This is a genomic window from Streptomyces sp. APSN-46.1 (assembly GCF_022815725.1).
Lineage (GTDB): Bacteria > Actinomycetota > Actinomycetes > Streptomycetales > Streptomycetaceae > Streptomyces.
The window spans coordinates 370864-413894 of the sequence record NZ_JALGRF010000004.1 but is presented as its reverse complement, the minus strand read 5'-3'; the positions used below and the strand labels follow the sequence as shown (position 1 = coordinate 413894).

Annotated in this window: 26 protein-coding genes, 6 tRNA genes and 1 rRNA gene; 13 read left to right on the top strand and 20 right to left on the bottom strand. The window is 73.0% G+C overall.

Annotation, left to right across the window (positions count from 1 at the left end):
* Together MTF65_RS16300 and MTF65_RS16295 are read right to left on the bottom strand one after the other, a co-directional pair.
* Positions 1-72 (bottom strand): 16S ribosomal RNA (locus MTF65_RS16300); the annotation flags it as partial.
* 561 nt (positions 73-633) lie between these two features.
* Entirely contained in the window at positions 634-1170 is a 537-nt protein-coding gene (locus MTF65_RS16295) for a MarR family winged helix-turn-helix transcriptional regulator (RefSeq protein WP_243629398.1), read from the bottom strand.
* A gap of 125 nt (positions 1171-1295) precedes the next feature.
* Here MTF65_RS16295 and MTF65_RS16290 point away from each other — a divergent pair, with 125 nt between their 5' ends.
* Positions 1296-2630 carry an MFS transporter gene (locus MTF65_RS16290; protein WP_243629397.1) on the top strand — a complete coding sequence of 445 codons (1335 nt, stop codon included), beginning with the start codon at positions 1296-1298 and terminating at the stop codon, positions 2628-2630.
* A 76-nt stretch (positions 2631-2706) separates the two neighbouring features.
* On the opposite strand, the gene MTF65_RS16285 is transcribed toward MTF65_RS16290, so the two are convergent.
* Positions 2707-4512, bottom strand: coding sequence for an ATP-binding SpoIIE family protein phosphatase (locus MTF65_RS16285; protein ID WP_243629427.1), 1806 nt, complete (start codon positions 4510-4512; stop codon positions 2707-2709).
* A gap of 179 nt (positions 4513-4691) precedes the next feature.
* Positions 4692-6086 carry an FAD-dependent oxidoreductase gene (locus MTF65_RS16280; RefSeq protein ID WP_243629396.1) on the bottom strand — a complete coding sequence of 465 codons (1395 nt, stop codon included), beginning with the start codon at positions 6084-6086 and terminating at the stop codon, positions 4692-4694.
* A 340-nt stretch (positions 6087-6426) separates the two neighbouring features.
* Here MTF65_RS16280 and MTF65_RS16275 point away from each other — a divergent pair, with 340 nt between their 5' ends.
* Positions 6427-7197 carry a TetR/AcrR family transcriptional regulator gene (locus MTF65_RS16275; RefSeq protein WP_243629395.1) on the top strand — a complete coding sequence of 257 codons (771 nt, stop codon included), beginning with the start codon at positions 6427-6429 and terminating at the stop codon, positions 7195-7197.
* 258 nt (positions 7198-7455) lie between these two features.
* On the opposite strand, the gene MTF65_RS16270 is transcribed toward MTF65_RS16275, so the two are convergent.
* Positions 7456-7602: a hypothetical protein gene (locus tag MTF65_RS16270; protein ID WP_243629394.1), complete on the bottom strand. Its 147-nt coding sequence runs from the start codon at positions 7600-7602 to the stop codon at positions 7456-7458.
* A gap of 138 nt (positions 7603-7740) precedes the next feature.
* On the opposite strand from MTF65_RS16270, the gene MTF65_RS16265 reads away from it, so the two are divergent.
* A complete protein-coding gene (locus MTF65_RS16265; protein WP_243629393.1) occupies positions 7741-9663 on the top strand; it encodes a sigma-70 family RNA polymerase sigma factor in 1923 nt (640 codons plus the stop codon).
* Here MTF65_RS16265 and MTF65_RS16260 read toward each other — a convergent pair.
* Both MTF65_RS16260 and MTF65_RS16255 read right to left on the bottom strand, forming a co-directional pair.
* Positions 9650-13480: a BTAD domain-containing putative transcriptional regulator gene (locus MTF65_RS16260; protein ID WP_243629426.1), complete on the bottom strand. Its 3831-nt coding sequence runs from the start codon at positions 13478-13480 to the stop codon at positions 9650-9652. The genes MTF65_RS16265 and MTF65_RS16260 overlap by 14 nt on opposite strands.
* A gap of 1755 nt (positions 13481-15235) precedes the next feature.
* On the bottom strand, positions 15236-17602 hold the full coding sequence (locus MTF65_RS16255; RefSeq protein WP_243629392.1) for an asparagine synthase-related protein: 2367 nt from the start codon (positions 17600-17602) through the stop codon (positions 15236-15238).
* Between the two features lie 642 nt (positions 17603-18244).
* Between MTF65_RS16255 and MTF65_RS16250 the strand changes: the two genes are divergently transcribed.
* From MTF65_RS16250 to MTF65_RS16235, 4 genes are all read left to right on the top strand, one after another.
* A complete protein-coding gene (locus MTF65_RS16250) occupies positions 18245-19858 on the top strand; it encodes a sporulation protein (RefSeq protein ID WP_243629391.1) in 1614 nt (537 codons plus the stop codon).
* Between the two features lie 29 nt (positions 19859-19887).
* On the top strand, positions 19888-21123 hold the full coding sequence (gene lhgO, locus MTF65_RS16245; RefSeq protein WP_243629390.1) for an L-2-hydroxyglutarate oxidase: 1236 nt from the start codon (positions 19888-19890) through the stop codon (positions 21121-21123).
* A gap of 408 nt (positions 21124-21531) precedes the next feature.
* Positions 21532-22338 carry a tRNA (guanosine(46)-N7)-methyltransferase TrmB gene (gene trmB, locus MTF65_RS16240; RefSeq protein WP_374207240.1) on the top strand — a complete coding sequence of 269 codons (807 nt, stop codon included), beginning with the start codon at positions 21532-21534 and terminating at the stop codon, positions 22336-22338.
* An 86-nt stretch (positions 22339-22424) separates the two neighbouring features.
* Positions 22425-23792 carry a PrsW family intramembrane metalloprotease gene (locus tag MTF65_RS16235; RefSeq protein WP_243629389.1) on the top strand — a complete coding sequence of 456 codons (1368 nt, stop codon included), beginning with the start codon at positions 22425-22427 and terminating at the stop codon, positions 23790-23792.
* Between the two features lie 50 nt (positions 23793-23842).
* On the opposite strand, the gene MTF65_RS16230 is transcribed toward MTF65_RS16235, so the two are convergent.
* The 3 genes from MTF65_RS16230 to MTF65_RS16220 form a co-directional block, all read right to left on the bottom strand.
* Positions 23843-24877, bottom strand: a complete 1035-nt coding sequence (locus MTF65_RS16230) for a M23 family metallopeptidase (protein ID WP_374207239.1) — start codon at positions 24875-24877, stop codon at positions 23843-23845.
* A 300-nt stretch (positions 24878-25177) separates the two neighbouring features.
* Positions 25178-26386 carry a PP2C family protein-serine/threonine phosphatase gene (locus MTF65_RS16225; RefSeq protein WP_243629387.1) on the bottom strand — a complete coding sequence of 403 codons (1209 nt, stop codon included), beginning with the start codon at positions 26384-26386 and terminating at the stop codon, positions 25178-25180.
* Positions 26387-26619: 233 nt separating this feature from the next.
* Positions 26620-26693: transfer RNA gene (locus MTF65_RS16220), tRNA-Met, on the bottom strand.
* 300 nt (positions 26694-26993) lie between these two features.
* Between MTF65_RS16220 and MTF65_RS16215 the strand changes: the two genes are divergently transcribed.
* Positions 26994-27066: transfer RNA gene (locus MTF65_RS16215), tRNA-Lys, on the top strand.
* Positions 27067-27187: 121 nt separating this feature from the next.
* On the opposite strand, the gene MTF65_RS16210 is transcribed toward MTF65_RS16215, so the two are convergent.
* The 7 genes from MTF65_RS16210 to MTF65_RS16180 form a co-directional block, all read right to left on the bottom strand.
* On the bottom strand, positions 27188-28084 hold the full coding sequence (locus MTF65_RS16210; protein WP_243629386.1) for a helix-turn-helix transcriptional regulator: 897 nt from the start codon (positions 28082-28084) through the stop codon (positions 27188-27190).
* Between the two features lie 385 nt (positions 28085-28469).
* Positions 28470-29741 carry an ice-binding family protein gene (locus MTF65_RS30275; protein ID WP_279399170.1) on the bottom strand — a complete coding sequence of 424 codons (1272 nt, stop codon included), beginning with the start codon at positions 29739-29741 and terminating at the stop codon, positions 28470-28472.
* A 430-nt stretch (positions 29742-30171) separates the two neighbouring features.
* Positions 30172-32547, bottom strand: a complete 2376-nt coding sequence (locus MTF65_RS16200) for a DEAD/DEAH box helicase (protein WP_243629385.1) — start codon at positions 32545-32547, stop codon at positions 30172-30174.
* A gap of 260 nt (positions 32548-32807) precedes the next feature.
* Positions 32808-33395, bottom strand: a complete 588-nt coding sequence (locus MTF65_RS16195) for a hypothetical protein (RefSeq protein WP_243629384.1) — start codon at positions 33393-33395, stop codon at positions 32808-32810.
* 83 nt (positions 33396-33478) lie between these two features.
* The gene (locus tag MTF65_RS16190) at positions 33479-33853 is read right to left on the bottom strand and encodes a CrcB family protein (RefSeq protein ID WP_243629383.1); all 375 of its coding nucleotides are present in this window, start codon (positions 33851-33853) and stop codon (positions 33479-33481) included.
* Positions 33850-34362, bottom strand: a complete 513-nt coding sequence (locus MTF65_RS16185; RefSeq protein ID WP_243629382.1) for a CrcB family protein — start codon at positions 34360-34362, stop codon at positions 33850-33852. The genes MTF65_RS16190 and MTF65_RS16185 overlap by 4 nt, the downstream gene beginning before the upstream one ends.
* The gene (locus MTF65_RS16180) at positions 34359-34709 is read right to left on the bottom strand and encodes a metallopeptidase family protein (protein ID WP_243629381.1); all 351 of its coding nucleotides are present in this window, start codon (positions 34707-34709) and stop codon (positions 34359-34361) included. Before MTF65_RS16180 ends, MTF65_RS16185 begins: the two co-directional genes overlap by 4 nt.
* A gap of 128 nt (positions 34710-34837) precedes the next feature.
* Between MTF65_RS16180 and MTF65_RS16175 the strand changes: the two genes are divergently transcribed.
* The 3 genes from MTF65_RS16175 to MTF65_RS16165 all read left to right on the top strand — a co-directional run bounded on the left by MTF65_RS16175 (position 34838) and on the right by MTF65_RS16165 (position 35122).
* Positions 34838-34910, top strand: a tRNA-Glu gene (locus tag MTF65_RS16175).
* A gap of 39 nt (positions 34911-34949) precedes the next feature.
* Positions 34950-35023, top strand: a tRNA-Asp gene (locus MTF65_RS16170).
* 22 nt (positions 35024-35045) lie between these two features.
* Positions 35046-35122 (top strand) — tRNA-Phe (locus MTF65_RS16165).
* Between the two features lie 44 nt (positions 35123-35166).
* On the opposite strand, the gene MTF65_RS16160 is transcribed toward MTF65_RS16165, so the two are convergent.
* A complete protein-coding gene (locus tag MTF65_RS16160) occupies positions 35167-36012 on the bottom strand; it encodes a cytochrome c biogenesis CcdA family protein (protein ID WP_243629380.1) in 846 nt (281 codons plus the stop codon).
* Positions 36009-36740, bottom strand: coding sequence for a thioredoxin domain-containing protein (locus MTF65_RS16155; protein WP_243629379.1), 732 nt, complete (start codon positions 36738-36740; stop codon positions 36009-36011). The genes MTF65_RS16160 and MTF65_RS16155 overlap by 4 nt, the downstream gene beginning before the upstream one ends.
* 1070 nt (positions 36741-37810) lie before the next feature.
* On the opposite strand from MTF65_RS16155, the gene hrpA reads away from it, so the two are divergent.
* Positions 37811-41743, top strand: coding sequence for an ATP-dependent RNA helicase HrpA (gene hrpA / locus MTF65_RS16145; protein WP_243629378.1), 3933 nt, complete (start codon positions 37811-37813; stop codon positions 41741-41743).
* A 91-nt stretch (positions 41744-41834) separates the two neighbouring features.
* A tRNA-Asp gene (locus MTF65_RS16140) sits at positions 41835-41908 on the top strand.
* A 611-nt stretch (positions 41909-42519) separates the two neighbouring features.
* Here the strand turns inward: MTF65_RS16140 and bldC are convergent.
* Positions 42520-42726 (bottom strand): developmental transcriptional regulator BldC, encoded by a 207-nt coding sequence (gene bldC / locus MTF65_RS16135; RefSeq protein WP_003949541.1) that lies wholly within the window; start codon positions 42724-42726, stop codon positions 42520-42522.
* Positions 42727-43031 lie beyond the last annotated feature (305 nt).

Below are 43031 nucleotides of genomic sequence, written 5' to 3'. Positions count from 1 at the left end.
TCATCGTTCGACTTGCATGTGTTAAGCACGCCGCCAGCGTTCGTCCTGAGCCAGGATCAAACTCTCCATGAATGTTTACCGGTAATCCGGTGCAACACGCACTTAGAGCGGGCCAGTCATGTCGGAATATGACCGACTGACCACTGCGTCCTCGCTGTGTAATTGCCTGCGAGCATCACCCGAAGGCGACCTCACAGGTCTTTTTCAAAGGAACCTCATCCACCGAAGTGGACGGGGTATCAACTTCTGGCGTTGATTTTTGGCACGCTGTTGAGTTCTCAAGGAACGGACGCTTCCTTTGTACTCACCCTCGCGGGCTTTCCTCCGGGCTTTCGTTCTGTTCTTGCGTTTCCGACTCTATCAGACTCTTTCAGGGCCTGACCCCCAGTCAGCGGGGTTTGTCTTCCGGGCCGTTGGGCCCTTCCGACTCCCGAACTCTATTCCATTTCCCGGCTGAGCCATAATCGGCTCTTCGGGAGTGAATTCAGGCATGCCGAATTCGCTCCCGGTGGGAGATCGTGCTGAGTTGGGTGCCGCAACGAGGCGGCGGATTTTGTTGTCGCCAAAACCAGTTGACTCTGGGACAACTCGAAGAACCTTACGGACCCACAGGGGCCGTGTCAACTCCCGAGGTCAGCCCCGGGACTGGACGTCCTCCACGCGGTCCAGCAGGCGCGTCAGCATGTCGCCGAGCACCCCGCGCTCCGCGGTGGAGAGGTCCTGGAGGAGGTCCTCCTCGAAGACCGTCGCCGCGCGCATCGCGTCGAGCCACTTGCTGCGGCCCTCGTCCGTGAGCTCCACGATCACGCGGACCCGGTTGGACTCGTCCCGCTCGCGGGTGACGAGTCCTTCCGCCGTCATGCGGTCGATCCGGTGGGTCATCGCCGCCGGCGTGAGGCCCAGCTGCTTCGCGAGCTCGCTCGGGCCCATCCGGTACGGGGCTCCGGAGATGACGAGGGCCTTGAGGACCTCCCACTCCGCGTTGCTGATGCCCAGGGCCGCGGTCTGGCGTCCGTACGCGACGTTCATGCGGCGGTTCAGGCGGCTCAGTGCCGAGACCACCTTCTCGACCTGGGGGTCGAGGTCCTGGAACTCGCGCTGATAGATGGCGATCTGCTCGTCGAGGCTCGGCTCGTGGACGGGCGTAGCTCCGTCGGGGGTGTCACCCATGGATCGAAGTATCGCACGGAGCCGTTGGCGTCTAACTCCTTCGATGTGTAGAGTTAAGCATCGAAGTTTAGGTATGAAGTCTTCAGGCTTCAGCTTTCAAAGGCAGGTGAGAAGTGACCAGGGTGATGGGCGCTGCGATGCGGCGGATCCAGGCCGGTAACGCGCTGACCGCGTTCGGCATCGGTTTCACGGTTCCGTTCCTCTACATCTACGTGGCGCAGGTGCGGGGTCTCGGCTCCATGGCGGCCACGAGCGCGTTCGTGGCCTTCGCCCTGGGTGCTCTTGTCGCGCTGCCCTTCACCGGTCGGGTCATCGACCGACGCGGTCCCGTCCCTGTCGTGATGGGTGCCGCGGTGGCGGCCTCCGCGGGTGCGCTGTCCCTCGGGCTCTCCACCGGGATCGCGCCGATCCTGCTGTCCGCTCTCGCGCTGGGCGCCGGGCAGGCCGTCATGCAGCCCGCGCTGGCCACGATGATCGTGTGGTGCTCTACGCCGGCCACCCGGACCCGTTCCTTCGCGATGCAGTTCTTCATGCAGAACCTGGGGCTGGGCATCGGCGGTCTCATCGGCGGCCAGATCGTCGACGAGAGCCGTCCCGCGAGCTTCACCCTGCTGTTCGGCATCGAGGCCGTCATGTTCCTGGTGCTGGCGGGCGTCATCCTCACGGTGAAGATGCCGCACGCGCCGAGCATCAAGGACGCCGTGCCGAAGGACCCGTCCGGGGCGGGCGGCGGCTGGCAGCGGCTGGTCCGGCACAAGGCGATGGTCCAGCTGCTGGTGCTGGGCTTCGTGATCTTCTTCGCCTGCTACGGGCAGTTCGAGTCCGGTCTCGCCGCCTTCGGCACGGAGGCCGCGGGGATCTCCCCGTCGACGCTCGGGTTCGCGCTCGCCGCCAACACCGGGGCCATCGTGGTCGCGCAGTTCGTCGTGCTGCGGCTGGTCGAGAAGCGCCGCCGGTCCCGGGTGATCGCGCTGGTCGGCCTGATCTGGACCGTCGCGTGGGTCATCGCCGGGTTCTCGGGTCTGGGGCACGGCAGCGCGACGATGGCCGCGGCCGCGTTCGTCTCTACGTACGCCCTGTTCGGCATCGGCGAGGCCATGCTGTCGCCGACGATGGCGCCGCTGGTGGCCGACCTGGCGCCGGAGGGTTCGGTCGGGCAGTACAACTCGGCCTTCGCGCTGGTCAAGCAGATGGCACTGGCGCTGGGTCCGCTCGGGGTGCCGCTGGGCGCGGGCGTGCCGATGCTCTACATCGGGACCTTCGTCGTCGTGTCGCTCGGGATCGCCGGGCTGGCGCTGCGGATCGGAAAGCGGCTGAGTCCGGAGCAGGACAACCCCTCGCTGTCGCGGGTGGTGGCGCAGGGCGGCCCGGCCGTCGCGGCCAAGGCCTTCGCGGCCAAGACTCCGGTTCCGGCTTCGGTTCCGGCTCCGGCCGCCGCGATCGAGTCGGTGCACGCGTAGCCCATAGGCACACAGGAGAGGAAAGGTCCCGGTCCCGGTGGATCGGGGCCTTTCCTATGCGGCTCCTATGCGGCTCCTATGCGGCTTTGTCGGGCAGGGCGAACTCGCACCAGACGGCCTTGCCGCCTCCCGGGGTGCGGCGGGAGCCCCAGGACGAGGCGATGGTGGCGACGATCGAGATGCCCCGGCCGGTCTCGTCCGCCGGTTCGGCGCGGCGGCGGCGCGGGAGGTGGTCGTCCCCGTCGGTGACCTCGATGATCAGGCGGCGGTCGGTGCGGCGCAGCCGGAGGCGCATGGGCGGGGTGCCGTGCTGGAGGGAGTTCGCGACGAGTTCGCTCGCGGCCAGCACCCCGAGGTCGCACAGCTCGACGGGGAAGCGCCAGGAGGCGAGGACGCCCTGGGCGAAGGCGCGGGCGCGCGGGGCGGCCTCGACGCCGCCGAGGAGTTCCAGGGCGGCGTTGTGGAAGAGCTCGGCGTCGGATCCGGTGCGGGCGGGCTGCTGGAGGACCATGACGGCCACGTCGTCGTCGTGGTCGGCGTCCACGCCGAGGGCGCGCATCAGGCGGTCGCAGATCACCGCCGGGGTGCCCTGGGCGCCGGAGAGGGCGCGCTCCAGGGCGGCGACGCCTTCGTCGATGTCCTCGCCCCGGCGTTCGACCAGGCCGTCGGTGTAGAGGACGGCGGTGGAGCCGGGGCCGAGGGCGATGGTGCCGGAGGTGTGGAGCCAGCCGCCGGTGCCCAGCGGCGGGCCGGTGGGGTCGGCGGCGCGGCGTACGGTGCCGTCCTCGTCGCGGACCAGGATCGGGAGGTGGCCGGCGGAGGCGTACGCGAGCTGGCCCTCGTTGGGGTCGTGGACGGCGTAGACGCAGGTGGCGATCTGGCTGGCGTCGATCTCGGCGGCGAGGCCGTCGAGGAGTTGCAGGACCTCGTGGGGCGGGAGGTCGAGGCGGGCGTACGCGCGGACGGCGGTGCGCAGCTGGCCCATGACGGCGGCGGCGCGGACGCCGCGGCCCATGACGTCGCCGATGACGAGGGCGGTGCGGCCGGCGCCGAGGGTGATGACGTCGTACCAGTCGCCGCCGACGGCCGCCTCGGTGCCGCCGGGCTGGTAGGTGGCGGCGATGCGGAGGTCGTCGGGCTGCTCCAGTTCCTGCGGGAGGAGGGAGCGCTGGAGGGTGACGGCGGCCTCGCGCTGGCGGCGTTCGCTGGCGCGGAGGCGCTCGACGGCCTCGGCGTGGTCGGTGACGTCGGCGAGGTGGATCAGGATGCCGGCGTGGTGGGGGTCGGGTGCGCTTCCGGTGTCGGCCTTGGGGAAGTCGACCGGGGTGCAGGTGACCGTGTACGAGCTGCCGCCGCCGGGTGTGGTGCGGTTCTTGGCCGTACGGGGCTTGCCGCTGCGCTGGACCTGGTCGAGGAGCGGGAGCAGGCCGAGGTCGCCGAGTTCGGGGAGGGACTCGTGGGCCGGGGCGCCGGTGGTGCGGGCGCCGAATCCGGCGGTGTAGGCGTCGTTGAGGTAGGCGACGCGGTGGTCGGGGCCGTGTACGAGGGCGACGAGGGCCGGGAGCCGGCCGAGGACCTCCCGTACGGAGAGCTCGTCGAGGGAGGGCACGGGGGCGGGGGGCGCGGCGGCGCGGGGTGCGGCGCCCGCTCCGGTGTGGCCTCCGGCGGGGGCGCCGGAGGGGGTGCCGGCGCCGGACCCCGTGCCGGAGACGGTGGGGTCGGCTGGGCGCCCGTCCGGCGTGGCGGCGGGTTGGGCGGCGGCGCCGCGGGCGGCCGGGACCGAGCCCTCACCCCGCTTGGCCTGGGCGGCGGCGTGTTCGGACCGGGCGGCGGCGCGGCGCTGCGTTCCGGGGAACCGGGCGCTCCAGCGCGTGAAGTTCACTGCGTTCAAGCCTCGTGGTGTCGCTCGTGGTCGCTGTGTCTCCCCCAGCCACCTCCCTCGGCAGCTGCTGGGGGTGACCCCGGAGGTGTCCCGGGGCCGGTCGCTGGACGGTGTCACTCTGTGCAGGTGTGAGCCCACCTATGGTCACACGTCCAGTGTGGCCGACGGCACTGACAACGTCAGCCTTCGCTGTTCTTCGGGGGTTCCTTCGGTCTCCCGCCTGCGGCGAGTTCGAATTCTGCCCTGGGGTGTTCGAGGGAGCCCAGGGACACGATCTCTCGTTTGAAGAGGCCTGAGAGTGTCCATTCGGCGAGGACGCGCATCTTGCGGTTGAAGGTGGGGACGCGGCTGAGGTGGTAGACCCGGTGCATCAGCCAGGCGGGGTAGCCCTTGAGTTTGCGGCCGTAGACGTGGGCCACGCCCTTGTGGAGGCCGAGGGAGGCGACGGATCCGGCGTACTTGTGCGCGTACTCGGTGAGGAGTTCGCCGCGCAGGGCCGCGAGGAGGTTGTCGGCGAGGGCCTTGGCCTGGCGGACGGCGTGCTGCGCGTTGGGGGCGCATTCGCGACCCTTCTCCTCGGCCGTGATGTCGGGGACGGCCGCGGCGTCACCGGCGGCCCACGCGTGCTCGACGCCCTCGACGGTGAGGAAGGCGGTGCAGGCGAGTCGGCCGCGCTCGTTCTTGGGCAGGTTGGAGGCGGCGATGACCGGGTGCGGTTTGACGCCGGCTGTCCACACGACGGTGCGGGTGGGGAAGCGGGCGCCGTCGCTGAGGACGGCGACGCGGTTCTCGCAGGATTCGAGCCGGGTCTCCAGGCGCAGGTCGATGTTGCGGCGGCGCAGTTCGCGGATCGTGTACGTGCCCATTTCGGGGCCGACTTCGGGGAGGATGCGGTCGCTGGCCTCGACCAGGACCCATTTCATGTCCTCGGGCTTGATGTTGTGGTAGTACCGGGCCGCGTATCGGGCCATGTCCTCCAGTTCGCCGAGGGCCTCGACACCCGCGTATCCGCCGCCGACGAAGACGAAGGTGAGGGCGGCGTCGCGGACGGCCGGGTCGCGGGTGGAGGAGGCGATGTCCATCTGCTCGATGACGTGGTTGCGCAGGCCGATGGCCTCTTCCAGGGTCTTGAATCCGATGGCGTAGTCGGCGAGTCCCGGGATGGGGAGGGTGCGGGAGATGGAGCCGGGGGCGAGGACGAGTTCGTCGTACTCGATCTCGGTCGGGCCGGCGCCCTCCTCCTCGGTGGCGAGGGTGGTGACGGTGGCGATCCGCTTGGTGTGGTCGATGCCGCGGGCCTCGCCGACGACGATGCGGCACTTGTCGAGGACGCGGCGCAGCGGGACCACGACGTGGCGTGGGGAGATCGAGCCGGCCGCGGCTTCGGGGAGGAAGGGCTGGTACGTCATGTACGGCTGGGGGGTGACCACCGTGACCTCGGCTTCTCCGGGTCTCAGCTTCCGCTGGAGGCGCAGGGCCGTGTACATGCCGACGTAGCCGCCGCCGACGACGAGGATGCGCGTCCGGGGCGGGGTACCGGGGGCCGTGCCCCGGGAGTTAGCAGCCTTCACCACCCCATGACGCAACGTGGCCGGGAGTTTGTCCACAGGCCCGACAGATTGTGTGACCGGTGGGGGCGTCGGGACGGGGCTGTCGAGTGACCTGAGTCGGGGTTGAAGTCCGCAGGTCAGAGGCTATGGAGAGGGTGGTTCCGGAGGCTCGCGACGGAAAAGTGGGGGCGAATGCTCCGATCGGGCGGTGGTCCGTCCGGGGCTGCCTCTTCTGAATTGACTCTGGCTCAACTATGTTCGTATGCGTCGAGGAGAACGACCAGGGCCCCGTGACTGTGGCCCCCCTCGACACGAAGGCGGGGACTGTCTCCGGGGGGAGACAAGTGATTACCGGGGGAAACGTATGCACATTTCAGATTTCCATGGCTCTGCGACCGCGCTCTCGGCCGAGAGCGGCGGCCGCGTGATGGCCGGCGGTGCGACCCACGCCGTGGGCCGCTCCACGCCGCTGCGCGTCGACGCCCAGCGGAACCTCGAGCATGTCCTGCGCGCGGCCCGCGAGGTCTTCGGCGAGCTGGGCTACGGGGCTCCGATGGAGGACGTGGCGCGGCGCGCGCGGGTCGGTGTCGGCACGGTGTACCGGCGCTTCCCGAGCAAGGACGTGCTGGTCCGGCGGATAGCCGAGGAGGAGACCGCCCGGCTGACCGAGCAGGCCAAGTCCGCTCTGGGCCAGGAGGAGGAGCCGTGGCAGGCGCTGTCGTGCTTCCTGCGCACCTCCGTGGCCTCGGGCGCGGGGCGGCTGCTGCCGCCGCAGGTGCTGCGGGTCGGTTCGGCCGGTGAGGACGGCGTCGAGGAGACGGAGGCGGCGCGGGTTCCGCACCAGCGCCAGGCCGGCGTGACCGGGGCACCGGATCTGCGGGTCGTGGGCTCGCGGGTGTCCGTCGAGGACGAGCCCTCGGAGGACGCGGGCGCGGGTGCGCTGCTGGAGGTCGTCGGCCGGCTGGTGGACCGCGCCCGGGAGGCGGGTGCGCTGCGGACCGATGTCACGGTGGCCGATGTGCTGCTGGTGATAGCGACCGCCGCACCGGCGCTGCCGGACCCGGCGCAGCAGGCCGCGGCGTCGGCCCGGCTGCTCGACATCCTGCTTGAGGGGCTGCGGTCGCGGACGGTGTGAGCGGCGCGGGAGCTTCCGCGGTGAGGGTTCTTGAGGTCTGACTCGAAGTACATCGTCTCCTCGTACATCGTCTCCTTGAACGGCTGCTCGCTCGAACGAGTGAGGATCGGTACGGCGATTCGCCGGATTGTGCCCAGATGGGTGGATGGCGGGGAGACGGCTTCGGCGTGCGCTCGCCGTGTGCCACGCTGGATCGGTGTACCGGTCTGAGTGTGTCGTGCGGGGGCTTCCTCGATGAGCGTTGACGGGCGGGACGAGTCACTCGGCGGCTTCGGCGGAGACGCCGAGATCGGGGCCGGTACGGGAACCGGAACTGGTACCGGTGACGGGACGGGGAGCGGGGCCGAGGCCGGCAGCCTGCCCGCGCGGCAGGTGCCGGCGCAGCGCGACCGGGTCGGGCGGCATGCGGCTCCCGGGGGCGGGTCTTCTCGCGGCTCCCGGGCTCGGGGGACTTCCGGGGATCCTGGGGCTTCTGGGGCTTCTGGGGCTTCTGGGGCTTCTGGGCGTGAACTGCCACCTTCCGACGCCGACTTGGTCGTCCGGATGCGTGGTGGGGACGACGGTGCGTACGAGGAGCTGTTCCGCCGTCACGCCGACGCCGTGCGGCGCTACGCGCGGAGCTGCTGCCGGGACGGGCACACCGCCGACGACCTGACCGCCGAGGTGTTCGCGCGGACGCTGCAGGCGGTACGGGGCGGGGCCGGGCCGGACCAGTCGGTGCGGGCCTACCTGCTGACCACGGTGCGCCGGGTCGCGGCCGCCTGGGCGAAGACCGCGCGGCGGGAGCAACTCGTCGAGGACTTCGCGCTCTTCGCCGAGCAGGCCGCCGCCGGCGCCGAGAGCGGGGTCGGGCGGTCCGGGGACGACACCCTGGCACTGGGCGCCGATGTACGGGCGATGCACGAGGCGGAGCGGTCGCTGGCCATGCAGGCGTTCCGCAGCCTTCCCGAGCGGTGGCAGGCCGTGCTGTGGCACACCACCGTCGAAGAAGCCTCGCCGAGCGCGATCGCCCCGCTGTTCGGGCTGAGCGCCAACGCGACCGCGGTGCTGGCCAGCCGGGCCCGCGAAGGTCTCAAGCAGGCCTATCTGCAGGCGCATGTGAGCTCGGCCCTGAGTGAGGGCGGGGACTGCGCGCGGCATGCGGACCGGCTCGGCGCGTATGCCCGGGGCGGGCTGCGGGTGCGGGCGGAACGGGGGCTGCGCAAGCATCTGGAGGAGTGCGTGAAGTGCCGGCTGGCGGCCGGGGAGCTCAAGGACGTCAACGCCGGCATTCCCGCGCTGCTGCCGGTCGCGGTCATCGGGTGGTTCGCCGCCGGGTACGCGGCCAAGGCGGCCGGTGTGGTGGCCGGCGGGGCCGTCGCCGCGGGTGGGGCGGGTGCTGCCGCCGCTGCCGCCGGCGGGTCCACGGCGGCTGGTGGGGCGGGGACGGGGGCTGCCGCTGGCGCCGGCGGGTCCGCGGCGGCTGGTGGGGCGGGGGCAGGGGCTGCGGGTGGTGCCGCCGGGGCCGCTAGTGGGGCTGGTGGTACCGCCGGGGCCGCTGGTGGGGCTGCCGGTGGTGCCGCCGGGGCTGCCGGTGGTGCCGCTGGTGGTGCCGGTGGGGCCGGGGCGGGGGGCGGGGTCGGGGGTGCGGTGGTCTCCGAGGGGCTGGGGCTGCCGGCCAAGGCCGCGCTGGCCGCCGGAATCGCCGTCGCCGCGGCCGCCGGGGTGGTGTTCGCGCTGGCCGGGGATGACCCCGAGCCACCGGTACGGGCGCGGCCCGTGCCGAGCGTGGCCGCGCCGGTGGTGCCGGTTCCGGAGGTTTCCGCCCCGCCCCGGCCGAAGCCGAGCCCGACGGTGGCGAAGACACCGGCCGCGAAGCGATCCGTACAGCCTGCGCGGACTACTCCCCCGCCGTCGCCCAGGCCCACGCCCTCGGCTTCGCGCTCGCAGGCGGCGCTGCCCGAGGCGCCGAAGCCCTCGCCCAGCCGGGCGAAGCCCTCGCCGACGCCGAGCGCGGCCAAGCCGGCCCCCAGGCCGACCCCGGCGCCGCCGCAGGGCTTTCAACTGGCCCGGATCGACCAGTCGGTTGCGGGCGACCACAGTGCTCCCGAGCTGCGGACCTGGCGCAGCAGCTGGGTATGGCAGCGCGGTGGGCTGGAGATCGACGGCCGGCGGTACGCGCAGGGAATCACCGTCAACTCCCGTTCCTCGGTGGAGATCGCCCTCAACCGGCAGTGCACCGCGTTCTCGGCGCGGGCCGGGGTGGACGGCCTGTCGAAGTTCACCGACGGCTCGGTGTGGTTCTCGGTGTACGCGGACGGGCAGCGGCTGTGGCAGTCCGCCGCCCTCGGGTACGAGGATCCGGCGGCGGCCGTGCAGGTCTCGCTGGCCGGGCGCAAGACGCTGAGGCTGGTGGTGGAGCGGGTCGGGGACGGCCGTCTGCCGGCCCTCGCGAGCTGGGCGGACTCCGTGATCAGCTGCCGGTGAGGGGGCTGAGGGCGAGGGGGCTGCCGGTGAGGAGGCTGACGACCTCGTCCGGGGTGAGTGCGGCGCCGGCGGCCTCCTCCTCGGCCTGGCGGTCCGGGCCGAGCGCTGCGCGGGTGCGTTCCGGGAGGTCGTGCAGGGCCATCTGCTCCGGGACCGAGCGGGGATGGCCCGCGCGCCAGGCGGTGGCCGCGGCGAAGGCCCGTACGGAGTCGGCGGGGCGGTCGGCGGCGGCCAGCAGCACGGCCGCGGTCTCGGCGAGGGAGGCCAGGACGCGTTCCGCGCAGCGTGCGGCGACGGCGGTGGCCAGCACCGGCCCGACCTTGGCCAGCCCTGCCGCCGGACCGTGCTCGCGGGCGGTGAGGATGGCGTCCACGTTGTCGATCCCGGCGGTGAGCTGCGGGGGCACCGTCAGCATTCCGGCCTGGGCGCGGGCCCGCTCGCATTCGGCGCGGGCCTGCTCGGGCGCGCCCCGGAAGAGGGCGATCAGCGCGGCGATGAGCCGGCCGTAGGCGCGGACGTCGTACACGCCGCCGAACCGGTCGGCTTCGAGGTCCGCCTGCGCCAGTGCGCGCTCGGCGCTCTCGAAATCGCCGACGCAGAAGGTGGTCTCCGCGATACGGGCCAGGGCGAAGGGCACCTCGATGTGGGCGCCGACCTCGCGTGCGAGGCGCAGGCACTCCTCGTACTCGGCGCGGGCCGCCCCGTACTGGCCGTGGGAGAGCGCGAACTCGCCTGCGGCACTGGCGACCTGGGCGCGGATCCAGCGGTCGCCGACGCGGTGGGCCATCTCGTGGAGCTCGGCGAGGTCCTGTTCGACGGTCGGCAGGCCGCCGGTGCTGTCGATGGCGACGTGGGTGCGGAATATGAGGGCGGCGCCGAGTTCCCAGTCACCGGCGTGGCGGCGGCAGTTCTCGACCGTCTCATCGAGGTGGGTCGGGACGTCGAGGGCGTTGCCGGTGAGGAACCCGGTCAGGGGCCAGAGCATGCCGGGGAAGCGGGCGGATTCCGGCCCGTTGCGGCGGAACGCCTCCTTGATGTGGGCGGCGAGGTCGAGGTACTCGGGCGTGCGGAACTCCTCGATCGGGCGGCCCTCGGCGAGGAGGAGGATGTGGAGTATCTGGAGGCGCATGAAGCGCCAGTACGAGGGTGAGTCCTCGGGTGGGTTCGCGGGTGGCTCCGCGGGTGGCTCCGCGGGTGGCTCCGCTGGGGTGACGGCGAGGATGCGGGCGGTCCATTCGGCGCCTTCGAGGCGGTAGTTGCGCAGCCACCAGAACCAGCCGAGGGCGAGGGCGAGGCGCTGGGCGGTCTCGGCGTACGGGGCGGTGCGGGGGTCGCCGGTGCGGGGGTCGCCGGTGCCGGCGGTGGGCGCGGCGGCGGCGGTGGGCGCGGCGGCGGCGGTGGGCGCGGCGGCGGCGCGGATGGCGGTCTCCAGCGCGGTGCGGAGGTTGTCGAACTCCGTCTCGACGCGGTGGATCCAGGGGAGCTGGGCGGCGGACCGGAGGAGGGGTTCCGCCTCCTCGGCGAAGGCCAGGAAGTGGGCGGTGTGGCGGCGGGCGGTCTCGGCCCGGTCCCGCGGGTCGGCTGCGGCGCGCTCGGCGGCGTACTCACGGATGGTTTCGAGCAGGCGGTAGCGCATGCCGGTTCCGGGGTCCCGGTCGGTTGTGGGGGTGGGCGGCGGCTCGGCGAGGACGAGGGACTTGTCGATGAGGGAGCCGAGCGAGTCGGGGACGTCGAGGCCCGTCCCGTCGGCGCACACCGTCTCGGCGGCGGCCAGGTCGCAGCCGCCGGCGAAGACGGACAGGCGGCGCAGGACGGTGCGCTCGGGTGCGGTGAGCAGGTCCCAGGACCAGTCGACGACGGCGCGCAGGGTCTGCTGGCGGGGCAGGACGGTGCGGGCGCCGCTGGTCAGGAGCCGGAAGCGGTCGTCGAGGCGGTCGGCGATCTGGCGCGGGGTCAGCAGACGCAGCCGGGCGGCGGCCAGCTCGATCGCGAGCGGGAGTCCGTCCAGGCGCCGGCAGATCTCGGCGCAGGCGGCCGGATCCTCGTCGGTGGTGAAGCCGGGACGGGCCGAGGCGCCGCGGTCGGCGAGGAGCCGCAGCGCGACGGGGTCGGGCAGCGGCTCGACGGGGCGCAGCGTCTCCCCCGGTACACCGAGAGGTTCGCGGCTGGTGGCCAGGATCCGGACTCCCGGGCAGTGGGTCAGGAGCCGTTCCGCGAGTTCGGCGGCCGCGCCGATGACGTGCTCGCAGTTGTCCAGGACGAGGAGCAGGCGGCGGTGCGCGCAGTGCTCCACGAGGAGGTCGGTGGGCGCGTCGGGGACGGTCATCTCGCGGGCGACGAGGGCGTTCTCGCGCAGGCCGAGGACGCTGAGGACGGCGTCGGGGACGGCGCCGGGGTGGTCGAGACGGGCGAGTTCGACGAGCCAGCCGGGTTCGGAGTGGGCGGCGGCCGCGTGCTCGGCGAGGCGGGTCTTTCCGGAACCGCCGGGGCCGGTGAGGGTGATGAGTCGGAACCGGGCCAGGTCGGTGTGGAGCGCGGCGAGTTCGGGCTCGCGCCCGACGAAGGAGGTGAGTCGGGGGCGCAGATTCCCGGCGGGCCGGGGCGGCGAGGGCTGCGCGGCGGACGAGGGCAGCGCGGCAGACGCGGGCAGCGCGGCAGACGCGGGCAGCGCGGCAGACGCGGGCAGCGCGGCAGACGCGGGCAGCGCGGCAGACGCGGACGGCGCGGACGGCGCGGACGGCGCGGACGGCGCGGACGGCGCGGACGGCGCGGGCTGTAAGGGCGACGCGGCAGGCGCGGGCAGCGCGGGCTCCATGGCGAACGCGGGCTGTGCGGGCGGTGCGGCAGGCGCGTGCAGTGAGGTGGGCGCCGGCGACGTGGGCGGTGAGGGCGGCGCGGCGGGCGCGGACGGCGCGGTGGACGCGGGCAGCGCGGGCCGTGTGGTGGGCGCCGACGGCGCGGGCGGTGAGGGCGGCGCGGCAGGCGTGGACGGCGCGGCGGACGCGGGCAGCGCGGGCTCCATGGCGAACGTGGGCGGCGCGGCGGACGCGGGCAGCGCGGTGGGTGCGGCGGGTGCGGGTGGCTGGAGGAGTTCCGCGTGCAGGGCGGTGAGTTCGGGGCCGGGGTCGGTGCCGAGGCATTCGGCGAGGGTGCGGCGGGTGCGGTCGTACGCGGCGAGGGCGTCGGCGGGGCGGCCGGCGGCGCGGAGGGCGCGGAGCTGCTGGGCGCGGAGGGGTTCGTCGTACGGGTGCTCCTGGATCAGGGTCTCGATCTCGGGGAGCAGGGACGCCGGGTCGGTGCGGCCGCTTCTCAACTCGGCCTCGACGCGGTCGCGGAGTGCGGCGGCCCGGTGGGCCTCGGGGGCGGCGGCGTGGTGAGTGCGGGCGGGCTCGGGGAGGTCGGCGAGGGCGGGGCCGCGCCAGAGGGCGAGGGCGGAGCGGAGGGTTGTGGCGGCGGTGGCGGGGTCGGTGGTCAGCTCCTGGGCGCCTTGGCGGGTGAGCCGGGTGAAACGGTGGAGGTCGATGTCGTCGCGGGCGGCGGCGAGGCGGTAGCCGCCGGCGGGGTCGGCGTGGATGGTGTCGCGGCCGCCGAGGGTGCGGCGGAGCCGGGCCACGAGGGCCTGGAGCGCGGCGGGGGCATCCCTGGGCGGGGCGTCGCCCCAGACGTCGTCGACCAGGTCGGAGACGGACGCGGCGGCCGGTCCGCCGGCGCGGAGGGCGAGGGCGGCGAGCAGCGCGCGCAGGCGGGCGCCGCCGATGGGGAGGGGGGCGCCGGTCTCGTCGCGCGCCTGGGTGACGCCAAGGATGAGGTACCGCACCGGGCAATTCTGCCTTGCCCCTGCCGGGGGCGGGTGGGGGTTTCCGAGGCGCTGCCCCGGACCCTCGCGCCCCGATCGCCGACGCGGCTGGTTTTGCCCGGCGCCCCTGCCGCTCCGGCGGCGGGGCGGTACGGACGCGGCGCGCGGCGGTGCGGCCGGGTCGCCGCACGGCGGCGGGAACCGCGCGGCGACGCGGCCGACGCGAGGTCCCGGCCAGGCCGGCGCCCCGGGCAGCGGGGCCAGCGCGGGGCGGACAGGGTCCCGGCTGGGTCGGCACCCCGGGGGGCGCAGGCCGCGAGGGCGGACGGTGGTCCAGCTAGGGCGGCGCGCGCAGACGGCGCAGGGCAGCGGGGCCGACGCGGGGTCCCGGCTAGGCGGCCCGCGGTCCGGGTCGCAGCCGCAGGCAACGGGGCCAGCGCGAGGCCGACGGACCCGGCTGGGCCAGCGCTCCAGGGAGGCGGGGCCAGCGCGGGCGAAGGGGGCCCGGCGGGGCGTCGGGTCGGTGCCGCAGTCAGCGGGGGCGGACGGGGTCCGGCAAGGGCGGCGCCCGGAGACGGCCCAGGGCAGCGGGGCCGACGCGGGGTCCCAGCTAGGCCCGCGCTCCGGGTCGGCGCCGCAGGCAGCGGGGCCGACGGGGGTCGGCTGGGCCTGCGCCCCAGGGGGGCGGGGCCAGCGCGGGGCGGACGGGGGCCCGGCTCGGTCAGCGCTCCGGGGGCGGGGGCCGAGCGGCCGACCCGGGCGAGGCGGGTGCCAAGCGGGCACCAGCGAGCGGTCGGCGAGGCCAGGCGGGTCGGTCCGGGCCGACCGAGCGGAAAGGGTGGCCAGGCGGGGCCATGCATCCCGGCCCGGCCAGGCGGAAGGCCCGGCTGGGCCGGCGCCCCCGGCAGCGGCCCAGGCAGCGGGGCCAGCGCGGGGCGGACGGGGGCCCGGCTGGGTCGGCACCCCGGGCCGGCCCCAGGGGGCGGCGGGGCTGCGGCCGAACAGGCAGGACTCGGCCGGACCCGGGGCCCCGGACCCAGGCGCGGGCGCGGGCGCCCCAGGCGGGGTGCCCGAGACGGGGGTGCCCCAGACGGGAGTGCCAAGCAGGTCGGCACAGCCAGGCGGCCGACCGGGCGCGGTCGGCTGCGCGACAGGCATGGACGGCGCGGCGGACGCGGGCAGCGCGGGCGCCATGGCGAACGCGGGCGGCGCGGCAGGCACGGTGGGCACGGGCCGTGCGGACGGTGAGGGCTGCGCGGGCGCGGTCGGCTGCGCGGTGTCGGGCTCGGCCGGGCGGTGTCGGCCGGGCGGTGTCGGGCTCGGCCGGGTCGGGCTCGGCCGGGGCAGGGTCGGCCGGGGCAGGGTCGGCCGGGTCGGGCTCGGCCGGGGCAGGGTCGGCCGGGGCAGGGTCGGCCGGGGCAGGGTCGGCCGGGGCGCCTCGCCGGGCTTGGGTCCCGTCGTCGAAGTAGCGCCGGTAAGGCTCGCGTCGTCCGGTGCCGTGCATCGCAAGGCGGAGGGGTGCCCTCGCACTGGACGCACTTGGGCGCTCCGACAACGCGGCGAGGTGTGGTGCCAGGCGGCGCGGGCCAGCGGCACTCCGACAACGCGGCAAATGTGATGCCGGACGGCGCGGGCCAGAGGGCAGCTCGTAGCGGCACTCCGACAACGCGGCAGCGAGGTGCGGTGCCGGACGGCGCGGGCCAGGGGGCACCCTCCGTGGGGCCCCGGACGGAGTCTGGGGGAGGTGGCTGGGGGGACGGGCTTTGGTGGCCGGGATTAGGACAGGGCCGGGCGGCGGAGGGGGATGCCGGTGGGGACCGCGCGGCGGCGGGGGGTGGAGGTGCCCGTCCAGCAGGTGCCGCGGCGGGCCAGCAGGCGGCCGAGCCACAGCTCCATCGAGACGAGCTCGGCCAGCCCGTCCAGCGGAACCGGGCGGCCGTCCGCCGCGTCGAGCAGGGCCTGTTGGACGACGCGAGCCTCGATCAGGCCCGCGTCCGCCAGGAGCGGGGCCGTGAACAGGTCCAGCAGGGAGGTCAGGGCGGCGCGCAGACCCAGCCGGGTCGCCGTCTCGTTCGGGGCGTGGGCCGTGGCGCCCCAGCCCGGCGGGAGGTCGCGGACGCCGGCGGAGGACAGGACGCCGCGCAGGATCGCGGCCCGCGCCCCGGGCTGGACGCGCAGGGACTCGGGGAGCGCGCGGGCCGCCCGTAGCACCTGGTTGTCCAGGAACGGCGCGTGGAGGCGCTGGCTCCGGACCTCCACGGCCTGTTCGAAGACCCGGTGGTCGGCGGCGTGGCGGGTCAGGACGGCCCGGGCGCGCGCCTCCCCCGGCCGCAGGGAGAACGGGGGGCGTCCGGCGGCGGCCGCGAGGCGGATCGATACTTCCGCGAGGGCTTCGCCGGTCAGCCAGGCCGCCGCCGGCCCGGGCCGGGACCAGGTCAGGGCGGCGAGGGAGGCATCGACCGGAGTGGAGACGCCGCCCGCCACGCAGCCCTCGCGCAGCCTGGCCGCCGCCGCCTCCAGGCCCGCGCGGTACGGCGTACGGGCCAGCCGGCGGGCCGCCGAATAGACGGAGAACGGGACCAGCAGGGAGTCCCCGGGCGTGGCGCGGGCCAGGGCCGCGACCGGGCGCAGCAGGTGGCGTCTGCGGCGGTCCATCAGGAGGTCGGCCATCCGGGCCGGGTGGGCGTCCAGGACCTGCCGGGCCCCGTGGCCGACGAAGTGATCGGCCGAGCCGGCGGCGAGTCGGCGCCGCTCGCGGGCCGCGAAGACGAGCGACGGTCCCGGTTCGTCGGTCAGCGGCCCGTCGAGTTCGGCGTACGGGAGGGCTTCCTCGGCGGCGGCCACGACGACGTGGTGGAGGCGGGGGTTGGAGGCGATGGCGTGGGCGCGTTCGAGTTCGTCCTCGCGGCCCTGCGGGGTGGTGAGGTCGTTGAAGGTGACGGCGAGGAGCCGCTCCCCGGACTGCTTCAGGACCGTGCCCGGCGCCCCCGGCAGCCCGGCGGCGAGGAGCGCGAGCGTCGCGGAGGCGCTGCCTCCGGAGAGGTCGGCGCCCACCCCCGGCGCGGGGGCCGGGGCGCCCCGGGCCGCGCGCCGGTCGGCCGGGCCCATTCCGGGCACCGGGCCGGGATCGGGTACCAGCGTGTCGGGAGCATGCCGGGGTGCCGTGAGCCGGGCGCGCACCGCGTCCACCAATGCTTCGCGTACGCCCTCCACCGCGCGGTCCGGGTCGGCTTCGGGCGCGGCCACCGCGAGCGAGGCCACCGGCTCGTACCCGGCGATCTCCCGGGAGCCCTCGCGCAGGATCAGCGTGTGCCCGGGCGGGATGCGGCGGACTCCTACGTACGGTGTGCCGTCGCCCAGTGCCTCCGGACTGTCGGGGCACGCCAGCAGGGCGGCGAGGTGGCCGATGTCGAGCTGTGCCTCGATGAGGTCGGCGAGGGGGAGCGCGGCGGTGGCGTACGCGGTCCCGCCCGCCCAGGGTGTGTAGAAGACGGGCCGGGCGCCCGCGAGGTCGCCCAGGACGGTGATGCGGCGGCCGGCCTGGACGACGGCGGTGTAGCTGCCGGACCACTCGGTGAGGTGGCGCAGGGCCCCACCGCGGGCGGCGTACAGGGCGCGGCGCAGCTCGGCGTCGGTGGCGCCGCAGCAGCCGAGGACGGCGAGGCGGGTGAAGGGATCGGCGGGGTCGGCGGTGACGGTGCGGATCTCGTCGGGGCGCCAGTCGCCGACCGCCCAGAGGGGGTCGGGGTCGCCCCAGAGGAGCTGGGAGCCGACGGGGTGGACGGTGCGTTCGGCGTCCGGGGAGAGGTCGTCCGGGTGGTCGGCGTCCGCGAGGCCGCCGCGCAGGGGGCCGCCGTATCCAGGGCCGCCACGTCCGGGCCCCCCGTATCCGGGCCCGCCACGTCCGGGGCCGTCCTGCCCAGGGCCGTCCTGCCCAGGGCCGTCCTGCCCAGGGCCGTCCTGCCCAGGGCCGTTCTGCCCGGGCCTGCCGTATCCGGGGCTGCCGTATCCAGGGCCGTCGGCATCGCCGTATCCGTACTGGCCGGGACCCTGGCTGGACCTCTGGCCGGACCTCTGGCCGGAGACCCGTCCCGCCGTGCCGAAGCTCGCGGCGATACTGCTCCACCCGACCAACCAGCGCACCGCCGCCTCCCCAGCCTGTGGGCAAATGACCGGGGCACGAACGGCATGGTCAGCGCTGAGGGCGCGGCCGGCTGGACCCCGGGTGGCTCCGGGTCCATGCTGCCACGAGACGGGCGTGCGGGAGGGGTTAAGGGGGCGCACACGCAAACGAACACGCCCCCGCCACGCGGTATTTGGCGTTCCGTTCCCACCGCCCCATAGGTCGGTTTCAGCCATTCTTGAGCCGTCCCCCACGCACCTGACGCTACGACCTGACGGCGCGTGAACACGGCTGCGCGGGCGCGGTCCGGGAGGCGGAATTCGCCCCCCGGACCGTTCCGCCACCCGCGGGGATTGAGGCAGCGGCATCCCCCGACCCGCCGATCAACGCGGCGGGCCGACCCACGCACCGCACATCGAATCGCCGGGCCCGCGGAGCGGCCAGAGCGCACGGCCGGGCGCACGGCCACACGGCCGGAGCACGCGCTGACACGTGCGCCCCGGGCACGGGCCCCGCCCCGACTGTGCATACGGACAACAATCCCGCCATACGGAACTGGAGCCCTTAACGCTTGGGAGGCGGGGAACTACGCTGGGTTTACGAAATGCCGGGCGCCTATGCCCCGGCGGCGTCTGCGTTCCGCGTGTGACGAGGGGTGGCGCATGTCCAGGGAGCTCCGCGAGCCCAATGAGAAGCTCGGCGCCGTCCTCGCCCTCGCGGGCATCAGCAACGCGGGGCTGGCCCGGCGGGTCAACGACCTCGGCGCACAGCGCGGTCTGACGCTTCGGTACGACAAGACGTCGGTGGCCCGGTGGGTGTCGAAGGGGATGGTGCCGCAGGGCGCCGCCCCGCATCTGATCGCCGCCGCGATCGGGGCGAAGCTGGGGCGGCCGGTGCCGCTGCACGAGATCGGCCTGGCGGACGCGGATCCCGCGCCCGAGGTGGGTCTGGCCTTCCCGCGCGATGTGGGCGCGGCCGTGCGCTCGGCCACCGATCTGTACCGCCTCGACCTCGCGGGCCGGCGCGGCGGTGGCGGGATCTGGCAGTCACTGGCGGGCTCCTTCGCCGTGTCCGCCTACGCGACGCCCGCTTCGCGCTGGCTGATATCGCCCGCCGACAGCTCGGTGGCACGCGAACCGGGCCCCGCACGGTCGTCCTCGGTACCCGGAACCCCGCCGGAGGGCCCGGGGGCGGGCCATGGGGCAGGGCCGCCGTCCACCGTTGTGCCCGCGCGGCCGGGCCCCGAAACTCCGCACGCGCCGCGCGAACAGGCACTCGTAACTCCGCACGCGGCGCGCGAGCAGGCACTCGTACCGGCCGCGGCGCCGGCGGCCCCCGCGCCGAGCGACGTGACTCCGCAGCGCGTCGGCCACAGCGATGTGACGAAGCTGCGCGAGGCAGCCGAGGACGCGCGCCGCTGGGACTCCAAGTACGGCGGCGGGGACTGGCGTTCGTCGATGGTTCCGGAGTGCCTGCGGGTGGACGCGGCGCCGCTGCTGCTGGGTTCCTACTCCGACGAAGTGGGCCGGGCGCTGTTCGGGGCGACCGCCGAACTGACCCGGCTCGCGGGGTGGATGGCCTTCGACACCGGTCAGCAGGAGGCGGCGCAGCGCTACTACATCCAGGCGCTGCGGCTGGCCCGCGCGGCCGCGGACGTACCGCTGGGCGGGTACGTGCTGGCCTCCATGTCGCTCCAGGCGACGTACCGGGACTTCCCGGACGAGGGCGTGGACCTGGCGCAGGCGGCCGTGGAGCGCAACCGGGGCCTGGCGACGGCCCGCACCATGAGCTTCTTCCGGCTGGTGGAGGCCCGGGCGCACGCGAAGGCCGGCGATTCGGGGGCCGCCGAGGCGGCGCTGCGGGCGGCGGAGGGCTGGCTGGAGCGGGCGCGGGAGGGCGACGCGGATCCGACCTGGCTGGGTTTCTACTCGTACGACCGGTTCGCGGCGGATGCGGCGGAATGCTACCGGGACCTGAAACTGCCGCGGCAGGTACGGCGGTTCACCGAGCAGGCGCTGTCCCGGCCGACGGAGGAGTACGCGCGCTCGCACGGGCTGCGGCTGGTGGTGAGCGCGGTCGCCGAACTGGAGTCGGGCAATCTCGACGCGGCGTGCGCGGCCGGCACCCGGGCGGTGGAGGTCGCGGGGCGGATCTCGTCGGCGCGGACGAACGAGTACGTACGGGACCTGCTGCACCGGCTGGAACCGTACGGGGACGAGCCGCGCGTCGCGGAGTTGCGCGAGCGGGCGCGGCCGCTGCTCGTGGCGCCCGCATAGCCCCGCGTCACCCCTTTGTCAGTGGCGGGGTGCAGTATGCAGGGGTGGGAGGTGGCAGCGTGGGCGGCGTGCGCGGTGTGGACTGCGATGTGCTGGTGATCGGCGGCGGGATCGTCGGTCTGTCGACGGCGCATGCGCTGTCGCGCCTCGCCCCGGGGACGCGGGTGGTCGTCCTGGAGAAGGAGCCCGGGCCCGCCCGGCATCAGACGGGCCGCAACAGCGGGGTGATCCACAGCGGGATCTACTACCGCCCGGGGTCGCTGAAGGCGCGGTTCGCGGTGCGCGGCGCCGCCGAGATGGTCAAGTTCTGCGCGGAGCACGGGATCGCGCACGAGGTGACGGGCAAGCTGATCGTCGCCACGGAGCGGGCCGAGCTGCCGAGGCTGCACGCGCTGGTCCAGCGGGGGCGGGAGAACGGCATTCCGGTGCGCGAGCTGGGCCCGGCGCAGATCGCGGAGTACGAGCCGGAGGTGCGGGGCCTGGCGGCGATCCATGTGGGCTCGACGGGGATCGTGGACTACGGGGCGGTGGCGGCGCAGCTGGCGGAGTCCTCGGGCGCGGAGATCGTCTACGGCGGGGCGGTGGATCTGATCTCGCGGCGCGCGGACCGGGTCGCGGTCCGCACCACGGCCGGGGTCGTGGTGCGCTCGCGGGTCCTGGTCAACTGCGCGGGCCTGCAGTGCGACCGGGTCGCGCGGCTGGCCGGTGACGATCCCGGGATGCGGATCATCCCCTTCCGGGGCGAGTACTACGACCTGGCGCGGCCCTCGCTGGTCCGGGGGCTGGTCTACCCGGTCCCGGATCCGGCGTTCCCCTTCCTCGGGGTCCATCTGACCCGGGGGATCGGCGGCGGTGTCCATGTCGGCCCGAACGCGGTGCCGGCGCTGGCGCGGGAGGGGTACGGCTGGGGCGTCGTCCGCCCGCGGGACGTCGCGGACGGGCTGGCCTGGCCGGGATCCTGGCGGATGGCCGCGCGGCACTGGCGGTACGGGGCGGGGGAGATCCGCCGCTCGCTGTCGAAGCCGGCCTTCACGGAGGCGGTACGCAGGCTGCTGCCCGCCGTGACCTCGGCGGACCTGGTCCCGACGGCGGCCGGGGTCCGGGCGCAGGCCGTGCTGCGGGACGGGACCTTGGTGGACGACTTCCTGATCCGGGACGCGCCGCGCACGGTCCACGTCCTGAACGCGCCCTCACCGGCGGCGACGGCGTCGCTCCCAATCGGCCGCGAGATCGCAACCCGCGCCCTCTCGATCCTCCGCGCCTGACCCCTGGCCGGGGGGTAACGGGTCCCGGGCGGCCCCGCATGCCCGGCCCGCCGCCCCGGCCCCGCGCCCCCGGGGCTGGCACCCCCCCTGGCCCGCGTCCACGGGGCCGCAGGGCCCTGACCTGCGGCGAGGCGGCGGGCGGGCCGGTTCCAGCGTGGCCCCGGGCCGTCGCCTCCGCAGCCCCGCCACGACGCCGCAGCCCCGCGCTGCGGGGGCACTGGCCTGCGGCAGGGCGGGTTCCGGCATGCCCGGCCGGCGCCCCGTGGCCCCGCCACGGCACCTGGCCCGCGTCCACGGGGCCGCAGGGCCCTGGCCAGCGCCGGCCCGCTGCCGGACTGCGGCAGGGCGGGGGACGGGGGATGGCGGCGAGGGGAGGGTCGGGGGGTGGGGTCGTAGAATCTGGGCATTGTGTCTGAGTCCTTGAACCCCCAGCCCAGCGTCCCGGCGGCGAACTCCTACGTCCCCCCGAAGTGGCGGACCGAGCCCCGGTTCCCCGACGGTCCCGCGCCCGATCCGGCCGGCTCGCACCACGAGCGCCGCATCCGCAGCTTCCAGCCGCGCCGCAGCCGCGTGACCACCGGCCAGGGCGAGGCCCTGAAGCGGCTCTGGGGTACCTGGGGGCTGGACATCGACGGGCATCGGGTCCTCGACCTCAAGGAGATGTTCGACGGGCTTCCCGTCGTCCTGGAGATCGGCTTCGGCATGGGCGAGGCCACCGCCCAGATGGCCGCCGACGACCCCGGGACCGGGATCCTCGCCGTCGACGTGCACACCCCCGGCCAGGGCAACCTGCTCGCGCTCGCCGAGCGCAACGGGCTCACCAACATCCGCGTCGCGAACGGCGACGCGATCATCCTGCTCCGCGAGATGCTGCCGCCGGACTCGCTCGCCGGGCTGCGCGTGTACTTCCCGGACCCGTGGCCCAAGGCCCGCCACCACAAGCGGCGGCTGATCCAGCCCGAGTTCCTCACCCTGGCCGCTACCCGCCTGGCACCCGGGGCCGTGCTGCACTGCGCGACCGACTGGGAGCCGTACGCCGAGCAGATGCTCGAAGTCCTCACCGCGCACCCCGACTTCGAGAACACCCAGCCCGACGGCGGCTACGCGCCCCGCCCCGAGTTCCGGCCGCTCACCCGGTTCGAGGGCCAGGGCCTCGACAAGGGCCACGTCGTACACGACTTGCTCTTCCGCCGCGCGGCGAACACCGAGAACTGACGCGGAGGACTGACGGGGAGCCGTACGTCACTCCCCGTGTCAGACCCGCTCGCTAGAGTCATCATGTGTTCCGAGCGCCGTCTTCCGTGCTCGCACGCCCGTCGGGCGCGGTCCGTACGTGCGTGCTCGTCGCCCTGCTCGCCGTCCTGACCCTGTCGGGGCTGGCGATCCTCGATCTCGTGCGGGAGCAGACCGGCACTCCCGGGTTCTTCGTCGGTCTCGGCCTGGCCGTGCTGCCCGTACCGCCGCTCCTGGCGGCGTTCCTGTGGGTGGGCCGGGCCGCTCCCCGGCCCCGGGCTCAGCTGCTGTTCTGCTTCGGATGGGGCGCCTGCACCGCCGCGTTGATCGCCATACTGGCCAACAGCTTCGCCACCCAGTGGATAGCCAATGCCACCGCCGACGCCTCCTCCGCGGACCGGCTCGGTTCGGTGGCGGTCGCCCCGGTGGTCGAGGAGCTCGCCAAAGCGGCGGCCCTGCTGGTCGTGTTCGTGTTCCGAAGACGGCAGTTCACCGGCCCCACCGACGGTCTGGTGGTGGCCGGGTTCACCGCCACCGGCTTCGCCTTCACCGAGAACATCCTCTACCTCGGCAATGCCTTCGGCGAGGACCTGGCCAGCGGCACCGGCGTGCTGGACTCGATGACGGCCGCGACCTTCTTCGTACGGGTCATGGTGTCGCCGTTCGCGCACCCGCTGTTCACGGTGCTCACCGGGCTCGGCTTCGGTGCGGCCGCGCTCGGCGCCGGCCGCGCGCGCCGGGTGGGGCTGCCGCTGCTGGGCCTGGGGCTGGCCATGGGCGTGCACGCGCTGTGGAACAGTTCCTCGCGCTTCGGGGAGTACGGGTTCTACGTGGTCTACGGCTGCGTGATGGTCCCGGCGTTCGGGGTGCTGCTGGGGCTCGCCGTGCGGATACGGCGCCGTCGGCTGCGGGCGGTCGCTGCCGAGCTGGCGGTCTACGCCTCCGCGGGCTGGCTCGGCGCGGCCGAGGTGCCGGCGCTGGCGTCCATGCCCGCCCGGTCGCTGGCCTGCGCCCTGGCCCGGAGCACCGGAGGCCGGGCGGCCGGCCGGGCGGTGTCCCGGTACGCGGCGGACGCGGCCGCGCTCGCGCTGCTGCGTCGGCGGGCCCGCCGGGGCGGTCCGGCGTGGGAGCCCGATTTCGCCCGCCGGGAGCGGGAGTTGCTGCACGGGCTGTGGCTGCGCCGGGCGACGGCGGGACCCGCGCTGGTCCGGGCGGCGGTCCTGGAGGAGCTGTTTCCGCCGCCGGCCGTCGGCTACGCGGTCCGGCCGACCGGCCCCGCGTCGGCAGCGGCCAGGGCCGTAGCCGTGGCGACCACCCCGGCACACGCACCCGCGCCGGCGCCCGCCCCGGCATCGGTCCCCGCCGGCGCGCCTGCCCGCGTACCGGCCCCCCGGCCGACTCTCGCGGATCACGTCTTGCCGGCGGCGCCGGCGTAAGCCGGGGTGAGTCGGCGTAAGCCGGAAAGGACCTGATCGGAAGGAACGCCTTAGACGTTCAGCCCCTTGGAGGTCAGCCACGCCAGCGGGTCCATCGTCGAACCGCCCTTGCGTACTTCCAGGTGAAGGTGGGCCCCGGTGACATTGCCGGTGGCGCCGACCCGGCCGATGGTCTCGCCGGTGCCGACCGAGCCGGAGGTCACCGACATCGAGGACAGGTGGCAGTACCAGATCTCCGTGCCGTCATCGAGCTGGAGCACGATCCGGTATCCGTAGGCGCCGGACCAGCCCGCCGAGATGATCTTCCCGCCGGCCACGGCCTTGACCGGGGTCCCGGTCGGGGCGGCGAAGTCGAGGCCGGTGTGATAGCCGGAGGACCACATGGAGCCGGAGTCTCCGTAGTGCGAGGTGAGGGTGTAGGCGGAGGTGGGCAGGGCGTATCCGCCGGAGGCCTTCGCCTCGCGCGCCTGCTCCGCCGCGGCGTCCGCGTCCGCCTTGGCCTTCGCCTCGGCGGCCGCCTTCTCGGCGGCCACGCGGGCTTCGTCCGCGGCCTTCTCGATCGCCAGCCGGGCGGCTTCCGCCTTCTCCTTGGCCTCCTGGGCGGCGGCTTCCTTCGCGGCGCGCTCGGCCTCCGCGCGGTCCTGGGCGGCCGCCGCGTCCTGCTGGGACTCGGCCTGCAGGAGGATCCGGTTGCGCAGCACCTCGCCGGCGTCGGCGCCCGCCTGCGCCTGCTGCGCGACGACCCCGGTCTTCCCGGCGGGCACGGCCGGGCGCGAGGCCGCCTCGGCGTCCGCGCCGCCGAAGGCGTCCACGGTCAGGTCGGGCAACGAGGGGATGGATATCGCGACTTGGGGGCGGTCCTGCGCCGTGGCGATACCGCCCGCGCCGACCGCCGCGATGACGCCGACGCCGAGCACGGTGGAGCTGCGGACAAGTCCCCCGCGCTGCTTGGCGACCCGGTGCTTGCCCCTGACCGCACGGACCGAGTCCTCGGTGGGGTTCCACTCGCCCCAGGCGCCCGCAGTGGGCTGTTCCTGGACGTCCATGCCTTCAAAGCCTTCAAAGGCAGGCAAGTTGGAGGCCACCGGGGCACACTCCTCATTGACACGCACGCGCACGGCGCCGTCTCTTGCGACGGCTGGGACCCCCGCGCTGCGTTATCGAAAGGTAATAGACGTGGGGGAGTGATTCCAAGCTGTTGCGCTGGAACATTCACATAATCCAGCCACTCAACGCGTAGCTATGGCCAGGACTTTTGCCGCATTGCGGGGTCAACTCGGGCAAAGATCGGCCGAATCCCACATCACTCCAGCCACAGGCGTCACGCGCCTCCTCGCGTCACGCGCCTCCTGGCGTCACGCGTCTCCGTGTCACGCCTCTCCCCGTCACGCCCCTCCGCGTCGCATCTCCTCGCCCCGCACCACCGGCACGGTCCGCCGCCGCCCCGGCTGCCGCCGCTCCGGCTGCCGCCGCCCCGGTCGGCCCACCGCGAGCAGCGCCATGTCGTCCATCGTCCCGCCGCCGGTGTGCCGGCGCACATCGCCGCTGAGCGCGCTGAGCAACGCGTCCGGCCCCGGGAAGACGCTGCCGCCCAGCCGGGCCGCCGGATCGTAGAACTCCCCGGCCGGGTCCCGGGCCTCGGTCAGCCCGTCGGTGTACAGCAGCAGGGTGGAGCCCTCCGGGAAGGGCCACTCCTCGGCCCGGTCCGGCCAGGCCGCCAGGTCGCCCATACCGAGCGGCAGCGCCGGGTCCGCCGGGGCGAGCACCGCCAGGCTCCCGTCCGCGGACAGCAGCAGCGGCTCGGGGTGGCCCCGGTTCACCAGCCGGAGCACCCCGCCCTCCGCCGGGACTTCCCCGAGCACGCACGTCGTGAACCCCTCGACCGCGTCCAGGCTGTCGCGCCGGGTGCCCTCCCGGGCCAGGGCCCGCTCCAGCCGGTGCGCGACGCCTTCCAGGGTCGGCTCGGTCTCCGCCGCCTCCCGGAAGGCCCCGAGGACCACCGCGACGGCCTCCACCGCGCCCAACCCCTTGCCCCGGACGTCGCCCACCGCCAGCCGCACCCCGTACGGGGTGTCCTGGACGGCGTACAGGTCCCCGCCGATGAACGCGTCCGCCTGGGCGGCCTCGTACCGGGCGGAGACGTGCAGGCCCCCGATCCGCTCGGCGGGCTTCGGCAGCACCGCGCGCTGGGCGGCCTCGGCGATGCCGCGCGCCGAGGCGAGCCGCTCGCCGCTGCGCCGCACGACCCGGTTGATCAGGATCGCGAGTCCGGAGACCGTCAGGACGGTGGCCAGCTCGGTCAGGGCCTCCGCCTTCCAGAAGGTGCTGTTGAAGAGGTGCAGCACGACCACCGCGAGCGAGGCCAGGGCGCCGGTCAGGGCGGTCGCCAGCAGCGGGAACACCGGGGCGGCGATCAGCGGGGCCGCGGAGAAGAAGGGGGAACCGGTGTAACTGGGCGGGGTCAGCATGTCGAAGGAGAACCCGAGCACGATCAGGACGACGGGCATCACCCGCACCACCCCCCGGCCCACACCGCCCACGCGCTCGCCGCCGCCCTGCCGCTGCCACCGCTGCCACCGCCCCAGCCCCACCACGCTGTTCTCCTGCCCGGTCCCTCGCACGGGGGCCGCTGCCGCCTCGCCCCTCAAGGCTGGCCGCAAGGGCGGCCGTACGGCGACCCGGCCCGGGCCGACCGGGTGACGGAGCGTCGGCGACGGCGAAGCGATGGGGACAGAGATGGGGACAGGGACGGCGCGCGAGGGTGCGTACGTACGCATGACATGACGAAGGCCCGGCTCCCCTGAGGGAACCGGGCCTTCGTACTGAGTAGCGGGGGCAGGATTTGAACCTACGACCTCTGGGTTATGAGCCCAGCGAGCTACCGAGCTGCTCCACCCCGCGTCGGTAAACACAACTCTACGCCATCTGTGGGACGGCCTGCGCCAATTAACCCCCGCACGACCTCATGAGGACACATAACAGCAGGTCAGAGCCCTGAAACGCGGCTGAGGAGGAGCTACGAAGGCCTACGGAAGGCACCTGCGGCGAGCGCTCGGAAGCAGCCGGCGCCCGGCCGGATCCCGCCGGGCGCGCTGAACTCCCCACGCCGGCCCGCGATGGCGGGAAACCGCCGCAGCCACTCCGGTCGATACCCGATCGGTCATACGCCCCTCTCCGGCTATGCTCTGGGGTGAGCACCGAGGGCCATTAGCTCAATTGGCAGAGCAGCGGACTTTTAATCCGTTGGTTGTCGGTTCGAGTCCGACATGGCCTACTGCTCACAGGTCGAGGCGATGCCTCTGGCCTGGCACTGAGCGCCCCTTCCGGTTTCGGCCGGACGGGGCGCTCAGTCGCTTCCGGGCCCGTGCGCGAGCCACGTGGGAGCGGACGGTCCGTCATCTCCTGGCCGGACGGGTAGGGGAACGGCATTCCGCGCCGGTGTCCGCCTTGATGCCTTCGGTAATGAATTGCCGGGTACGGTCCGGGCTCAGCGCCTGGGCCTGTAAGTGCGCATACATGTCGCTGTAAAGCCGAACGTCGGATCGTTTCTCCAGGTAGAGATCGCTGGTGAACCTCTCCAGGTACACCACGCCCCCATCGGTGGTGTCGGCGAATTCGAGCAGCGAGAACTGCCCCGAGACACCGGGATGCGCCCCCACCTCATGAGGGAGAACCTGCACGGTGACGTGCGGCTGAGAGTCGCTGATCCGGGTCAGGTGCTCCCACTGCTCGCACATGACCTCGCGGCTGCCGACGACACGCCACAGCGCCGATTCGTCCAGCACGACCCACAAGCGCAGCGGGTTGCCCGCGGCGGCGAGCCGGTCCTGGCGGCGCAGCCGCACCTGGAGGCGTGTGGCAGCCTGCGCGGCAGTGGCGTGAGGGATCGTTCCTGCAATGACCGCTCGGGCATACGCGGGGGTCTGCAGCAGGCCCGGGATCACCAGGGGCTCGTAGGAGCGGATCGTCGCGGCCGCAGCCTCCAGGCCGATGTAAGCGCCGTACGGAATGTCGCCGTAGGCGTTCCACCAGCCCTGCCGGCCTGATTCCCGGGCGAGCCGCATCAGATCGTCCACGAGGCGCTGGTCCCGGACTCCGTACAGCCCGCAGAGATCGCGCACGTCGCGCGGCTTGATGAGGCGGCGGCCGTTCTCCATGAGACTGATCTTGGGCTGGGAGATCAGCAGGCGCGCCGCCACCTGCTGCGTCGTCATGCCACTGGCCTCCCGGAGGCGGCGCAGCTCCGACCCCAGTCGGCGCCTGCTGACGGTGGGATTGACGTCGACACCCACGGGGCCGCACACCTCCGCTCCGAGAACCCTGCGCAGGCGAGCAGACTGTCATGCCCCAGGGCCAGTTGGCCCCACTTGGGCGCCGTGTCGCCACGGGCGCGCCACGACCGCCACAAAAGCCAGTTATGCCGGAAAAGCGCCATGGGGATAACATGATGAATGGGTCGGCGCACTCTCACGTGCGGCGTCCTGAAAGGGCGGCCCCGGCGGGTGAATGTGCCGGGGCCGTTGTGCGCCGTCGATCCTCAATGAGCCCCCCGGCAGTGTGTCCGGGGGCTCAAAGCCGCCGAAGGACGGACGGGGGGCTCTCCACGAGCTTGAACGAGCTTCACCCGGTGGTCAGAGTCCACACAGGAGGCCGTTCCCGACGGGAAGGCGTCGCTGCTCAGGACTTCGCGCAGGTCCCGTACTGGAGGCAGTCAATCCAGTGGCCCAGGCCGGACCCGTCGTGACCGACCGGGCCCTCGTTATAACCGCCAGGACCGTCCTCGTCGTGATCGCCGGGACCGTCCTCGTCGTGGTCGCCGGGACCGTCGTTGTCGTCATGATCGCCGGGATGGCCGGGACCGTCGTGATGGCCGTGGTCGCCTGGGCGTCCGGGGGGTCCGGGAGGTCCAGGGGGGCCGGCAGGACCAGCCGGACCGGCAGGTCCCGCGGGTCCGGGGGAACCGGTCGGGCCAGGGGCACCAGGTGCGCCGGGAGCACCGGGCGAGCCGTCAGGGCCAGGGAGGCCGGGGGCACCAGGCGAACCCGTCGGACCAGGTGCGCCGGGAGCACCGGGCGAGCCGTCAGGGCCAGGGAGGCCGGGGGCACCAGGGGCACCAGGCGAACCCGTCGGACCAGGGGCACCAGGTGCGCCGGGCGAGCCGGTCGGTCCAGGCGAGCCGGTCGGTCCAGGCGAGCCGGTCGGTCCCGGAGGGCCGCTCGGTCCAGGCGAGCCGGTCGGTCCCGGAGGGCCGCTCGGTCCAGGCGGCCCGGGCGGGCCGACCGTGCAGGCCGCCCTCGTGATGGTGTTGTTGTCCAGCGTGACGGCGGCATTACGCGCCAGCGCCCGCCCTTCGAACACCGCGCCGTTCTGGGCCGTGATGGAAGCCAGAGCCAGGATGTTGCCCTTGAAGAAGGACGAGGTCTTGACCGTCGCGGAGCTGCCCACCTGCCAGAAGATGTTGCAGGCCTGCGCTCCGTTGATGAGCTGGACGTTGCTCCCCACCTCCATGATCAAGGTCGTGGGGACCTGGAAGATGAAGACGGAGTCGGGGTCGTTCTGACCGTCGAGGGTGACGGTCCCGGTGAGTCCCAGCGACGTCGAGGCCGGCCGTGTGTACACACCGGGCGCCAGCGTCTGTCCGGTGAGATCGGCCCCGGGGTCGGCCCCCGGACTCCGGCCCGCCGCGTCGTTGTAGGCAGTGGTCAGGTCTGACTGCGCCTGCTGCGCGGCGGCGTTGTTGATGTTCTGGGTCCCGTTGACGATTCCCGGCGGGAATCCCGTCACGGAAGTGCCCGGCCAGAGTCCCAGGTCGCCGTTGATGACACTGTTGCCCGTATTGGTGACCGTTGAGCCACCCAGGACCGCGTAGCTGGTGACGGTCCCCAATCCCACGGGCGCTTCGACGGCCTGCGCGAGCTGTGACGGCAGGGTGACCGCCGCCAGCACCATCGCTCCGGGCAGCAGAAAGAGGGTTCCCCTTCTGAGCCGCACTCGTTTGCGTTTTCTGTCTGGTGGATCCGACTGGATGGCATCCAACGCCACAGCAAGTCCTTCCTTGTCGCTGTCGAGCCCAGTACCGCCGGAGGGGGACTCCGAGCGCCATTCAGCGAGTTCTCGTCAGACCACAGCCACGTACGCGCGTCGACTGCGGGCTCACCCCGAGCGGGACGGCAGACCGGCCCCCTGCCGAAAGCAGTGACGAACCGTCACGTAACAGTCATCTCGCATATAACAGAGCAATAAACAGGACTTGGGAACAACTGGGCTGTTTGAGCGAGCGCCACCAGAACAATGACTTCGTCGCGGCCGGGAACGGGCTCGGCCCCCACCGCACCGGGGTGCTGTGGGGGCCGAGTCTCGGTCAGTTGACGCTCAGGCGTCAGCCGTTGCGCTTCCAGCGCGGCTTGTCGTCACGACGGCCGCCGAAGGAACCGGTGGAACCGGTCGAACCCGAGCCGGACGGACGGTGGTCGTCGCGGCGGCCGTACGGGCGGTCGCCGGCGCCGCCGGAGCGGAAGCCACCGGAGGGACGGTCGCTGCCGCCGGAGCGGAAGCCACCGGCCCCACCGGACGGACGGTCGTCACGGCGGAAGCCGCCCGAGGGACGGTCGTCGCGGCGGAAGCCGCCACGGTCGCCACCGCGGTCACCGCGGTCGCTGCCACGGTCGTCACGGTTGAAGCCGCCGGTGGGACGGTCACCGCCGGAGCGGAAGCCACCCGAGGGACGGTCGTCACGGCGGAAGCCGCCACGGTCGCCACCGCGGTCACCGCGGTCGTCGCGGTTGAAGCCACCCGACGGACGGTCGTCGCGACGGAAGCCACCGGAGGGACGGTCACCGCCGGAGCGGAAGCCACCCGAGGGACGGTCGTCACGACGGAAGCCGCCACGGTCACCGCGGTCACCGCGGTCGTCACGGTTGAAGCCACCCGACGGACGGTCGTCACGACGGAAGCCACCGGAGGGACGGTCACCGCCGGAGCGGAAGCCACCCGACGGACGGTCGTCACGACGGAAGCCACCACGGTCACCACCGCGGTCGCCGCCGCGGTCACCACGGTCACCACGGTCGTCACGACGGTTGTCGCGGCGCTCGTAGTTGCCCCGGTCGTCGCGGCTCTGGAAGGCCGGACGCTCTTCGACGACCGGAGCGGCCGCGACCTGAGCGGCGACCTCGGCCTCGGCGGCCTCGGCCACCTCGGCGACAGCGGCCTCCGGGTCCTCGCCACGCTCACGGGCGGAACGGGCGACGAGGCGGTCGGCCTCCTCGCGCAGCTCCGCGGCGCGGCGGGTCAGGCGCTCCAGCTGCTTGGTGAGGTCGGCGACCTCACGCTCGGCCTGCTTGGCGGCGTTGTTCGCGGAGTCGGCCTGGACCTGGGTCAGCGAACGCGCACCGGTGATCTCGGCGACCTCCGGGTCGAAGGCGCCGACGCCCTGGACGATGTGGCGCGAGGCGTCGACGCCCGCGTCCTCCATCAGGCGGAAGATCTGGCGGCGCTGGTGCGGCAGGGCGAGGGAGACCACGACACCGGACTTGCCGGCGCGGGCGGTACGGCCCGAGCGGTGCAGGTAGTCCTTGTGGTCGCCGGCCGGGTCCACGTTGAGGACCAGGTCGATGCCGTCGACGTGGATACCGCGGGCGGCGACGTCGGTCGCGACGAGCGCGTTGACGTAGCCCTCCTTGAAGTCCGCGAGGACGCGGGTACGGGCACCCTGCGTCATGCCGCCGTGCAGCGCGTCGGCCTTCACGCCGGCCTCGATGAGCTGCTCGGCGATGCGGTCGGCGCCCAGCTGGGTGCGGACGAAGATGATGGTGCGGCCCTTGCGGGCGGCGATGGCGGCCGTGACCGGCGCCTTGTCCTTCGGCTTCACGACGAGGACGTGGTGCGTCATGGTCGTGACGTTGCCCTGGGCGCTGTCGACCTCGTGCGTGACGGGGTTGGACAGGTAGCGCTTGACCAGGGTGCCGATCTCGTTCTCCATGGTGGCGGAGAAGAGCATGCGCTGGCCGCCGCCGGGGATCTGGTCGAGCAGCTCGGTGACCTCGGGCAGGAAGCCCAGGTCGGCCATCTGGTCGGCCTCGTCGAGGACGGCGATCTTGACGTTCTCCAGGGAGCAGGCGCCGCGGTTGATGATGTCGCGCAGGCGGCCCGGGGTGGCGACGAGGACGTCGACACCGCGCTCCAGGGCGTAGATCTGGTTGCCCATGGAGGTACCGCCGCAGACGACCTTCATCTTCAGGCCGAGCACGTCGCCGTAGGGCTGGAGGGCGTCCGCGACCTGCATCGCGAGCTCACGCGTCGGCGTCAGGATGATCGCGCGGGGCTTCTTCTTCTCGGTGTGGCCGCCGGCCAGCGAGGCCAGGGTCGGCAGACCGAAGGAGAGGGTCTTGCCGGAGCCGGTGCGGCCGCGGCCGAGGATGTCCTTGCCGGCCAGGGCGTCCGGGATGGTCGCGGCCTGGATCGGGAAGGGGGCGGTGACGCCGTTCTGGGCGAGCTTGCGCACGATGCCCTCGGGCAGACCGAGGTCGCCGAAGGTGATCGAGGGCTCCGCGTCAGCGGCGGCGTCAGCAGCGGCAGCGTCGTCGTCGAAGTTGTCGGTGGACTGGTCGGTCGTCACGTCGGCCTCAAGAGCCTCGATGATCTCGTCCGCCTCAGCGGCCTCAATGGCCTCGGTGACCACGAGGGTCTCGGCGTCGACGATCTCGTTCGAGTCGTTCTCGGGCATGACGGCACGGTCAGAACTGGAAATGGACATGCGAAATGCGAAACCTTCCGGAGTCTCGGCACGCGCCCAAACTCCGTGAATCGCAAATCGACCGCCTCAATGCGGTCAGCCACGGCTAGGGAGAGTACGCGCCACACGGCGCTCTTCGGATTCGGCGCCGGGCAATGGGATCAAACGATCTATAACCATACGCACCCTCCCCCGGGTCTGGCAAATCGTTCCGCCCTGAACGGCCCCCACCTGCGACGATGCCGCCCGCCAGGGCCGGCCAGCCGGTCCGCCGATGCCCGTCAGAGGGAGCCGAGGGCCTGCGGTTGCCCGCCCGGATCCGTACTGGGCTGCGGCTCCGGCGGCGTGGGAGTCGGCGTGGGTTCCGTCACAGGGGGCTCCGGGCTCGGCTGCACCGGGGTGGGGCTCGGAGCGGTACCACCCGAACCACCGGCCCCACCGGCCCCACCGGCCCCGCCCGAACCTCCGGAGCCGCCGCTTCCGGAGGCTCCGCCGCCCGTCGGGGGCTGCGCGGGGCCCTGGCCGCCCGCCCCGCCACCCGGCGCGGCCGCCGGCGAGGGGGCTCCGGGCGGTCCGGCGGGCGCGCCCGGGCTGGGCGAGGCTCCGGTCGCGCCGGAGGCCTTGCCGTCCTCGCCGGGTTTGCCGTCCTGCTTGCCCGTGACGCTCTTCCCGCCCCGGCCGTTGCCGTGGACTCCGGAGCCGTGGCCGGCGGTGGCGCCGCCGGCCGACTCGGCGGCGGCGCCCTTGCGGTCCGCCGCGGAGGAGGGCCCGGGCTTCGCGGCGTCCGCGCCGACACTCATGCAGCCCGCCGTCGCCGCGACCGCGAGCGCGGTGACGGTCAGTCGCAGGGATGCGGAAAACTGGCGCACGGGAGGCACCTCCGGAACTACGGGGGTCCGCGATGAGCGGGTCAATGTGCCCAACTCCCTTTACCCCGTAAGAGACACGCCCCTCAGGCGAACAGCTCCCGCGCCACCTGCGATCCGAGATGTACGGCGCCCAGTCCGACCAGCACCGACGCCGCCACGTTCGCCGCCGCCAGGAACCTCCAGCCGCGCTCGGCCAGCCGCAGCGTCTCGTAGGAGAAGGTCGAGTACGTGCTCAGCGCCCCGCACAGTCCCGTCCCGAGCAGCAGGTTCAGCCGCCCGGAGCCGGCGCCGGCCAGCACGGCCCCGGTCAGCAGCCCCAGCACCAGACAGGCGGCGGCGTTCACGGTGAAGGTGCCGAACGGAAAGACCGAATCGTGGCGCGCCTGCACCGCCCGGTCGGTCAGATAGCGCAGCGGCGCCCCGACGGCCGCCCCCGCCACCACGAACAGCCAGTTCACCCGTGCCGCCCCCGCCCCCGCTCTCGCTCCCGCCCCCACTCCCGCCCCCGCACCGCGAGCCGGGTCGCCGAGGCCGCCGCCCACACCGCGCCGACCGCGCCGAGCACCGTGAGCCCCGCGTACGCGAGCGCCGTCCCGGCCTCGCCTTCGTCCAACAGGCCCGAGAACTCCACCGCGTACGTGGAGAAGGTGGTGAAGCCGCCCAGCACCCCGACCCCGACGAAGGGCCGTACCAGCGGATGCGGAGCCGATCGCCCGCCCTCGCTGATCAGCACCATCAGTACGCCGATCAGCGCACAGCCGGCGACATTGACCCCGAAGGTCCCCCAGGGGAACGCCCCGGGCCCGGCCGGCCACAGCAGCGCCACCCCGTACCGCGCCGAGGCCCCGACCGCGCCGCCGGCCGCCACCGCGGCGAGCACCCGGCCCTGCGGTTCGGTGCGCTGCGCGGGCACGTGGAGGTCCACATCGGGGTCGATCGCCTCCGCGCCCTGGACCGGCCGGGTCATCCGTAACCCAGCGCGTGCAGCCGGTCGTCGTCGATCCCGAAGTGATGGGCGATCTCGTGCACCACGGTGACCTCCGTCTCCGTGATCACGCTCTCCCGGTCCTCGCACATGCGCAACGTGGGGTTCCGGTAGATCGTGATGCGGTCCGGCAGCACTCCGGCGTACCACTCGCCGCGGTCCGTCAGCGGGGTCCCCTCGTAAAGCCCGAGCAGCTCGGGATCGTCGGTCGGCGGCTCGTCCTCGACGAATACCGCCACGTTGTCCATCAGCCGCGTCAGCTCCGGCGGAATCCGGTCCAGCGCCTCTGCGACAAGCTCTTCGAACTCCTCGCGCGTCATCTCCAGCACCGGGCCATTGTCCCTCCGGTGGGGGCGCCTTCCGCTTGCGGGGGAGAAACCGTTTTGGCGATCGCTCCCCGCATCCCATATGCTTCTCACGTCCCCGACGCGCTGGAAAGCGCCCAGGCGGGCCTTTAGCCCTCATCGTCTAGTGGCCCAGGACGCCGCCCTTTCAAGGCGGTAGCACGGGTTCGAATCCCGTTGGGGGTACGCATTACCGTGTGCAAGACTTGGTCTCGCACACTGCAAGGTCCTGTGGAGCAGTTGGTTAGCTCGCCACCCTGTCAAGGTGGAGGTCGCGGGTTCAAGTCCCGTCAGGATCGCTGAGGCCGGAAACGGTCTCGTGGCTGGGTAGCTCAGTTGGTACGAGCGATCGCCTGAAAAGCGATAGGTCGCCGGTTCGACCCCGGCCCCAGCCACCACGGCAAGAACGGAAGGCCCCGTCCCTCGGACGGGGCCTTCCGCGTTACTCCGCCTCCGCCTCCGCCCGGTCCCCGGCGCGACGCCACCGCACCAGGCCCACGGCCGCCGCCCCCGCGGCGACCAGCCCGAGCAGCGCCCAGTCCGGGACCCCGGCCGTGAGGGACCGGACCTTCTGCTCCACCGCGTACGAGTCGTCCACGTCCAGCAGCCCGGGCAGCGCGCTCGCCCCGTCGTAGACGAGGAACAGCGCGCCCAGGGTGATGAAGAACAGCCCGGACAGCAGCGAGGTGGTGTGCAGTTCGAAGCGCCCGGCCGAGAAGGCGCGCCCGCGCAGCCAGCGCCGCCGGCCGAGCTCGAAGCGCTCCCAGAGCAGGGCCAGCAGGAACAGCGGTACGGCCATCCCCAGCGCGTACACCGCCAGCAGCAGGCCTCCGTAGACCGGACTGCCGCTGACCGCCGCCACCGTGAGGACGCTGCCCAGGATCGGGCCGGCGCAGAACCCGGCCAGGCCGTAGACCGCGCCGAGCGCGTACACCGACAGGGCGGTGGTCGGCCGGATCCTGCCGGAGAGCTCCGACATCCGCCGCGGGGCGAAGCCGAGGCCGAGGATCTGCGCGACCCCGAGCACGATGATCAGCCAGCCGCCGGCCAGGACGAGCGTGTCGCGGTTGCCGTGGAAGAACCGCCCGGCGTACGACCCGGCCGCCCCCAGCGGTACGAGGGTGCTCGCGAGGCCCGCGTAGAAGATCCCGGTGCGCGCCAGGAGCCGCGAGGCGGAGTCGATGGAGTACGCGAAGAAGGCGGGCAGGAGCAGCGCGCTGCACGGGCTGAGCAGGGCGAGGAGGCCGCCCAACAGGGCGGCCAGGTAGCCGATGCCGGTGCCGGTCACTTCGCGGCCTGCGACGCCTTGGCGGCCGTGGCGATCGCGGTGGTGAAGGCGTCGAGGGGCTGGGCGCCCGCGATCGGCCGGCCGTTGACCAGGAACGACGGGGTGGAGCTGACCCCGATGCGGTAGCCCTCCTCCTGGTCCGCGCGCAGGGCCTCGGCGGCGGGCTCGCCGGCCATGTCCCGCTTGAAGCGCTCCAGGTCGGGGACGCCGGCCTGCCGCGCCAGTTCCACGAGCCGGGCCTCGCCGAAGCCCTTCTCCTTGGCGCCCTGGGCGTACGCGGCCGCGTGGAACTGCGGGAACCGGTCCTGCTGCCCGGCGGCCCAGGCGGCCTTGGCGGCGGCTTCGGAGTCGGCGCCGAAGATCGGGAAGTTGCGCCACTCGATGCGGAGGGTGCCGTCCTCGACGTACTTCTTCACCAGGACGGGTTCGGTGTCCCGGGCGAACTTGCCGCAGTAGCCGCACTTGAAGTCGGAGTACTCGATGAGCACGACGGGCGCGTCCGCCCGGCCGACGGCCAGCTTGTCGCCGGACTCGCGGCGGGCGAGCGCCTTGAGCTCCGCGAAGGGGTCGGTCGGGGGTGACGCGGCGGCGGCGGCCGTGGCGCCGGGGCGGCTGGTTCCGTTGTCGGCGGGCGCGGTGGCCTGCCAGGACGCCAGACCGAGGGCGACGGCGCCGAGGACGGCCCCGGCGGAGATCAGCAGGCCCTTGCGGGGGGAGGAAGAGGACATAAGGGTGCTCCAGAGCGACAGATGAGGCGGACCGGCTTCGTGCGTCGTACTTCGTGCTTCGCACTTCGTACGACCGGCCCTCTTAGACCCGCATCACGGAGAGCTCCACGGGCCCGGGCGCCGCTTGGCCGGGCCCGCGTACGGGAGCCCGTACGGGCATCGTCCGGCAGGCCGAGGCCGTCGCCACGAACCGCCCCACCGGAGCGTGCGCATGCTGCTCCCCGGCCCCACGCGGCGGCACCGCCGGCGTCCGCCCCCGCTCCGACCCCCCGGGCGCACAAGCGGGCCCCTCCCCGCCGCCCGCCACGCCCCCACGCTCCGCACCCCCATGGACCACAGCCGCATACGCCCGCCCCTCAGACCGCGACGCCCCAGGCCCCGGGACCACAGCCCGCACGGCCACGGGCGTCGAGGCCGGGGCCGCACGCACCAGGACCCGCGGGGCCGGAGCCGCAACGGCCGGTATCGCAGGCCGCAGGGCGGCAACAGCCGGGGTCACAGGCCGCGGGCCCGCAACCCGCACGGCCGCAGGCCCAAAAACCGGGGCCGCAGGCGCCAGGACCGCCGGGGCCGGAGCCACAACGGCCGGTATCGCAGGCCGCAGGGCGGCAACGGCCGGGGTCACAGCCCGCAGGGCCGGCGGGGCCTGGACCACAGCCCGCACGGCCGCACGCGCCGGGACCCGGGCCGGGGCCGGGGCCGCGAGGGCGGGGGTCAGAGGCGCCGGGGCCACAGCAGCCTGGGGGGCCGCAGGCGCCAGGACCGAGGCCGGAGCCACCCCCTGCGGAGCCACGGACCGCTCGGCCGCAGGCACCGGGACCGCGGCCGGAACCAGGACCGGGGCCGGTCCCGGAGTCACAAGGGCCGGGGCCGCAGGCTGCGGGGGCGCGGGGGCCAGGGCCAGGACAGTCAGCGCCGCCAGCGCAGCGATCACGGCGCGGGCGCGGGACATGGCGGGCCTCTCACTCGTGCGGCGGGTCGGTTACGGTGATCTCGTCCCGAAATGGTACGGGGCCGGTACACAAATGCGTTCGCCACCCGGCGCTCCCGGGTGAGATCCTCGACCAGGTATGTCTACTTCCTTCGCCGCCCTGCAGACGCTTCTCGGGGAGATCTCCCTCCGTGACGCGCACCGCCTCGGCCGCCGCCTCGAAGGCGCCCGCCGCATCCGCAAGCCCGAGGCCAAGCAGGCCGTGCTCGACGAGATCGCCGCGGAGGCCGGGAAAGCCGCCGCGCGACTGGTCGGCCGTGCCTCGCGGATGCCGGAGGTCACGTATCCCGAGAACCTGCCCGTCAGCCAGAAGAAGGACGAGATCGCCGAGGCGATACGCGACCACCAGGTCGTGATCGTCGCGGGCGAGACCGGCTCCGGCAAGACCACGCAGATCCCCAAGATCTGCATGGAGCTGGGCAGGGGCGTCCGGGGCATGATCGGCCACACCCAGCCCCGCCGGATCGCCGCCCGCACCGTCGCGGAGCGGATCGCCGAGGAGCTGAAGTCCGAGATCGGCCAGACCATCGGCTGGAAGGTCCGGTTCACCGATCAGGTGGACCAGGACGCGACCTTCGTGAAGCTGATGACGGACGGCATCCTGCTCGCCGAGATCCAGACGGACCGCGAGCTGCGCGCGTACGACACGATCATCATCGACGAGGCCCACGAGCGGTCCCTGAACATCGACTTCCTGCTCGGCTACCTCTCCCAGCTGCTGCCGAAGCGCCCCGACCTCAAGGTGATCATCACCTCGGCGACCATCGACCCGGAGCGCTTCTCCCAGCACTTCGGCAAGGCCCCGATCGTCGAGGTCAGCGGCCGTACGTATCCCGTCGAGGTGCGTTACCGGCCCTTGCTGGAAGAAGATTCCGAGGACGCTGAGGACGCTGACCGCGACCAGATCACCGCGATCTGCGAGGCCGTGGACGAGCTCCAGTCCGAGGGGCCGGGCGACATCCTGGTCTTCCTCTCCGGCGAGCGCGAGATCCGCGACACGGCGGACGCGCTCAACAAGCGGAATCTAAGATTCACCGAGGTCCTCCCCCTCTACGCGCGCCTCTCGCACGCCGAGCAGCACCGCGTCTTCCAGCAGCACACGGGCCGCCGGATCGTGCTCGCGACCAACGTCGCCGAGACCTCCCTCACCGTCCCCGGCATCAAGTACGTGATCGACCCGGGCAACGCCCGGATCTCCCGCTACAGCCACCGCACCAAGGTGCAGCGCCTGCCCATCGAGCGGATCTCGCAGGCCAGCGCCAACCAGCGCAAGGGCCGCTGCGGCCGTACCTCCGACGGCATCTGCATCCGGCTCTACTCCGAGGACGACTTCAACGGCCGTCCGGAGTTCACGGACGCCGAGATCCTCCGCACCAACCTGGCCTCCGTCATCCTCCAGATGACCGCGGCCGGCCTCGGCGAGATCGAGAAGTTCCCCTTCATCGACCCGCCGGACCACCGCAACATCCGCGACGGCGTGCAGCTGCTCCAGGAGCTGGGCGCGCTGGATCCGTCCGAGAAGGACCCGTCGAGGCGGCTCACGCCCATGGGCCGTCAGCTCTCCCAGCTCCCCGTGGACCCGCGCCTGGCCCGCATGGTCGTCGAGGCGGACAAGAACAACTGCGTCCGCGAGGTCATGGTCATCGCGGCGGCCCTGTCCATCCAGGACCCGCGCGAGCGGCCCTCGGACAAGCAGACGCAGGCGGACCAGAACCACGCCCGGTTCAAGGACGAGACCAGCGACTTCCTCTCGTTCCTGAACATGTGGCGCTACATCCGCGAGCAGCAGAAGGAGCGCGGATCGTCCTCCTTCCGCCGGATGTGCAAGCAGGAGTACCTGAACTTCCTGCGGATCCGCGAGTGGCAGGACATCTACTCGCAGCTGCGCACGGTCGCCAAGACCATGGGCATCCACGTCAACGAGGCCGACGCCCCCGAGCAGCACATCCACGTCTCGCTGCTGGCCGGACTGCTCTCGCACATCGGCCTGAAGGACACCGACAAGAACGAGTACCTGGGGGCCCGGTCCGCCAAGTTCGCGATCTTCCCCGGCTCCGCGCTGTTCAAGAAGCAGCCGAAGTTCGTGATGTCGGCGGAGCTGGTGGAGACCTCGCGGCTGTGGGCGCGGGTGAACGCCAAGGTGGAGCCCGAGTGGGTCGAGCCGCTCGCCCAGCACCTGATCAAGCGCACGTACAGCGAGCCGCACTGGGAGAAGGACCAGGCGGCCGTCATGGCGTACGAGAAGGTCACGCTGTACGGCGTACCGATCGTCGCGCAGCGGAAGATCAACTACGGCCGGATCGACGCCGAGGTCTCGCGCGAGCTGTTCATCCGCAACGCGCTGGTCGAGGGCGACTGGCGGACCCATCACAAGTTCTACGCCGACAACCGCAAGCTCCTCACCGAGGTGGAGGAGCTGGAGAACCGGGCCCGGCGGCGCGACATCGTCGTGGACGACGAGACCCTGTTCGACTTCTACGACCAGCGGATCCCCGAGCACGTCGTCTCCGGTGCGCACTTCGACTCGTGGTGGAAGCACAAGAAGCGCGAGGAGCCCGAGCTCCTCGACTTCGAGCGCGAGATGCTGCTGACCGAGAAGGCGGCCGGAGTCACCAAGGCCGACTACCCGGACTCCTGGCGGCAGGGGCAGCTCAAATTCCGGGTGACCTACCAGTTCGAGCCGGGCGCGGACGCGGACGGCGTGACCGTGCACATCCCGCTCCAGGTGCTGAACCAGGTCACCGACGAGGGCTTCGACTGGCAGATCCCGGGCCTGCGGGAAGAGGTCGTCACCGAGCTGATCCGCTCGCTGCCGAAGCCGATCCGCCGGCACTACGTGCCCGCGCCGAACTTCGCGACGCGCTTCCTGAAGACGGCGCATCCGATGCGGGAGCCGCTGCCGGTAACGCTGGCGCGCGAGCTCCAGCGGATGGTGGGCGTGCCGGTGTCCGCCGAGGACTTCGACCTGTCCCGGATCCCGGACCACCTGAAGATCACCTTCCGGATCGTCGACGAGCGCCGCAAGAACCTCGCCGAGGACAAGGACCTGGAGGCCCTGAGGCTCGCCCTGAAGCCCAAGGCCCGCCAAGCCCTCTCCAAGGCCGCGGCGGCCACCGCCGAGCGGGCGGGCGGGGAGTCGGTGGAGCGCACCGGGCTGACCGACTGGACGATCGGGACGCTGACCAAGGTGTTCGAGACCCGGCGCGCGGGGCAGCCGGTGAAGGCGTACCCGGCGCTGGTGGACGAGGGGACGAGTGTCTCCGTACGCCTCTTCGACACGGAGGCCGAACAGCAGCGGGCGATGTGGCTCGGCACCCGGCGGCTGATCCTCCTCAACATCCCGGTGAACCCGGCGAAGTTCGCCTCCGAGAAGCTGACCAACCAGCAGAAGCTGGCCCTCTCGCGCAATCCGCACGGCTCCATCCAGGCGCTGTTCGACGACTGCGCGACCGCGGCCGCCGACAAGCTCATCGCCGACCACGGCGGTCCGGCCTGGGACGAGGCCTCCTTCCGGAAGCTCTACGACGCCGTGCGCGCCGACCTGGTGGACACGACCGTACGGACCGTCGGCCAGGTGGAGCAGATCCTCGCCGCCTGGCAGGCCTGTGAGCGGCGGCTGAAGGCCACCAACAGCCTGGCGCTGGTTTCCAACCTCCAGGACGTGAAGACGCAGCTGGCGCAGCTCATGCCGGCCGGCTTCGTGACGCTGACCGGACTGCGCCGGCTGCCGGACCTGATGCGCTACCTCGTGGCGATCGACCGGCGGCTCCAGCAGATGCCCACGGGCGTCCAGCGCGACACCACGCGCATGGCGAAGATCCACGAGATGCGGGACGAGTACGCCTGGCTGCTGGAGCAGCTGCCGAAGGGCCGGCCGGTGCCCCCGGAGGTCACCGAGATCCGCTGGATGATCGAGGAACTGCGGGTCAGCTACTTCGCGCACGCGCTCGGGACGGCGTACCCGATCTCCGACAAGCGGATCGTGAAGGCGGTGGACGCGGCGGCCCCGTGACGGCTCCCGGGGCCCGGCCGCGGTCTGGTTCGACTGCACCCCCTGAGCTGCTGTACAGTCTGATTCGCAGCCGCCCAGCGGTTGCAGTCAAGGACCTGTGGAGCAGTTGGTTAGCTCGCCACCCTGTCAAGGTGGAGGTCGCGGGTTCAAGTCCCGTCAGGTTCGCTTAACGTCAGGGCCCGCATCCCCAGGGATGCGGGCCCTGACGCGTTGACGGACAGGCCCGGCAGACCCCACAGGCCTACCGACCACACTCGGGACGGGCTCAGGCCGCTCCTGAAGCCCCTGAAGCCCCTGAAGGCCCACCTGAGGGCCTCGGGCGGCCGTCGCCACCTTCACCCCGTCACTGCCCGGCCTGCCACCCGGAGCCGGCTCCAGCGCCTCGCGCTGAACCTCCGCCGCAGCCCCGATCACAGCTCCGACCGTGAGGCCGGCCGCGAAGGCGAAAATCCCCCGTCCGCATGAAGCGGTCTGCGACGCACGTCCCCTTACGTGTGCATTGCGCGTTGTACAAGAGTGATCATCTGTGACAGGTGTCACCATATGAGTTTTTGGGACTCACTCATTTATCGCACCCCTACGCGGGCTCGATTTAATATGTGCAATTGCACCTCCCCCGCGCGGGCATAAAAAAAGATCGCGCTGGACCCGGCGGAGTCCAGCGCGATCGAACGACCAAACCTGTTGGGGCAGGTCCGGTCGTTTGAAGCTATGTGGGTTTCATCGGATTGGGGGACCCGATATAGACCCGTTAAAACGGGGTGTGCTGCGGAACCTCAGGCCTCGCTGCGCTGCTGCGGAATTCCCGCCAGCAGTGCGCGAACCTCGGCCTCGCGGTAACGGCGGTGTCCACCCAGGGTGCGGATGGACGTGAGCTTGCCAGCCTTGGCCCAGCGGGTGACCGTCTTCGGGTCCACGCGGAACATCGTGGCAACCTCAGCCGGGGTCAGCAGCGGCTCGGCATCAGGGGTGCGAGCGGTCATGAGCGGCCTCCTCGGGAGAACCGAACCATCTCGGTTCTTTCCTCTAAATTCTGCACCTTGGCCCACGTTGCCCGAAATGGACATACGCAGGCCGAGTCGGTTATAGGACGAACGGCTTGTCCTCGGCACTACAACTACACCATCCGTCCAGCCTCGACGGCCAAACCGATGGAATTGCCCTCCGAGGTGTTCATCAGCGGCGGAAGCCGATGGACCATCCCATAACGGACAGTCACCCCACTGTGACGATCAGTCACAGAGCGATCAGGAGTCGTCAGACCCCCCATAGCGTGCAATACCGAGCA

What these genes read in the sequence shown, in the direction of transcription:
- MTF65_RS16270 (WP_243629394.1), bottom strand. Translation starts at nt 7,602, where the DNA reads ATGCCGCCCGACCCGGTCGCGCTGCGCCGGCACCTGCCGCGCGGGCAG.
- MTF65_RS16250 (WP_243629391.1), top strand. Translation starts at nt 18,245, where the DNA reads ATGTCCAGGGAGCTCCGCGAGCCCAATGAGAAGCTCGGCGCCGTCCTC.
- MTF65_RS16155 (WP_243629379.1), bottom strand. Translation starts at nt 36,740, where the DNA reads ATGTCCTCTTCCTCCCCCCGCAAGGGCCTGCTGATCTCCGCCGGGGCC.
- MTF65_RS16290 (WP_243629397.1), top strand. Translation starts at nt 1,296, where the DNA reads ATGGGCGCTGCGATGCGGCGGATCCAGGCCGGTAACGCGCTGACCGCG.
- MTF65_RS30275 (WP_279399170.1), bottom strand. Translation starts at nt 29,741, where the DNA reads ATGGTGCTGGCGGCGGTCACCCTGCCGTCACAGCTCGCGCAGGCCGTC.
- MTF65_RS16200 (WP_243629385.1), bottom strand. Translation starts at nt 32,547, where the DNA reads ATGTCCATTTCCAGTTCTGACCGTGCCGTCATGCCCGAGAACGACTCG.
- MTF65_RS16295 (WP_243629398.1), bottom strand. Translation starts at nt 1,170, where the DNA reads ATGGGTGACACCCCCGACGGAGCTACGCCCGTCCACGAGCCGAGCCTC.
- MTF65_RS16275 (WP_243629395.1), top strand. Translation starts at nt 6,427, where the DNA reads ATGCACATTTCAGATTTCCATGGCTCTGCGACCGCGCTCTCGGCCGAG.
- bldC (WP_003949541.1), bottom strand. Translation starts at nt 42,726, where the DNA reads ATGACCGCTCGCACCCCTGATGCCGAGCCGCTGCTGACCCCGGCTGAG.
- MTF65_RS16185 (WP_243629382.1), bottom strand. Translation starts at nt 34,362, where the DNA reads ATGACCCGGCCGGTCCAGGGCGCGGAGGCGATCGACCCCGATGTGGAC.
- hrpA (WP_243629378.1), top strand. Translation starts at nt 37,811, where the DNA reads ATGTCTACTTCCTTCGCCGCCCTGCAGACGCTTCTCGGGGAGATCTCC.
- MTF65_RS16265 (WP_243629393.1), top strand. Translation starts at nt 7,741, where the DNA reads ATGCGTGGTGGGGACGACGGTGCGTACGAGGAGCTGTTCCGCCGTCAC.